The 41,882-nt window shown below is 61.9% G+C and carries 39 protein-coding genes and 1 pseudogene; 14 read left to right on the top strand and 26 right to left on the bottom strand.

The window, feature by feature from the left end:
• Positions 1 to 651: methyl-accepting chemotaxis protein (locus PHS32_RS18025; RefSeq protein ID WP_301080479.1), on the top strand; the 651-nt coding region annotated here is incomplete at its 5' end.
• 39 nt (positions 652 to 690) lie between these two features.
• On the opposite strand, the gene PHS32_RS18020 is transcribed toward PHS32_RS18025, so the two are convergent.
• The 23 genes and pseudogenes from PHS32_RS18020 to PHS32_RS24275 all read right to left on the bottom strand — a co-directional run.
• Positions 691 to 1,902: an HD-GYP domain-containing protein gene (locus PHS32_RS18020; protein WP_301080477.1), complete on the bottom strand. Its 1,212-nt coding sequence runs from the start codon at positions 1,900 to 1,902 to the stop codon at positions 691 to 693.
• Between the two features lie 186 nt (positions 1,903 to 2,088).
• The gene (locus tag PHS32_RS18015) at positions 2,089 to 3,609 is read right to left on the bottom strand and encodes a methyl-accepting chemotaxis protein (protein ID WP_301080476.1); all 1,521 of its coding nucleotides are present in this window, start codon (positions 3,607 to 3,609) and stop codon (positions 2,089 to 2,091) included.
• A 90-nt stretch (positions 3,610 to 3,699) separates the two neighbouring features.
• Positions 3,700 to 5,805: a chemotaxis protein CheA gene (gene cheA, locus PHS32_RS18010; protein WP_301080475.1), complete on the bottom strand. Its 2,106-nt coding sequence runs from the start codon at positions 5,803 to 5,805 to the stop codon at positions 3,700 to 3,702.
• Positions 5,806 to 5,827: 22 nt separating this feature from the next.
• The gene (motB, locus tag PHS32_RS18005) at positions 5,828 to 6,751 is read right to left on the bottom strand and encodes a flagellar motor protein MotB (protein WP_301080474.1); all 924 of its coding nucleotides are present in this window, start codon (positions 6,749 to 6,751) and stop codon (positions 5,828 to 5,830) included.
• A gap of 21 nt (positions 6,752 to 6,772) precedes the next feature.
• Positions 6,773 to 7,636, bottom strand: coding sequence for a flagellar motor stator protein MotA (gene motA / locus PHS32_RS18000; RefSeq protein WP_301080473.1), 864 nt, complete (start codon positions 7,634 to 7,636; stop codon positions 6,773 to 6,775).
• 57 nt (positions 7,637 to 7,693) lie between these two features.
• Positions 7,694 to 8,311, bottom strand: coding sequence for a flagellar transcriptional regulator FlhC (gene flhC / locus PHS32_RS17995; protein WP_301080472.1), 618 nt, complete (start codon positions 8,309 to 8,311; stop codon positions 7,694 to 7,696).
• Between the two features lie 57 nt (positions 8,312 to 8,368).
• On the bottom strand, positions 8,369 to 8,686 hold the full coding sequence (gene flhD, locus PHS32_RS17990; RefSeq protein ID WP_301080471.1) for a flagellar transcriptional regulator FlhD: 318 nt from the start codon (positions 8,684 to 8,686) through the stop codon (positions 8,369 to 8,371).
• Between the two features lie 212 nt (positions 8,687 to 8,898).
• On the bottom strand, positions 8,899 to 11,694 hold the full coding sequence (locus tag PHS32_RS17985; RefSeq protein ID WP_301080469.1) for an MASE3 domain-containing protein: 2,796 nt from the start codon (positions 11,692 to 11,694) through the stop codon (positions 8,899 to 8,901).
• A 21-nt stretch (positions 11,695 to 11,715) separates the two neighbouring features.
• On the bottom strand, positions 11,716 to 12,282 hold the full coding sequence (locus tag PHS32_RS17980) for a response regulator (protein ID WP_301080468.1): 567 nt from the start codon (positions 12,280 to 12,282) through the stop codon (positions 11,716 to 11,718).
• Positions 12,283 to 12,301: 19 nt separating this feature from the next.
• The gene (locus PHS32_RS17975; protein WP_301080481.1) at positions 12,302 to 12,628 is read right to left on the bottom strand and encodes an EscU/YscU/HrcU family type III secretion system export apparatus switch protein; all 327 of its coding nucleotides are present in this window, start codon (positions 12,626 to 12,628) and stop codon (positions 12,302 to 12,304) included.
• A complete protein-coding gene (locus PHS32_RS17970; RefSeq protein ID WP_301080467.1) occupies positions 12,628 to 13,602 on the bottom strand; it encodes a flagellar hook-length control protein FliK in 975 nt (324 codons plus the stop codon). The genes PHS32_RS17975 and PHS32_RS17970 overlap by 1 nt, the downstream gene beginning before the upstream one ends.
• Positions 13,599 to 13,943 (bottom strand): flagellar protein FliT, encoded by a 345-nt coding sequence (locus tag PHS32_RS17965; RefSeq protein WP_301080466.1) that lies wholly within the window; start codon positions 13,941 to 13,943, stop codon positions 13,599 to 13,601. The genes PHS32_RS17970 and PHS32_RS17965 overlap by 4 nt, the downstream gene beginning before the upstream one ends.
• 1 nt (position 13,944) lies before the next feature.
• Entirely contained in the window at positions 13,945 to 14,421 is a 477-nt protein-coding gene (gene fliS / locus PHS32_RS17960; RefSeq protein WP_301080465.1) for a flagellar export chaperone FliS, read from the bottom strand.
• A gap of 10 nt (positions 14,422 to 14,431) precedes the next feature.
• Positions 14,432 to 15,898: a flagellar filament capping protein FliD gene (gene fliD, locus PHS32_RS17955; RefSeq protein WP_301080464.1), complete on the bottom strand. Its 1,467-nt coding sequence runs from the start codon at positions 15,896 to 15,898 to the stop codon at positions 14,432 to 14,434.
• Positions 15,899 to 15,942: 44 nt separating this feature from the next.
• On the bottom strand, positions 15,943 to 16,362 hold the full coding sequence (locus tag PHS32_RS17950) for a flagellar protein FlaG (protein WP_301080463.1): 420 nt from the start codon (positions 16,360 to 16,362) through the stop codon (positions 15,943 to 15,945).
• Positions 16,363 to 16,486: 124 nt separating this feature from the next.
• Complete coding sequence (locus PHS32_RS17945) at positions 16,487 to 17,626, bottom strand: FliC/FljB family flagellin (protein WP_301080462.1); 1,140 nt, start codon at positions 17,624 to 17,626, stop codon at positions 16,487 to 16,489.
• 188 nt (positions 17,627 to 17,814) lie between these two features.
• The gene (fliE, locus tag PHS32_RS17940) at positions 17,815 to 18,153 is read right to left on the bottom strand and encodes a flagellar hook-basal body complex protein FliE (protein ID WP_301080461.1); all 339 of its coding nucleotides are present in this window, start codon (positions 18,151 to 18,153) and stop codon (positions 17,815 to 17,817) included.
• A 157-nt stretch (positions 18,154 to 18,310) separates the two neighbouring features.
• Complete coding sequence (locus PHS32_RS17935; protein WP_301080460.1) at positions 18,311 to 19,423, bottom strand: class I SAM-dependent methyltransferase; 1,113 nt, start codon at positions 19,421 to 19,423, stop codon at positions 18,311 to 18,313.
• Positions 19,416 to 20,174 carry a class I SAM-dependent methyltransferase gene (locus PHS32_RS17930; protein ID WP_301080459.1) on the bottom strand — a complete coding sequence of 253 codons (759 nt, stop codon included), beginning with the start codon at positions 20,172 to 20,174 and terminating at the stop codon, positions 19,416 to 19,418. Before PHS32_RS17930 ends, PHS32_RS17935 begins: the two co-directional genes overlap by 8 nt.
• Positions 20,171 to 21,472 (bottom strand): ATP-grasp domain-containing protein, encoded by a 1,302-nt coding sequence (locus PHS32_RS17925; RefSeq protein ID WP_301080458.1) that lies wholly within the window; start codon positions 21,470 to 21,472, stop codon positions 20,171 to 20,173. The genes PHS32_RS17930 and PHS32_RS17925 overlap by 4 nt, the downstream gene beginning before the upstream one ends.
• Entirely contained in the window at positions 21,469 to 22,596 is a 1,128-nt protein-coding gene (vioA, locus tag PHS32_RS17920; protein WP_301080457.1) for a dTDP-4-amino-4,6-dideoxy-D-glucose aminotransferase VioA, read from the bottom strand. Before vioA ends, PHS32_RS17925 begins: the two co-directional genes overlap by 4 nt.
• Positions 22,593 to 25,016, bottom strand: coding sequence for a tetratricopeptide repeat protein (locus PHS32_RS17915; RefSeq protein ID WP_301080456.1), 2,424 nt, complete (start codon positions 25,014 to 25,016; stop codon positions 22,593 to 22,595). The genes vioA and PHS32_RS17915 overlap by 4 nt, the downstream gene beginning before the upstream one ends.
• A gap of 24 nt (positions 25,017 to 25,040) precedes the next feature.
• Positions 25,041 to 25,103, bottom strand: a pseudogene (locus PHS32_RS24275) (SEC-C metal-binding domain-containing protein); the annotation flags it as partial.
• A gap of 175 nt (positions 25,104 to 25,278) precedes the next feature.
• Between PHS32_RS24275 and fliF the strand changes: the two are divergent.
• The 13 genes from fliF (at position 25,279) to fliR (ending at position 37,359) form a co-directional block, all read left to right on the top strand.
• A complete protein-coding gene (gene fliF / locus PHS32_RS17910) occupies positions 25,279 to 26,979 on the top strand; it encodes a flagellar basal-body MS-ring/collar protein FliF (RefSeq protein ID WP_301080455.1) in 1,701 nt (566 codons plus the stop codon).
• Positions 26,972 to 27,964, top strand: a complete 993-nt coding sequence (fliG, locus tag PHS32_RS17905; RefSeq protein ID WP_301080454.1) for a flagellar motor switch protein FliG — start codon at positions 26,972 to 26,974, stop codon at positions 27,962 to 27,964. Before fliF ends, fliG begins: the two co-directional genes overlap by 8 nt.
• Complete coding sequence (fliH, locus tag PHS32_RS17900) at positions 27,957 to 28,685, top strand: flagellar assembly protein FliH (RefSeq protein WP_301080453.1); 729 nt, start codon at positions 27,957 to 27,959, stop codon at positions 28,683 to 28,685. The genes fliG and fliH overlap by 8 nt, the downstream gene beginning before the upstream one ends.
• A complete protein-coding gene (gene fliI / locus PHS32_RS17895) occupies positions 28,678 to 30,099 on the top strand; it encodes a flagellar protein export ATPase FliI (RefSeq protein ID WP_301080452.1) in 1,422 nt (473 codons plus the stop codon). Before fliH ends, fliI begins: the two co-directional genes overlap by 8 nt.
• A 26-nt stretch (positions 30,100 to 30,125) precedes the next feature.
• Positions 30,126 to 30,581, top strand: a complete 456-nt coding sequence (gene fliJ, locus PHS32_RS17890; protein WP_301080451.1) for a flagellar export protein FliJ — start codon at positions 30,126 to 30,128, stop codon at positions 30,579 to 30,581.
• Positions 30,582 to 30,614: 33 nt separating this feature from the next.
• Complete coding sequence (locus PHS32_RS17885; RefSeq protein WP_301080450.1) at positions 30,615 to 32,951, top strand: flagellar hook-length control protein FliK; 2,337 nt, start codon at positions 30,615 to 30,617, stop codon at positions 32,949 to 32,951.
• Between the two features lie 119 nt (positions 32,952 to 33,070).
• Entirely contained in the window at positions 33,071 to 33,568 is a 498-nt protein-coding gene (gene fliL, locus PHS32_RS17880; RefSeq protein ID WP_301080449.1) for a flagellar basal body-associated protein FliL, read from the top strand.
• Positions 33,569 to 33,590: 22 nt separating this feature from the next.
• Entirely contained in the window at positions 33,591 to 34,592 is a 1,002-nt protein-coding gene (fliM, locus tag PHS32_RS17875) for a flagellar motor switch protein FliM (protein ID WP_301080448.1), read from the top strand.
• Positions 34,589 to 35,035, top strand: coding sequence for a flagellar motor switch protein FliN (fliN, locus tag PHS32_RS17870; RefSeq protein ID WP_301080447.1), 447 nt, complete (start codon positions 34,589 to 34,591; stop codon positions 35,033 to 35,035). The genes fliM and fliN overlap by 4 nt, the downstream gene beginning before the upstream one ends.
• The gene (fliO, locus tag PHS32_RS17865) at positions 35,032 to 35,511 is read left to right on the top strand and encodes a flagellar biosynthetic protein FliO (RefSeq protein WP_301080446.1); all 480 of its coding nucleotides are present in this window, start codon (positions 35,032 to 35,034) and stop codon (positions 35,509 to 35,511) included. The genes fliN and fliO overlap by 4 nt, the downstream gene beginning before the upstream one ends.
• Positions 35,511 to 36,278, top strand: a complete 768-nt coding sequence (gene fliP, locus PHS32_RS17860; protein ID WP_301080445.1) for a flagellar type III secretion system pore protein FliP — start codon at positions 35,511 to 35,513, stop codon at positions 36,276 to 36,278. The genes fliO and fliP overlap by 1 nt, the downstream gene beginning before the upstream one ends.
• A gap of 17 nt (positions 36,279 to 36,295) precedes the next feature.
• Positions 36,296 to 36,565 (top strand): flagellar biosynthesis protein FliQ, encoded by a 270-nt coding sequence (fliQ, locus tag PHS32_RS17855; RefSeq protein WP_301080444.1) that lies wholly within the window; start codon positions 36,296 to 36,298, stop codon positions 36,563 to 36,565.
• Complete coding sequence (gene fliR, locus PHS32_RS17850; RefSeq protein ID WP_301080443.1) at positions 36,565 to 37,359, top strand: flagellar biosynthetic protein FliR; 795 nt, start codon at positions 36,565 to 36,567, stop codon at positions 37,357 to 37,359. The genes fliQ and fliR overlap by 1 nt, the downstream gene beginning before the upstream one ends.
• A 418-nt stretch (positions 37,360 to 37,777) precedes the next feature.
• Here the strand turns inward: fliR and flgL are convergent, their stop codons facing one another.
• The 3 genes from flgL to PHS32_RS17835 all read right to left on the bottom strand — a co-directional run.
• A complete protein-coding gene (gene flgL / locus PHS32_RS17845; RefSeq protein ID WP_301080480.1) occupies positions 37,778 to 38,989 on the bottom strand; it encodes a flagellar hook-associated protein FlgL in 1,212 nt (403 codons plus the stop codon).
• Positions 38,990 to 39,021: 32 nt separating this feature from the next.
• Positions 39,022 to 41,007, bottom strand: coding sequence for a flagellar hook-associated protein FlgK (gene flgK, locus PHS32_RS17840; protein ID WP_301080442.1), 1,986 nt, complete (start codon positions 41,005 to 41,007; stop codon positions 39,022 to 39,024).
• Between the two features lie 35 nt (positions 41,008 to 41,042).
• Positions 41,043 to 41,882 (bottom strand): methyl-accepting chemotaxis protein (locus tag PHS32_RS17835; protein WP_301080441.1); only part of this gene is annotated, 840 nt, incomplete at its 5' end.

Here is a 41,882-nt window from a genome sequence, read left to right as displayed (position 1 = left end):
GTGCGCCACACGGCCCAAGCGTCGCGCCAGGCCAACCAGCTGGCCTCCTCGGCCGGCGCGGTGGCGGCGCGCGGCGGCGTCATGGTGTCGCAGGTGGTCAGCACCATGAACGACATCCATCAGAGTTCCAAGCAGATCAACGACATCATCGGCGTCATCGATGGCATCGCCTTCCAGACCAACATCCTGGCCTTGAACGCGGCGGTGGAAGCGGCCCGGGCCGGCGAGCAGGGCCGGGGCTTTGCCGTGGTGGCGAGCGAGGTACGCCGGCTGGCCGGCCGTTCGGCCGAGGCAGCGCGGGAAATCAAGAGCCTGATCGGCGCCAGCGTGGAGCGCATAGAAGCCGGCTCGCGACTGGTCAGCGACGCCGGGCAGACCATGACCGAGATCGTCAATTCGGTGCAACGCGTCTCCGACATCATCGGCGAAATCACGGCCGCGGCGGCCGACCAAAGCCACGGCATCGGCGAAGTCAACAGCGCCGTGGTGCACCTGGATCAGATGACCCAGCAAAACGCCGCTTTGGTCGAGCAATCGGCCGCGGCGGCCGAAAGCATGCGCGAGCAGGCCCAGCATCTGGCCGAGTTGGTGGGCACCTTCCATCTGGCCAGTTCCGCCGGCCACGCGGCCAGGCGCGCCGACTCGGCCTGACCGCTATACCGGCCTAAGCAACGCCAGGGCCGGTTCGCCCTAAATGAACTGATGCGGGTCGATGTTCCACTTGGCGGCGGCCTCGTGGCTGACGATACGGTCGCCACCGCCTTGGCCCAGGGGTTTCGACAGGTCGACATCTTCCGGGCTGATGTAACAACTTTTCCGCGAGTCGAAAATGGCGCGCACCAGCGGCCGCGTCAAATCCCGCCCCTGCTGATCGATCACCACGGCAATCTTGCCGCTCTCCAGCAGCACCAGGGTGCCAATCGGGTAGATCCCGATGGTGCGCACGAAAGTCTGTATCAGTCCGGGATCGAAGTGCAACTTGCTCCATTCGAACATTTTCCTGAGCGCCACGGTGGGGTCCATCGCCTTGCGGTAACAGCGGTCCGAGGTGATCGCATCGTAGACGTCGACGATCGAGGCCATCTGCCCGTAAATCGACATCTCCGAGCCCTTGAGTTTCAGCGGGTAGCCGCTGCCGTCGTAGCGTTCGTGGTGCTGGGCCACCACGTCAAACGAAGTCTGGGTGATTCCCGGCGTGTCCGACAGAATGTTCTGGCCGTACAGCACATGCATCTTCATGGTGGTGAACTCGTCCAGCGTCAACTCGCCGGCCTTGTTCAGGATTCGATCGGGCACCATGGTTTTGCCAATGTCGTGCAACATGCCGCCGATTCCCACCAACTGCATGTCGCCGGGCTTGAGGTCGAAGGCGCGGGTGAAGCACATCAGCAGCGCGCCGACGCTGACCGAATGAAGAAACGTGTAATTGTCTTTTTCCTTGATGCGGCACAGGCTCAGCAGCGCGTCCTTGTTGCGCAGAATCGAGTCCGACATCTTGCTGACGATGGGATCGATTTGCTCCTGCTCGATTTGCCGGCCCAGGCGCGCGCCCTGCATCAGGTCGCCAACGATCTTGCTGGCCTCCACCAGCACGATCTTGGCCCTGCCGGTTTCTTCCTGCAACGAGGTCGGATCGAGTGACTTGACGTTTTCGAAAACAACTTCCATTTGCCGCGCGATGCTGGTCTCGACCTCTTTCTTGGTTGGCGCATCGCTCGCGTCCAGCCCTTTTTCGGAGTCGATATACAGCTCGCGAATGCCGTAGGCGATCATCTGCCCGATATCCTTTTCGCTGCGGATCTTGAAAGACCCGGTCAGGAAAGGGTGTTCCATCCAGCCGCAGTCCATGTCGTGGACAAACATCCCCGGTTTCAGCTGTCGGACACTGATTTTCTTGATCATGCCGAATAATTCCTTAAAAACAAAATGACGCTGTGACCCGACGGCCATGCGGGTTCGACTGGACAGACCGCGCCAACTTGATCCTTTCAACCGGCGTGAGGAACGGGTGACTGACAAGCAAAAGTAAAAAATGCATCTTGGGGTGTGGAGTATGCCGCGAACGGACTGGATTTGCTGAACCGGGCACTAGCCGAGCATCAGGTTTTTATAGACGCCGCAGCCGATCAGCATGTCATCGAGCTTCTGCACGAACGACATCTTGGTTTGAACGCGCCCGGTGGTCGGGTTGGTGATGTCGTATTCGACCCAGCCGGGCTCCCGCTCGGCCTGGGCCGCGATGGCCGCCAACAGGCCGTCACCATCGACCCCGGCAATGTCCTGCACCCGCGTTCCGACCTTGCCCGGGTTGCCACCGAAGGCCAGGTAAGTGCCACCCGCATTCAGCACGAAAACATACATGTCGCGGTCGTGAAAGCCCTGCGACGGATGGGTGATATCACGCAAAAAAGCGCTGACGGAAGCGCTGCGCCGACGCTGCGCCACACAGCGCTGCACCAGTGCGATGGCCTCCTCCGCCGATCCCTGCTGCAGCTTGAACAGCGCCACCGAGTCGACCAGGGTGGCGGAGCGACCCGCCAGATCGGCCGACTGGCGCGCCGCGTGCTCGATCATCTGGGCATTGCGCTGCGTGATTTCATCGAGTTGACGCACCGCCGAGCTGATCTCCATCAGTCCCGTGCTCTGCTCCGCGCTGGCGCTGGATATCTGCGCCATGTTGCTGGCCACGTCACGAATGTTGGCCACGATCTGGCGCATGCTGCCGCCAGCGTCGCGAATGCGCTGGGCGCTGGAGGCAATTTGCGTCGACGAGGTGCCGATCAGCAGACGGATCTCCTTGGCCGACTCGGCGGAGCGCTGCGCCAGCGAACGGACCTCGCTGGCGACCACCGCGAAACCGCGGCCCGACTCGCCGGCCCGGGCCGCCTCCACCGCCGCGTTGAGGGCCAGGATATTGGTCTGAAAAGCCAGTCCGTCAATCACACCGACAATCTCGTCCATGCGCTTGGCGCTGCTCTGAACCGCCTCCACCGAGGCGATGGCCGCAGTCATGGTGGCGCCTTCCTGGTCGGCGGCGTCGCGCACACTGGCGACCTGGAGGTTGGCCTGACTGGCCGCGCGGGCGTTGTCTTGTACCGTGGCCGACAGCTGTTCGACACTGGACTTGGTCTGTTCCAGATTGGCCGCCTGCTGCTCGGTTCGATCCGACAGCTGACGGTTGCTGCTCGCCAGGCTCTGGCCCGAATGCGCCACGAACGCGGCATTGCTGCGGACGTTGGCCACCATGGAGGAAAGCGTCTGACCGATCTTGCGGGTCGACAAGGCCAGCATGGCAAGCTCGTCGCCGCCGGCGATCTCCACGCTGACGCACAAATCGCCTTGCACGATCTGCTCCATGGCTTGCGTCACCTGCCACAGATCCTGCGCAAAGCTATGGTAGAAAGCGAGCAAAAAATAGCCCCCCGACAGCACACTACCGGCGCTCAGCCAGGCGCTTGCGGATCCGGCCGGAGCGCCGCCCAGCAGCGATCGCAGCAGGAGCACGGCCGGCGGCGTCAGCAGCAGCAGCGCCAGCAGCAAAAACTTGAAGACCAGAGGCATGCGCCGCATCAAAAGTCGACCCGGTGCCAACAGTTTGAGGTAAATCATGGTGTCTGCCCTCCACGGTAGGTGCAACCGGCGGCTTGCATTTGCGGACTCGATTGCATTGGGCTGTCGCTCTGTTCGGCCAAGCTGGGGCTACTGCGCCAGCGCCGGGACGGCTGTCCCGCGAACCGTTCGACGCACCCCAACCACATCGATGATGAATGCCACATTGCCATCTCCCAGAATCGTTGCCGCGGAAATACCCGGCACTTTGCGGTAGTTGGTTTCAAGGTTCTTCACCACCACCTGATGCTGACCGACCAACTGGTCAACCATCAGCGCAAAGCGCGTTCCTTCGGTCTGCACGATGACGGCAATGCCTTGCGTCGGATCCTGCACGGCGTCGACGACTTGAAACATCTTGTGCAATTCGACCAGTGCCAGGTATTCGCCGCGAACATGCATGACATGCTCGTCGCCGGTGATGGAGTGGATATCCTGGGCCAGCGGTTGCAGCGATTCGATGACGTAATTCAGCGGCAGGATGTAGATTTCCTGGCCGACCTTGACCGACATGCCATTCAGAATCGCCAGCGTCAGCGGCAGCACGATCCTGATGCTGGTGCCCTGCCCCCGGACCGATGAGACTTCGACATGGCCACCCATTTCATGGATATTGCGTTTCACCACATCCATGCCGACGCCGCGACCCGAAACGTCGGACACCACTTCCGCGGTGGAGAAACCGGGGGCAAAAATGAGTTGCCAAAGGTCCTCGTCGGAGATTGTCTCGTTGACCGCCATGCCTTGCTGGATCGCCTTGGCCAGAATTTTGTCGCGCGGCAAACCGCCCCCGTCGTCGCGCACCTCGATCACGATGCTGCCGCCCTGATGCTGCGCCGACAGCGTCAAGCGGCCGACCGGGTCCTTGCCCAGCAAGGCGCGCTGCTCCGGACTCTCGATGCCGTGATCAAGGCTGTTGCGCACCAGATGGGTGATCGGGTCGATGACGCGCTCGATCAGACTCTTGTCCAGTTCGGTTTCCTTGCCGACCGTCACCAGTTGCACCTGTTTGCCGAGCTTGGCCGACAGATCGTGTATCAGGCGCGGGAAGCGACTGAAGACGTAGTCCATCGGCATCATCCGGATCGACATCACCGACTCCTGCAAGTCCAGCGCATTGCGTTCCAGATGCCCGACGCAACTCAGCAGACGCTCGTGCAGCACCGGATCGATGGTCGAGGCGATCTGCGTCAGCATCGACTGGGTAATCACCAGTTCGCCCACCAGGTTGATGATCTGGTCGACTTTTTCCACATCGACCCGGATCGAGCCCGACTCCTTGGCACTGGCCGCCGCCGCCACCGGCGCGACCGCCGCCTTGGTCGGCGACTGGGTTGGCGGCGCGCTCACCGGCGGCGCAGCCACCGGCGCTGCGACCGGGGCCAACGGCGCCGCAGCCGGTGCAACTTCCGGCATCGCCGCGGGCACTTCATTCGACTCGGGGACAGCGCTCGCTTCAGGGGCACCCTCTGGCGCGCTACTGATTTCAATCTGCTCGGCTTCGATAATGAAACAGCAGACCGCAATCACATCGTCCGGGTCGCAGCCGGTTTCCAGGCACACGGTCAGGCTGTCATCGGTCTCGGTCTGGCTCAGCACCGTGCCCAAATTGGCCAACTCCTGGCTGAGTAATTTGCGGTCGCTCTCGGAGACTTTGGAAAAGCGCACCTGCAGGGCGGCTCCCGGCAATACCTTGGTCGGCGCCGGCGTCGGCACCGCCGCTGCCGGCGCGACGGCAGTGGCCGGGACCGGTGGCGGGGCTGGCGCGGGCTCCGGCGCGCTGTTGCCGGCCTCGGCGCCAGCACCGGCGCTGGCCTCCAGCGCCAGTTGCCGCAGCACCGCACAGATGCGCTGCACCATTTCCGGTTCCGGCTCGCTGTCGGAGCGGTAAGCGCTCAATTGTTTTTGCAACACGTCTTTCGTCTCCAAAAAGCCATCCATCATTTTCTGGCTCAGTATCAATTGACCATGACGTGCCTTGTCGAGCAGGTTTTCAAGCAAATGCGTGGTCTCGGTCAACGCCACGAAGCCAAACGTCGCGGCCCCCCCCTTGATCGAGTGCGCGGCCCGAAATATGGCATTCAGATGCTCACTCTCCGGCGCCTGCAAATCCAGCCCCAGCAGAAGCAATTCCATCTCCGCCAGCAACTCGTCGGCTTCTTCAAAAAAGGTTTGGTAAAACTGCTTGATATCCATCTCAGGTGCCTTTCGTACTGCGCTAGATCTGGCCATCGGCGCGAACCGGTGGCCGATTGGCGGCCGGCGGCCGGGTGGCGGCGGCTTGCCCGGTGGGCAGTTTGATGCCGATATTGGCAGCCTTGGCCGGATTGGCGGCATTGGCGGCCTCGATCTCCCCTTGCGCTCGGTGATTGAGCACGACGATGCTGATGCGGCGATTGACCGCGGCAAACGGGTCTTCCTGGTTCAAATGCATGCTGGCCGCCACCCCCATGACACGCAGCACTTTCTGGTCCTGCATGCCACCGGCGATCAACTCGCGGCGCGAGGCATTGGCCCGATCGGCCGACAACTCCCAGTTGCTGTACGATTTATCGCCCCTGGGGTAAAGCGTCGCGTCGGTATGGCCGGACAAGGTAATCTTGTTCGGCTGCTCATTGAGCACCGGACCGATCGCCTGCAGAATGGTGCGCATGTAGGACACGACGATGGCGCTGGAGCGGTCGAACATGGGGCGGCTGTTGCTGTCGACGATCTGGATGCGCAGACCTTCCGACGTGATGTCGAGCAGCAGTTGGTGGCGGAACTGCCGCAACACCGGGTTGGCTTCTATCATGTCGTTCAGACGTTGCTTGAGCGCGCTCAGCCGGGCCACATCTTCCTCGCCGTCGGCCTTCTTGACCTCGCCGGCCGTATGCAGGGGATCGGCGCCACCGCCCGGGATCACACTGCTGGTGGTACTGCTTCTCTTGCCGCCGGCGATGGCCATCTTGAGCGGCATCTTGAATTGCTCGGCAATACCGGCCAACTGCTGCGCCGAAGAATTGCCGAGCAGCCACATGACCAGAAAGAAGGCAAACATGGCGGTCATGAAATCGGCGAACGCAATCTTCCAGGCACCACCGTGATGGGCCGCCGCCATGACCGGGCGCTTGATGATGATCCGGCGTGTGACTTCGTTCATGGCGGCTCGGACATGTCGGCGTCAGCGGTTCTTGACCTCACGAACGTGCCCCTCGAGCTCGGTAAACGAGGGCCGTTCGGTCGAATACAGAATTTTCCGGCCGAACTCCACCGCCAGTTGCGGTGCGTAGCCGTTCAAGCTGGCCATCAGCGTGACCTTGATGCATTGGTAGACCTTGAGCGATTCCGCCACTTTGTGCTCGATCAAGGTGGCCAGCGGCGACACGAAACCGTAGGACAGCAGGATGCCCAGGAAGGTGCCCACCATCGCGTGGGCAATCAATTGGCCCATCTCGGCCGGCGGCAGATCGGCCGATGCCAGCGCATGGACCACGCCCAGCACCGCCGACACAATGCCCAGCGCCGGCAACGCGTCGCCGACCCGGGCCAGACTGTGGGCTGGAACTTCCGCCTCCTGCTTGTAGGTTTCAAGTTCGTGCTCCATCAGCTCGCCGATCTCGAACGGATCGGTGTTGCCGCTGACCACCAGACGCAGGTAGTCGGTCAGGAACTCGATCACCGGAGCATCGCGCAAAATCACCTGGTAGGGCGCAAAAATGGCGCTGTTCTGCGGATCGTCGATGTCCGACTCCAGCGCCATCATGCCGTCCTTGCGGCCCTTGGAAAGCAGCACGTACAAGAGGGCCAGCAACTCCATGTAGAGCGCCTTGTCGTGCTTTTTGGAATTGCGCAACAATTTCGGCAACTCTTTCATGGTGGCACGGACCGTTTTACCGTCATTGCCGGCAACGAAGGCGCCCACCGCGGCGCCGCCGATGATCAGCAGTTCGAGCGGCTGGTACAGCACACCCAAATGCCCGCCCATCATCACATAGCCGCCGAACACGGACCCCAGCACGATCAGATAACCAACAATGACCAGCACTATGTTCTCTCGTTGAAAAATCTGTTGTTCAATAACGCCGGATCGACCCGCCGCCCGTCAGGTGCGAACCCCGCTCATCACTTGAGCCAGCCACTGCGAAGACGACGGCGCGCGCTTATCCTCCTTGACACTCACCGGCACCTCGGGGGCGTCGGGTTTGGCCTTGCTGGTCTTGCCGGCGCGCGATGGCGGCCGGCACAACACACACACATAGTTGTTTTGGGTGTCGTGCGCATGGGCCACGAACTGACCGGTGCAGCGGGTACAGGTACTCAACTGCAACATGTCGCTGTCAAAAAACCGGACCAGCGTCCAGGCCCGCGTGAAATCAAGAACCGGCAACGTGCCTTGCAGTTCGGTCTGCTCCAGATAGAGCCGGTAGCTTTTGATGACCGCGTTGATTCGGGTACAGCCGCCCTGCGTCAACATGAAGCGGTAGATGTTGTAGAACATCGACGAATGGATGTTGGCCAGCCAGGTCATGAACCAGTCGGTGGAAAACGGCAGCAAGCCCTTGGGTGGCGAAACGCCCTTGATCTCCTTGTACAGCTTGATCAGGCGGTCCCGACTCAGACTGGTCTCGGCTTCCAGAAACTGGAGTCGGGCGCCCAGATTGATCAAATCCATCGCCAGCGCGATATCCTGCGCTTCGTGAATGACGCTTTTAGCGGCCATGCCGACCCCGAATGCGAACCATGAGAGGGGTCCGGTTGCCGCACCCGCTGCGCCGCCTCATCGGGTCGCCGCCACCGGCTGGCGGGCCATCAGGATGGCGGTATGGGCCTGCTGCAAGGCCATGTCCTTGACCTCATGCGACAGCGCCGACAGAATCGGCTGGTCGTCAAATCTGAAGCGGCACAACAGCAGGCTGGAAGAAGCCAGCTTGACAATTTGCGAAAGCGACAGATTTCCCAGCAAATCGGCCAACTCCCGGCTCATGCCCAAGCGGAACATGGCCGAGGCAACGTCCTCCCGGACGAGCCGCTGTGCCAGCAGCAGGTAGGCCAAATTCAAATCACTGATGTCGTTGGTATTACCCGTCTCAACCATTTTGCGCTCCTAGCTTGACAACTTGCTCTCTGTCGACGCGGCCGGGTACCTCTCTGTGGTGCCCCGCCGTGTGTTACGAACTTGTACCTTGCGGGCAAAAAAGTCGACCCGCTTGTAAACTTCGTAATTAAGTGTATCCAATCGAAATGAGCGTGTCTAGCGATTTAAGCGATTTATTCGTTAAAGTCTAAGAAATCGGTAACAGCGATTTTTCATCGCAAAATATCCGGCTTGGTCTGGAAAAACTCCTTCTCCAAGGCCTCACGCAACTGCGTCGGATCGAGCGGCTTGGTGAAATAGCGGCGAATTTCATGCTGCAACACGTCTGACTGGCTGATCGAGTCGGTGTAGCCGCTGCACAGAATGATGGGCAAGCCGGGCCGCAAACTGTGCAAGCGCTGCGCCAGCGCCAGACCGGTCAGGCCGGGCATGGTCTGGTCGGTAATCACCAGGTCGACCTGATTCTTTTCACCCGCAAAAGCGGCGAACAGATCCGACGGGTCGTTAAACAGCCGCGCCTGGTAACCCCAGTCTTCCAGCAATTCGCCCAGGTAGCGGGCCACGGCCGGCTCGTCGTCGACCACCCAGATTTGTTGCCCCAGACCCACTCGGGTCGACGCTTTGCTGGGCTGAACACCGCCCGCTGCGTCGGGCGGCTCTGCAATCGGGAACAGCAACTGGAACTGACTGCCTTGACCCAGCCTGGATTCGACCACCACATGCCCGTTGGAACGCCGCAAAATGCCCTGCACCATGGACAGGCCCAGTCCGGTTCCCTTGCCAACCTCCTTGGTTGTAAAAAAAGGATCGAACAGGCGCGACATGTGCTGCGGGTCTATGCCGCTGCCGGTGTCGGACACTTCCAGGGCGGCAAAAGTGCCGGACAGGCTGGTATGGCTGGCAGCACAGATCTTGCCCTTGATCTCGACCCGGTGCTGGCGAATCTCGATGACGCCGTGCCCGGTGATGGCATCCCGGGCGTTGATGATCAGGTTGACCAGCACCTGGCTGAGCTCGCTGGGGTCTATGCAGATGTAGAGTTCATCCTCTATCCAGCTCATGATCTCGATACTCGAGGGGATAGACACCCGCATCATGTTGACGACGTCCTGCACCACGGCGGAAGGCGCAATCACGTCGGCACTGGCACTGGGCTGGGTGCTGGCAAAAGTGAGCATCTTGGCGATCAGGTCGCGTGCCCGCTCGCTGGCGGCAACCACCTCGCGCAGGTAACTTGCCAGCTTGCCCTGCTTGTCCGGCACAAAGCGGTCCAGCGCCAGTCGCGAGTAGCCCAGAATGGTCGCCAGGCTGTTGTTGAAGTCATGTGCAATACCGCCCGTCAATTGCCCCAGTTGCTGCACTTTTTGCGACTGCTGCAGCTGCCGCTCCAGCCCTTTCTTGGCGGCGGCGGCTTGCACCAGTTCGGTACGGTCGCGCACGAAAACAAAAAGCAGCTGTTGCACGGGGTCGTAAATGACGGAAACATCAACCGTGATTTCGTAGCCTTGTTTGTGGCGATGGCGGGTTTCGAAGCGGTCTTTCCCGAGTTCGACAATTCTTTGAATGTGCTCTTGCAGCTGCTCCGGGCGCTCCTGCGCTTCGAGTTGGCTGACGTTCATGCCCAGCAGTTCTTCGACCGAGTAGCCCGACATCCTGGCGTAAGCTTGATTGACTTCGCACAAGCGGCCGTCGAGGTCGGCAATCCAGAAGCCGTCGATGGTCATGTCAAGTACGCGCTTGTAGCGCAGTTGGGCATATTCCCTTTGCGTCACGTTCTCGCCGACCGAGATGTAGCCCTTGGGCGCGCCGTTTTCGTCGCGCACCGGCGTCACGGTGCGGTCCAGGATGACGTCGTCGCCGCGCTGATCCTTCAGATGCACCAGGCCGCGCCAGACGCCCCCGGCCTCGACCGTGGCCCGCATCCGCTCAGCCACCACCGGGTCCAGCGTGACGGGTTCCGAAAACAGGGAAGAACCGGGTTCGACGTCCGAGGATCGCCGGCCCATCAGAGCATAACTGGCGCGGTTGCGCCACAGGATTTTGCCCTCCAGATCGGTCACGATAACCGGCGTGGTGGTGGAATCCAGGGCCAGGCCCTGGGTCCGCAGGGTTTCATCGTTTTTCCGGCGCAGCAGGGTTTGCGCCGTCAGTTTCTGGTACGGCCGGTTAACGCAGATAACAAACATCGCCTGGTAGAACAGGCAATAGCTCAAAAATCGGTAAGCATGACCCAGCAGGTTGCGCAGATCGGCGACCGCCACGTACTGGCTCAGCAGCATCTCGCTCAAACCGGCAATTGCGACGGCACCGAACAGCAGGGACAGGACTTCTTCGTCCGAGCGGCGCGACAGCCGGTAGTAGCGCCAAGCCGCCAGCGCCAGCAAGGCGGCGATGCACCACTCCAGGCCGGCACCCAGCAAAGTCAGGCCGCCGTCGTCCAAGCGCAAGGCCGGCCAATCGATCTCCTGAAAAAACACCGGCCAGGCCAGCAGCAGGCAGAGCCCGCTAAAGCCGGCAAAAATGCCGAAGCGGGCCTTGCCCGGCGCCGGGCCTAATTGCGGATAGAAGCTGACCAGCAACAGCGTCAGCGCCACCATCAGGCGTCCCCCGAGCCAGAATACCGCGCCTTTTTCGGCCGAAAAAGGGGTGCTGGGTTCGGGTATATCGAACAACAAGGCATGGGCAAAATCAAGCCAACCGGCGGCAAACAGGGCCACCGCGATCAATAGAAAAGAAGTCGAGACCTCTTTCGCCGGCGTATGCCAGACCGTGGCAAAGACAAGAACCACCACCACCACGGAGAAAAAGTCCAGCAGCAGGTGGATGGAAAAGTAATACCGGAAGGCCCGGTTCAGGTCCGGCAGCGGCAGCAACAGGACCGCCAATACCAGGGCCGCCAGCCCCCCCACCAAAAGCAGTTGCTGACGCAACCGGCGCCCATCCACGACGGCGGTCTGACGTCTCGATTTGACCCGATTGATCTGGATCTTCTGCGTTTCCGGATTCACTTGCACGCTCTTGCTCTGGGCCTAGTCCTCAAGACCCATCAGCTTGAGCAGACGGTTCGTGTCAAGCGGTTTGGAAAGACAGCACTCAGCCCCGGCGGCCAACAGTTCGGCTTCGTTTTCGGGACTGAGGTAGCCGCTCATGGCAATCACGCGCACATTGGCAGGCCCCGGCAACTGCTTGATTTGACGGCACACTTCACTGCCCTTGATGCCCGGCATCATGAAGTCGAGCAGCACGATGTCGGGAGCAAAAGCATGAACCTTGCGCCCGGCTTCGAAGCCGTCATGGGCCGTCTCCACCACCGTCTGGTAGTCCCCGCCTTCCAGCAACTCCCGCAGAAAACCGACAATCGCCCGGTCGTCATCGACAATCAGTACCCTCAAAGGCCCTTTGTTGCCCTGTGGATTCCATTGGCGCGCGAAGCGCTCGACCTCCTCCCGGCGAAACCGGCGATGGCCGCCGGGCGTGACTTCGGCCTGGAGCAAGCCTTTTTGCGCCCAACTGCGAACCGTCACCGGGGACACCATCATCCACTGGGCGACCTCGTTGGGTGTCAGGTAGGGCAGGTTTTTGAGTTCTTCAGTCATGACTTGAGTGCAATTCAATTCAATTGGGGTTTCGATTGGGGCTTAATCGATTCATCGCTTCCCTGTATTGCGCAGTGACCGGACTGTTTTCAAGCTGATGCAGCCATGCTAGCACCTCGGCCACCGCCACATACAATTCTGGCGGAATTCGTGCATCCAGATCAACCTGCAGCAACAACTTCACCAGATCGGGCGAGGAGTGCACATACAGACCATTTTCGCGCGCGATCCGGACAATCGAGTCGGCCACCACGCCATAGCCCTTGGCCACCACGACAGGTGTCATGTCCCTGGCGGAGTGGGACAGTGCTACGGCACTGGTTCGCTCTGGCAGCTGTTGTTCCATCATGTTACCGGCATCGACACCGGCGCCAGTGTTCCAATTTGCAGACCGGTCAGTTGCAGACCCACGGCGCCCAGGCGCTGGGGCAGGCCGCTGCCGGCCTGCCCCAGCAGGCTCACGGTGGCCGGCTGGCGCGCCGCCAGACGCAGTTGCAGCGTGTTGCCGGCCAGATTCAAACGCGCTTCCAGCGCGCCCAGCGTGGGCAGTTCCAGCGCCAGCTTGCTGGTCCAGCTGCGTTGCGGCGCGGGCTCGTCTGCGCCGCCCTGCGGCTCTCTTGACTCCTCCTGTATTTCCCACTCCAGGGGGGTGCCGGGCCAGGCTTCGCCGCTCCAGCGAAACAGCGGCAGCGCCAGCAACTCGAGCTGCTGGCGCACCAATGCCACGGCTTGCGGGTGAATGGCAGCCACCGGATCGGGGCTGGCCGGGGCGCCCGAAGCTGTCGCCAGGGCCGCTGCCGGACCGGCCTCCGACGCCTGCGCCAGACTGCCCAGATGCGCTTGCGGCTCGCGCGCCAATTGCGCCAGCGTGCGCTCGCCGGCGGCAAACTGCTGCAGGTGCGACTCGTAAAAAAGACCCGAATGGGCTACCGTGTCGAGCAAGGTCGCAGCCAGTTGCCGGCCATCGGGTTTCTGCGGCTGGGGCCACAGCGCTTGCGTTCCCGTAATTTTCACGCTCGGGTCGGTCGGCGGGTCCAGAATGGCCGTCAAGGCACGCGCCACCGCGCTCAAAGTGACGCTCTGGTCCAGCGGGACCCCGGGCGCACTGGCGCCCTGGTCGACGCCTGCAGCGGAGACCGCGCTCAACTGCTGTTGCAGGGCCGCGCGCGATGACAGACGGACGTCGTTGCTGACTTGTTCCACCTGCGTCACGACGCCCGGTCCGGCAATATCGAACTGCCCCTTCAGCGGCACCAGGTCAAGGCGCTGCGCCAGCCGCGTCGCCAACAAGGTGTCGACCAGGGGCGTGACACCGCTCATGACAGCGGGTCGTTGCTCTGACCGTAGGCCTGCTGCAGCAGTTGCTGGGACGCCATGTTTTTGAGTATCAGGCCCAGTTCCCTCAATTGCGGCACGACCAGGCTATTGATCTCGGCCTGCTGCGCCGTGATACGGCCCAGCAACTGGTATTTGCGCGCCGTCTGCGCCTCGCTCAAAGTCTCGCCGGCTTCAATCACCCGCAGGCGCTCCACCAGCGCGCTTTGTTGCGTCTCCAGCGCCGGCAACTCGCCCCAGTGGCGCAGCTGTGCCAACATCAGCATGCGTTCCGTGATGGGCGCAATCTGCTCGTAGCAGTGCATGACTTCACTTTGGCATCCCATCTCAGGCTCCTATGGAAAAACGGGTTGACATCGGGCCATTCGCCGGCTGCCGCGCCGGCTGGGACAGCTGCGGATCCACTTCCAGCCAGGCCGAGCTGACGGTCTCCAGCAGCCGCTCCGCCTCGTCCAGCAGTGCCGGGTCGTTGCGCAGGTTGGCCAGCAGCAGACGCTGACCGATGTAGTCGTACAGCGCCAGCAGATTGGCCACCAGGGCGGCACCGGCGGCATCGCCCGCAGGCGCTTCAAAACTGGTCTTCAGACCGTTGTCGATGATGTTGATGGCTTTCGAAATCGCTTTGCCCTTGGCCACGATCTCACCGCTCAGCATGTGATGACGCGCCATGCTGATGGCCGTTTTGACGCCATTGAACAGCAAGGTGATCAATTGGTGCGGCGAGGCGCTCATGACGCCCGTTTCAAGGCCGACCCGGGCGTAGGTACTGGCGCCGCTGCGAGCCATGGCATTTGGTTCATACATGAGTTTCCCCTTACTTGGTTGTCGTGTTGTTCAAGGCGTTGAATTGCTGCGTCAGGTACGAGCTGGTCTGGTTCATGCTGCTGATCAGCGTGTCGAGCTGCGTAAACTGGGCTTTGTAGCGCGCCACCGTGGCATCGATCCGGTCGGAGGTCGCCGTGTATTGCTTGCTGAGCGTGTCCAGGCTCGTATTGACGCCCTTGGTGGCGGCCGACAGGACGCCATTGGCATCGGTGAACCCGGTGATCAGCGTGGCCAGCTGGTTGCCATAGCCGCCAACCCCGGCACTGCCGGAAAACAGATTGGCGACCCCGCTCAAATGACTGCCCAGGGCGGCCGTCAATTTGGTCGCATCGATCGCCAGGGTACCGTCTTTCTGGAACGAGACGCCGATCTGCGACAGCGTCGTCAGGCCGCTGCTGTCGGGTACCTGGGCGCCGGTCAGGGTGGCGCGGATAGCGACCTGAATATTGCGCAAGGTGGCATCGCCCAGCAGAATGGCACCGGTCTTCTTGGCGGCGTCAAAAGCCGTCAACTGCTTGGAGACGTTCTGAAAGCTGTTGTAGGCGTTGACAAAAGTGGTGATCGCACCTTGCACGCTGGCGCTGTCGTTCTGCACCGTCAGGCTGCTGGCACCGACCTTGGCCAGCGTCATGGTGACACCTTGCACTGCGTCCACCACGCTGTTGCTGGCGCTGGTGACAGCAATGCCGTTGACCGTCAATTTGCTGTTCTGGGCCACCGCGGTCTGCTGCAACTGGGCCGCCGGCAAACCGGCCGGATCGTGCGCCAGCAGGCTGCTCAGCGCCGCATCGCCGCTGACGGCAATGCGCATGCTGGAGGTCTCCCCGCTTTGCTTGGAAGTCAGTACCAACCGGTTGGGCGTGGCGCTGCCGTCATTGACGATGGCGGCCGTGACGCCGATGCTGGCGTTGCCGTTGATGGCATCCCGAATGCCGGCCAGCGTGTTGTTGCTGGCGTCGATCGTGATGCTGGTGGCCGCACGCGTGGCATCCGGCGTAAAAGTGGCACCCGTATATTTGCCGGTCAACGGGTCTGGCGTGGCGCCGGAGAGGGTGCCGAAGTCCAGCGTCAAGGTGGTCGCCGCGCCCGTGCCAATCGGCGCCGTGCTGCTGGCGACGCCGGCGGCGGCCAGCGACTGCGCTTGCGACAATTGCGTCACGTTCACCGCGTAGACGCCACTGGCAGCCGTTGCCGAAGCCGTGGCGCCGACCACATCGCTGGCCGTCGAGTTGGCCTTGACGCCCTGAAACAGGGTTGCCTTGGAGAGTGTCGCCGCGGCGCTCTGGAGCGCGCTCAAGGCGCTGTTCAACTGCCCGTAAGCGGTCAGCCTGGAGGTATAGCTGGTTTGCTGCTTTTGCAGCACCAGCAGCGGCGCCTGCTCATTGCTCTTGATGCTGGCCAGCAAGCTGGTCAAATCAAGATTGGAGCCGATGCCGAGGGAAGAAACGGTAGCCATAATAAATCCTGTTCACCCAGTCCATTGCACCTGAAACAGCGCCATCACACGGCCTGGGCAAAAAGCAGTCCTTTCAAATTATCGAGGGCCTTGGCCACGCGCACCACGTCCTCGGAGGGGAGTTGGCGGATCACCTTGCCGGTATCCTGGTCCACCACCTTGATGATCACCTCCTTGTAATCGGGATCGATCTGGAACTGCACGCTGATTGACAGGGCGTCCATCACCTTGTTGATCTCCTGCAGCGTTTGCCGGGCCTGCTCGGCGCTCAGTTTGCCGGCCTCGCCCTGCCTGGCATCGGCCAGCGCCTGCGCCGCCGCCATCTTCGACATTTGATCGGGGACATTGACGGAAGGCGCTTTCAACAGTCCCGCCTGCGGCTTGCCGGCAGCGCCCGGCTGCGCAATCTTCTGAGCTGCCAGCCCCACATGATCGACCCGCATCGCAGTGGTTGAAATCGACATTTCCGGTCTCCCGTCAAAACGCTATCCACTCGGGCCTGTGCAACTCCGCAGGCCGGAGTGGGTAGCGCAATCGGGCCTCTCTTTTGGCCCGATTGGCTAACTTATCGGCTTTCGCCGCCAGCGCTTATTGCAACAGCGCCATCACACCTTGGGTCGACTGGTTCGCTTTGGCCAGCACGGAGGTGCCGGCTTGTTGCAGAATCTGCGCCCGTGTCATGTTCGAAACTTCCGTGGCGTAGTCGGCATCTTCGATGCGTGAGCGCGAGGAGGTCAGGTTGTTGACCGTGGTGCCCAGATTCGAGATCACCGAGTCGAAACGGTTTTGCACCGCACCGAGGGAACCGCGCAGGGAATCGACCTGAGCCAGTGCCTTGTCCAGCGCCGCCAGCGGATTGGCGGTGGAGGTCATACCGGCTGCGGCATTTGCATCGTAGGCGGCTTTTTGAGCAGCCAGTTCCGCAACCGTTCCAGACGCCGTGAAGTTGGCCACCACGCCCGTTGTGTTATTGACGGCACCGTTCAATTTGTACAAGTTGCCCGCCTTATCCTCGACTGCGTAGTTGGCATAGGTCTGCGTTGCCGCCGTGTAGGTACCATAGCCATGCAGCTTCAGGTCTGCGGTGGTCGTGCCGGCGGACATGTTGGTAACGGTGACAGCCGCAAGGTTGACATCCACCTTGGTCGACGTGCCAGCGACGGACGTGTCCGTGAACGAAGTAATTGCATCGGACAGACCCGAAACGCTATAGCCACCCAGACCCAGCGCCGTGGAGTCCATCTTCTTCAGGCCGATGGTGATCGCTTCGCCGTCGTTGGCACCGACCTGAATCGACAGACTCCGGTCGGCGGACAGCACTTTGGTGCCGTTGAAGTCGGTTTGGGCCGAGGTGCGGTCGATTTCCGCCATGCGCTGGGCAATTTCAGCCTGGATCGAAGTCTTGTCGGCGGCGGAGTTGGAGCCGTTGGCCGATTGCACCGTCAATTCGCGGATGCGTTGCAGGTTGGTATTGACTTCGTTCAAGGCACCTTCCGTCGTTTGCGCCAGCGAAATGCCGTCATTGGCATTGCGTTGGGCTTGCGTCAGACCCTTGATGTTGGCGTTGAAGCGGTTGGCGATGGCCTGACCGGCGGCGTCGTCCTTGGCACTGTTGATGCGCACGCCGGACGAGAGGCGCTGGATCGACGTGTTCAACGCGGATTGCGATTTGCTCAGGTTGTTTTGGGTAAGCAACGAGAGTGTGTTGGTGTTGATGACTTGTCCCATGATGGAGCTCCTGTATGCAAAAGTTGATGGACTCGGCCAGTTGACCGAAACGTTGGGTTTACCCGGAATCTAGGGCAGTAAGCCACCGTTATTCAGGTTATCGACAAGTTCCGAAAAACCTTTAGGGCCGGCACCAAAATTTCTTCCATCCATTCCTTTTTTCTCTCTTTTTCCCGGGTTTGGCCCGCTCAAGCCTGCATATTCATGATTTCCTGGTAGGCGGCAACCACTTTGTTGCGCACCTGCACCCCCATCTGAAAGCTGATGTTGGCCTTCTGCAGATCGACCATCACGTCATTCAGGGCAACGCCCGGCTTGCCCAGCTCGAAGTCCTGGGCCTGGCCGTAGGCCTTGTTCTGGGTTTCGCTGATGGCATCCAGCGACTTCCTGAGGGCACCGGAAAAGCCGCCAGCCGGCGCCGCGGCGGCCTGCCCCGGGTCGGCGACCTTGGCCATTTGACGCATCTGACGCATTTGCGCCAGCACCGACTCGATTGAAGAGTTGGACGAGATAGAGGATATCGCCATGCTAGTTCCTTCGGCGCTGCTGCGCCTAGCTGTTAACTTAGGGCTTGAAGCGTATCAGTGGATTGTCCACAACATCGCATCTAAGAGACGGCAAAACGGGCAGCTGTTCGATAAATGAAGAACGTCGCCCCTGTGAGGTGCGAAAAGGACCGCCCTATCAAAGCGCTGCACACAACTGAATGAACAGTGCACTGCCCATCACAAACGCGACGTCAATTCTTTCCTTATTTTCAAACAGGAACTCGTCGCCCGCCCTTTGTGGCCCATCGCCATAGGGCCAGACATAGTCGTCCACAACAATCCAGCCGCCGGCCACCACAAAGCTGCCCCAGGCCAGCAGGTCGGCCTTGGCCGCGGCATAACGATGATTGCCGTCAATATGCAGAATCGCGATATGACCGGCGTAGCGGGTCTGCCCGAAGGCAGTCGTGACAACCTCCCGGCGCGCACCATAATGCAGCGCGCCCTCGGTCGATGGCAGGCGCAGGTAGTTGACGTGATCGGCGTTGTAAGGCAGCAGGTTGATCTCGAAGACGGCCAGCGCCTCCTCGGCATCGAGCTGCTCCGAGACCCGGTCCACCAGGCCTTGTTGGTCGTTTTGTACCAGGTGCGCGTTCGACCAGGGGTCCACGCACAGCAGCTTGCCGATGCCATAGCAGCGCGCCAGCCGCGCCAGGATGAAGGCCGATTTGCCCCACCAGCTGCCGATCTCGACCAGATCCCCACCCGGGCAGCGCCTGGCGATCTCGCACAGGACGCAGAATTTCTCGTGGTCGCACATGCCGGGTATGACCTCGGCATGGCGGAACAAGGCCGCCAGTTCCGGCGCCGCCACGGACGGCCTGGTCGCCACGTTCGAGGCCAGCGGCAGCGGCTTGGCCAGCATGTCCAGAGCCTGGGCGCGGGCGGCGCGGTAGCCGCTGAGCTCGCGTTCGACCGGCGCGTCGTTGAGCAGGCCAACACCGGGCATCAGGACCTTGAGGACGCGACTGAGATAGTCCCAGACCACCGGATTGGGCGAAAAGATGGCACCCACGTCGTAGTCTGAAACCGCCTGTTTCAACGCCGCGTCAAACCCCGGCTCGGTGACAAACGGCAGCCTCAGCCAGGCCGGGTACTTTTCACGCGCGGTGTCGTGCGCCAGCGACGAAGCACCGATCACCGCTTGCCCCTCGCGCAGGCTGCGCTCCAGGAACTCCAACGAACGCGGCATTCCACCCGGGAAAATCAGGACCGGTTTTGCGCCGCCGCCTTTTTCGTAACTATTCATGGCGTTCTGACGGCAGGCGACAAATGGAGAACAAGCTACCAGCCAAATCGGGATATTCAAGTCCCATCTTGTACAAGCCCTCAATCTGAGGGGTGGCAATGATCTCGGCATCCATCATTTTGTCCATCTGAAAATCTGCCAGCAACTTGAGAAGGAGCCCGCCCTGCCCGACCTGCGAAAAACCAGCGGCCTCGATATCCCGATTCAACAAAAAGCGCTCATAGACACGGCGATGGCCGTGATTGACATCGTTGGGGGTCAGCGCGAAAAGATCGTCTAGCAGCCCCATGTGGCGTGCCAGCTGACGCGAGAGAGCTCGCGCGTTCGGCACAACAATGAAGAGCAGGCCATCTTCGGCCAGCAACCGGCCTGCCAGCTTCAGAAAGCCAATGGCATCATTGACGTGCTCAAGCACATAGGTTGCGAAAATGTAGTCAAATTTGCGACCCGGCCCGAAATCCTCAAACAGCGAATGCACGAACTCGACATTGTTGGGCACCCGCTTTTTAGCAACTTCAATGAACGTTCGTGAGCCGTCGACGACCGTGAGCCGCCCAACCTGTCCTGCAATAAGCGCAGTCATGAAGCCGTCACAGCATCCGAATTCCAGCGCCTGTTTCCCGGCGCGCATGTAGGGCTCGAAAGTCCGCACCGCGAGTGTTTTGATAAGTCTGTCCTGGGGGCTGTCACTCGTGACGTAAGTCTCAATGACGCTCTCAAGAAACATCATTTCCTTCTTTGAATCGCTCATTCGCATTCTCCGTTCAATGGTTCCGCTTGCTCTGTGAGCAGTTCGATCATGCTGCAGTCAAAGGTTGGGATATTGCAGCACTCACTCACATCCATGCGCTCTGCAAAACTATCGTCCACAAAAATCGCATCGCCCTGCTTGATTTGGGACGACTTCTTTTCCGTCTCGCCCAGATGAATGACCTCGTCAAACAAACCGGACAAGCGGTGCCTTGTCAAGGTCTGATTTAGGTCGCCCCGGTGTCGGGAAAGCAGCACAACCTTCTTGCCGTTGTTGATGCACTGAAACAGAAGCTTCACCGCCAGGGTGTTGACTCGACCATCGACTAGCAAGGTATCGTCGAGGTCAAGATAGAGCGTGGAATACTTGATTGAATGTCGATAGCGATTTCCCAACGCCCGGTCCAACTCAACCATCCCGTCAATAGGTTTCACCGCCATGGGCAAGCGCTCTTCCTCGAAAATGCTTAACAAGGGGAAATTGACGCCCGAGACCCTGTGAGCGGCCATCGCGCCCGCGATCCGGGGAGCGACCTCCAGAAGCGCCAGCTGACCGTCCTGGGCACGCTTCAACTGAAAAAACCAGGCGCCACGCAGGCCTAGTTCGCGACCAATGATATTTGCCATCTCCTTGGCTTCAGGCAAAGTCTCCGTCAGCGTATTGACCGAAATGCCGTTGCGTATGCGGCGGCGACTGCGTGCCCCGGCAAACAACACCCCTTTTTCCCGGTCCGAAAAACAGTCGACGGTGTACTCTTCACCCGGCAGATACTCGCAGATCAATGGGTCGCAAGCGGCCTGGAGCGCCCTGTTCAACTCTTCTTCACTGTCAACTCTGGTGATCCCCGAGGATCCCTGCCCGCGATCCGGCTTGACGAGAAGCGGAAAGTTATCGACTGCCTCGCTTGAAGAGAACAGGCGCGGAACTCGGATGACGCCTGAAAGAGCCCGATAGGTAGCTGATTTGGACCGTGTGATTTCGCATGCAGTCGACGATGACGTTATGACCCTGGCGGGAAGCCGATCTGCCTCGCGACTCAGCGCGACGATGACGTCGTCGTAAGCAGGAAAGATGTAGTCGATGCAAAGAGACTGGCAAAGCCCAATGAGCGCATCGATCCATCCATTCTCATGAATGCTGGGCAGTACGTGATACGCTGGGTAGGCGAATCTAGCGTGATTTGAAATATTCTGACCAGCACCGAAGAGTTCAACTTCCTTGCAATATTTAAGTGCTTGGAATATCTCCAGTCCAATCTCCGTCCCGGCGGGAAAGACCAGCACCCTTCGCTTCGTCATGCCCGATTTCCCGCTATCAACGAAACAATTTGGTCCACCACTTCGCTCCCAAGCGCAGGGTATATCGGTAAGCAAATTACCTGCTCCGCAATTTTTTTCGCCACCGGTAAATTCGACGGCGCCGCCGATGGCGCTCCGCGGTACATCGGGAAGTCGCTGATCAGGGGATAGAAATAGCGCCGCGCGTAGATGCCGCAGTCGCGCAGTTTCTGGAATAGCGCGTCGCGGCTGAGCGGATAGTCGGGCCGCACCAGTATCGGGAAGTAGGCGTGGTTGGCGACCTTCTCGCCGACTGCGTTCAAGCACTGAATTCCGTCAACAGTCTTCAGACGTTCACGATAGAGAATATCGATCTTCTGGCGACACACGAGCGCCTGGTCAATGTACTTCAACTGTAGCAGCCCAAGAGCTGCATTGAACTCGCACATCTTGCCATTGATGCCGGGGGCGACGACGGTAGTTTCATCTACAAACCCAAAGTTTTTCAGATGATCGATACGCTGCTTGGTCTTGGAATCGGGACAGATGATGGCACCACCCTCGAACGTATTGAATACCTTGGTCGCGTGAAAGCTCAGCACAGAAAGGTCACCATGGTTGAGCACGCTGCCGTCTTCGGTTTGCACGCCAAAAGCGTGCGCAGCGTCATAGATCACCCTCAGACCATAGTTATCTGCAATTTTCTGGATGCGCGCCACATCACACGGATGTCCGTAGCAGTGGACCGGCATGATGGCAGTGGTTCGCGGCGTGATGGCGGCTTCAATTTTGGCCGGGTCCAGGTTGAGCGTGACCGGATCAATGTCGACAAACACCGGTTGGATGCCATTCCATAACAGGGAGTGACTGGTGGCGACAAACGAATACGGCGTTGTAATCACCTCACCCGTGATGCGCAGCGCCTGCAGCGCCGTTACCAGCGCAATGGTTCCGTTGGTGAACAGGGCAAGATGTTTGACGCCGAGGTAATCACACAGCGCTTTTTCCAATTGGTCATGAAACGGACCGCCGTTAGTCAGTATCTTGCTGTTCCAGATTGTCTGAAGGTAGGGTATGAACTCCTCCAGCGGCGGCAGATAGGGCTGGGTCACATAGATGGGCGGCATCTTCAATAGCCCTTTCATGTGACCAACCCTTTGATTGCGCCGTCGAAGAAGCCGATTAGTTCATCAACCGGCTGAAGGTTTTGATAAATGGCGCCGCCGTTGGCCAAGATTTTGGCTTGAATTCTTTGGCGCAGCACTGGATCGGTGGCAATATCAACAGCAAGCCGAGCATATTCCTCAGTGCTGTCGGCAACGCATTCCTGCAAGTCGAGCATTTTGCAAAAGCCCAGTCCAACCCGTCCGCGCAGAAATTCTCCTGGTTTTGTAACGATTGGCGTGCCCACCGCAAAAGTGGCAATGAGGGTTGTGCCAATTCCGAAATGAAAGGGATCAAGCACGACATCAGCCACCAAGTTAGCACTGACGAAATCGGCATAGTCAAAAATCCAAGGTAAAAACAGAATTCGATTCCGTACTTCAGCTGAAATTGTCTTTTCAAAACGTTGCGCCAACATGGTGTGCCAGCATGGGATTTGATGATCTTGAAACAACACCACCACGCCGTTGGCGTCCATTTCCAATATGCGCTGCATGGCTTCGTCGAATTCTGGGTGAATTTTTTGCAGTTTCATGGGGCACATATAGATTTGGCCCCTAGTCGGAAAGCCCAACTCCTCACGGGTCTTGAACCTGGTTGGCAATGGCGGACGCTCAAAATAGGAATTGACGGTACGAAAACGTACCAGTTTCTCGCTGTAATGTCCGTCGGCAAACTCGCTCTCCATTGAGTCGACGGACAAGAAACAGTCAATATTACCGATCCCGGTCGTGACAGGGTGTCCACCCAAAACGCACTGTATGCGCGCCAGTCGGGCAAACGCCATGAAATAGCTGAATGGCTCCATTCCGATGTCGAGGTAGCAGAGCACATCAAGCTGAAGAGCAGAGACGATTGCTCGCGCCTTTGCCAGATTGAACGGCAAGTGCACCCGTTCCCCCACGAAGTTGGGGTACCCGTCCACAAAATCAGGTACCTCTGTGTCAGTGGTAGAAATCAGTGCAACTTCGCATGAGTCGCTGCGCGCCAGTGCCTCGACAATCCCGCCATAACAGCGAGACACTGAGTGCAATTGAACAAACTTCGACAAGAAACCGACGCGGATTTTTGCCTGGGCGTTTGACCTGGGCGAGGCACAATGCGGAGACTGATACAGCAGGGCCGGACACGACTTCTCGTAGAGCTTGGCAATTTTTACCTGCAAATCACGATCATTGCACCCGTGGTAGGCCAGAAAGAAATTTGTACGACCTACCTGAGTTAAAGGGTCTTCAATCAAAACGGGGGCTTCAATTAGTTCATCCACGTTCTGCTCGCATTTTGCGCGGCTCCGCAGAACCTCTTCTGCCGTGCCCATGATTGGCGGAAGTAACAATGCCTTGAGCAATTTGTCGCCAGTCAACCCCAATTCATAGGCCTCTTGAAAGCAAGTAGCCGCCTCATCCACCTGCCCCAGGGTTTCCAAGGCTGCACCAAGATTGTGAAGAATACCGGCTGAGTCAGGTTTGATTTCCAGAGCCCGGCGATAGCTCGCCACCGCATCAGTTGCTCTCCCCAGGTTTATTAGGGTGGTACCCAACCCGTCGTGTGCCCCGCAGAGATCTGGCTCGATAGCCAGTGCCTGGTGATAGCTCAGCAAGGAATCATCCCATAGCCCAATTTGTTGCAGGGTGCGCCCCAGAATAATGTGCAGTTGGGCATCATCCGATTTGATCGCCACCGCCCGGCGGTAGCTCGCCACGGCATCAGGGAGCTGACCCAGGTCCAGCAGGGCATTGCCCAAGCCAATATGCGCGCGAACAAAGTCGGGCTTAACAACCAACGCGCGTTCGTGGCTTGACACTGCGTCAGCCAGTTGACCCAGCTCTCGCAACGCAGTGCCCAAATTGCTGTGCGCCTCGACATAGTCGGATTTGATCGAAAGAGCCCGCCGATAACTCGCAACCGCATCATCCAGGTGGCCCAGATCTCGAAGTGCATTGCCCAAATTGTTGTGCGCCTCAGCGTGGTTCGGGTTGATCGCCAGTGCACGTCGGTAGCTCGCCTGTGCATCCTTAGCATTCCCGAGATCGCGTTGGACATCGCCCAAGCCAATGAGTGCTTCCCGATGGTTGCGTTTGATCGTTAGCGCCCGCCGATAACTCGCCAGTGCATCATCGAGCCTCCCAAGCTCGCGCAAGGCACAACCCAAATTGCTGTGCGAACTTGCTTCATCGGGCAAGAGGTCCGCCGCCATCTGTAAAGCTTGCAAACCTTCTTTCCCCTGCAATTGAAGGGACACCCCCAGCATCTTCCAAGCAAACCCGGAATTTGGACAGCGCTCGATGAGCAAGCGTGCAGATCTTTCCAATTCCGCATGACTCCCTGCATTGAACAAGGCAAGCAGCCGATTCGTTTCGCCGGCAGTCGGCAACCCTCCCGCCGCCGCAATGCGCGGCACGACAGACTCTTCAAATTTGCCGGGGCAACATTTCTTATACTTCCTGCCGCTGCCACAAGGGCACGGGTCGTTTCTTCCAGCTTTCACATTCCTCTTCCTTGATTGCTGTTCTACCTGCCAAAGTGCGTCTGAGCCCTTCGCCGTGTCCTGACTATGGCTTGAAGCGTAGCAGCGAACAGTTCCGCCGATCACGCCAAAAGACGGCAAATCCCCCGGTTGTTTGGGCTATCGGTTGGAGTGCCGCGCTTTCACAATCACTCGCATGAGTACGACTGTCGCCCCCCCCTCCTGGCTGGAGCAGTGGCGCGCCAACCCGCGTTTGCCGCTGATGCTAGGGGTCTCCGCCGCAGTGGCCGCCGCGGCCGCGCTGTGGCTGTGGAGCCGTGCGCCCGACTACGGCGTGCTGTACAGCAATCTGTCGGACCGCGACGGCGGCGCCATCATCGCCTCGCTCCAGCAAATGAACATTCCGTACAAGTTCACGGAGGGCGGCGGCGCCTTGCTGGTGGCCGCCAACAAGGTGCCCGAAGCGCGCCTGCGGCTGGCGGCCCAGGGTTTGCCCAAGGGCGGCACGGTCGGCTTTGAACTGCTGGACAACCAGAAGTTCGGCACCAGCCAGTTTGCCGAACAGATCAACTACCAGCGCGCCCTCGAAGGCGAGCTGGCACGCTCCATCAACTCGATTGCCGCCGTCAGCTCAGCGCGGGTGCACCTGGCCTTGCCGAAACCGTCCCTGTTCGTGCGCGAGCAGAAGAAACCGAGCGCCTCGGTGGTGCTGACGCTGCACCCGGGGCGAACCATCGACGAGGGCCAGATCAGTGCCATCGTGCATCTGATCTCCAGCAGCGTGCCGGAGCTGTCGGCCAAAAGCGTGACGCTGGTCGACCAGTCCGGCAACCTGTTATCGGCGGCCAACGCCGACAGCCGCGGCCTCGATACCAGCCAGTTGAAATACACGCAGGAAATAGAGCAAGGCTATATCCGCCGCATCGAAGCCATTCTGCAGCCCATCGTCGGCGCCGGCAACGTGCATGCCCAGGTGGCGGCCGATATCGATTTCTCCGTCGTCGAGAACACCGACGAAAAATACCGCCCGAACAACGAACCCGGCAGCGCCGCCATTCGCAGCCAGCAAGTCAGCGAGTCCGGCCAGGGGGCCGGCAGCGCGGCCGGCGGCGTGCCGGGCGCGCTCAGCAACCAGGCGCCGGCCAATCCGGTGGCGGCGCTGGCCAGTGCCGGGGCGGCACCCCAAAAGCCGGCCGCCGCGGGAGCGCCGCTGGCGCCCAAGGCGGCGGAAGCACCCACCGGCCCGATCGGCGGCGCCAGCCCGATCAACAGCCGCAAGGACGGCACCACCAACTATGAGTTGGACCGCTCGATTCGCCATGTGCAACAAGGCGCCGGTGCCATCAAGCGCCTGTCGGTGGCGGTGCTGGTCAACTACCGCGGCATCCTCAGCGCCCAGGGCAAGCGCGAAAACCAGGCCTTGTCCGCGACCGAACTGGAGCAGATCAAGAATTTGGTCAAGGAAACCATGGGTTTCAGTACCGACCGCGGCGACTCGGTCAACGTGGTGAACAGCCCGTTTGCGGCGCAGCCGGTCAGCGAGACCCCGGAGTTGCCGTGGTGGCGCCAGCCGGAGAATCTCGAATTGGCCAAGGTAGCGGGCAAGAACCTGCTGCTGGGCGTGCTGGCCCTGTACCTGTTGTTCGGCGTGTTGCGGCCGCTGCTGCGCCGGGTATTGCAGCCGGCCAACGCGGCCGCCGAACCGACGGCAGCGGCAGCGACGGCGGCGCCGGAGTCGCCGGCGGAAGCTGCCGCCGCCGAGGTCTCGGCCAAAACCCAGGAGCGCCACAGCAAGCGCCATCTGGACAACCTGCAGTACGCGCAGGAAGCCGCAACGCAGGGGCCGCAGATGGTGGCCATGCTGGTGAAGAGCTGGATGGATAAAAAAGATGGATGAAGGCGTCAGAAAAAGTGCCATCCTGCTGATGTCGCTGGGTGAGGAAGGCGCCGGCAACGTATTGCAGCACCTGTCGCACGCGGCGGTCCAGGCCCTGGGCGAAGCCATCGCCACCCTGCAACAGGTCAAACACGATGAAGTCACGGCGGTGATGGAAGAGTTCCGCCTGGAGACCGAGCAGTATTCGGCGCTGCACCTCGATTCCGGCAGCTATCTGCGGGGCGTGCTGAACAAGGCGCTGGGCAGCGACCGGGCCGCCAACCTGCTGGAAAACATTTCCCAGTCCAATCAGTCGGCCAGTGGCATCGAGCGCCTGAACCATCTGGGCGCCGCCGAGGTGGCCGAACTGATACGCGACGAGCATCCGCAGATCATTGCCACCATGCTGGTGCACATGGACCGCAGCAAGGCCGCCGGCGTGCTGGAGCAGCTCTCGGAGCGGGTGCGCTACGATGTCGTGCTGCGGGTCGCCACTTTCGGTGGCGTACAACCGGCGGCACTCAAGGAGTTGACCGAGGTACTGTCCGAGATGCTGTCGGGCGAAGGCGTGCAGCACAGCGGTCTGGGCGGAGTCCGGGCGGCGGCCGAAATCGTCAACCAGATGAGCAGCACGCAGGAAGAGGCCTTGATCAAGCATGTGCGCGAACTCGACGAAAACCTGGCGCAGAAGATCCTCGACCAGATGTTCCTGTTCGAGAACCTGCTGGACCTGGAAGACCGCGCCATCCAGTTGCTGTTGAAGGAAGTCGAATCCGAGTCGCTGATCATCGCGCTCAAGGGCTCGCCGCAGGAGATGCGCGACAAGTTCCTGAAAAACATGTCGCAACGGGCCGCCGAGGCCTTGCGCGAAGACCTGGAAATACGCGGCCCGGTGCGGGTCTCGCAGGTCGAGGCGGAGCAAAAGAATATTCTGATGATCGTGCGCCGTCTGACCGATGCCGGCGAGATCGCGGCCGGCGGCGCGGGCCAGGATGCTTATGTCTGACAAGCTTGCCGCGCTGGCGCGTCCGGGCGTACCCGCGGAGCTGATGAGCGCCTGGCAACGCTGGGAAATGAGTTCGATCAGCGCCGCACCACGCAGCGCTGGCAGTGCCGCGGCGGCCCCGCGCGCGCTGCCGCCGGCAACGGCCCATCCGGCCCCGCTGATCGATGAAGCGGAACTGGTCCGGCTGCGCCTGCAAGCGCAGCAAGCCGGCCAGGCCGAAGGGCACCGCGAAGGCTACGCGCAGGGCCAGGCCGAGGGTTATGCCGCCGGCCTGAGCCAGGCCCAGGAACAGGCACAGGCGCTGCACGACTTGTTGCAATCATTGCCCACGGCCATGCGCGCCGCCGAGCGCGAGGTGGCCGACGATTTGCTGGCGCTGGCGCGTGATATCGCACGCCAGATGGTGCGCCAGGAACTGACCACCGAGCCGCGCCACATCCTGGCACTGGTGCGCGAGTTGCTGCGCATGGAGCCGACGCTGGGCGGCACGCCGCGGCTCTTGATGCATGTCGACGATGCGGCACTGGTGCAGCAGCATCTGGCCGACGAACTGCATGCGGCGGGCTGGCGCATACGCACCGACCTCTCGATCCAGCGCGGCGGTTGCCGCGTGCATGCCGCCGGCGGCGCCCTCGATGCCACCCTGGAAACGCGCTGGGAGCGGGTTAACGCCGCCTTCGCCGGCGCTGCGCCGGCCGCCCTGGAGGTGCCGCATGAATGACAGCGCCGCCGCGCTGGCCGACAACCCGCACTTGGCACTGTGGCAAGCCGCCCTGCGTGAGGCCAGCAGCGCCGTGGCCCAGAGCGTTCCGGTGCGCGCCTGCGGCCGCCTGACGCGCGCCGTTGGCCTGGTGCTGGAGGCGGTCGGGCTGCGGCTGCCGGTCGGCAGCGACTGCCTGATTGAACTGCCGCCCGGCTATCTGCACAAAACCGCGGAGGCCGAGGTGGTCGGCTTCGCCGGCGACCGCGTCTTCCTGATGCCGCAAAGCGAAGTCGACGGCCTGCTGCCGGGAGCCCGCGTTTACGCCCTCGAGTCGCCGCCCGGACGCGGCAGCGAGAGTGGCCCCAGGACCAAACGGCTGCCGGTCGGCGAAGGCATGCTGGGCCGCGTGGTGGATGCCGCCGGTCGGCCGCTGGACGCTCTGGGCCCGCTCCAATTCACCCGTGAAGTAGCGCTCACGGCGGCCCCCATCAACCCGCTGAGCCGGGCCCCGATCGACAGCGTGCTGGATGTCGGGGTGCGGGCCATCAATGGCCTGCTGACGGTCGGGCGCGGGCAGCGCATGGGCTTGTTCGCCGGCTCCGGCGTCGGCAAGAGCGTGCTGCTGGGCATGATGGCCCGCTACACCAGCGCCGACGTGATTGTGGTGGGCCTGATCGGCGAGCGCGGCCGCGAGGTGAAGGACTTCATCGACAACACGCTGGGCGCCGAAGGCATGGCACGCGCGGTGGTGGTGGCGGCACCAGCCGACACTTCGCCGCTGCTGCGCCTGCAGGGCGCCGCCTATGCCACCTGCCTGGCCGAATACTTTCGCGATCAGGGCAAGAACGTGCTGCTGATCATGGATTCGCTGACCCGTTATGCGATGGCGCAGCGCGAAATCGCGCTGGCGGTGGGCGAGCCACCTGCCACCAAAGGCTATCCGCCCTCGGTCTTTGCCAAGCTGCCAACCCTGGTGGAACGCGCCGGCAATGGCGAGCGCGACGCCAACGGCCAGGGCGGCTCGATCACCGCCTTCTACACCGTGTTGACCGAGGGCGACGATCTGCAAGACCCGATTGCCGATGCCGCGCGCGCCATTCTGGACGGCCACGTGGTGTTGTCGCGCAGCCTGGCCGAAGCCGGCCACTACCCGGCGATCGACATCGAGGCCTCCATCAGCCGCGCCATGACGGCGCTGATCGAGCCGGCGCAGTTCAAGGAAGTCAGCGGCTTCAAGCAGATGTTGTCGCGTTACCAGCGCAATCGCGATCTGATCAGCGTCGGCGCCTACGCCCCCGGCCACGACGCGCACCTCGATCACGCCATTGCGCTGTACCCCAAAATGGAAGCCTTCCTGCAGCAGGCGATGGATGAACGCGTCGACTACCACGCCGCCACCAGCCAGTTGCACGATGTGCTGACGGCCGCGTAATCAGATACTTTCCGGAGCCTCCCGACATGTCCAGCAAACTCCCGCTCGCAACCCTGATTGAGCTGGCCCAAAATAAAACCGACGAGGCGACCCGACGCCTGGGCCAGCTGCAAACGGCGCACACCAGTGCCGCCGGCAAACTCGATCTGTTGCAGCAGTACCGGCAGGAGTACCTGACCCAGTTGCAGGCGCATTTGCAAAACGGCGTGGCAGCCGCCCACCTGCGCAATTTCCAGCAGTTCATCGGCACCCTGGATGCCGCCATCGAACAGCAGCGGGCCGTGACCTCGCAGGCCGACGCCCGGCTGGCACACGGACGCAGCGACTGGCAGCACAACAAGGGCCGCCTGAATTCCTTCGACACCCTGGCGGAGCGGGTTCACCAGCAGGAAATGGTGGCCTTGAATCGACGCGAGCAACGCGACTGCGATGAACGCACGGCGCGCCAGTTCTACCTGCGCGCCGGCACCGTCGGCGACTAGGGCCTGTTCACACTAATTTTTTCAGGCAATACCATGTCCTTGATACTCCGCCCCAACACCGCCCCAGGTCAGGCTGCGGTGCTGTCCGCCCGGGCCGGCGCGCTGCGCGACGAGCCGGCGCAGCCAGCGTCGCCCAGTTTTGACGAAGTGCTGGTTCGCTCCCTCGGGGCGAGCCTTGAAACAGCGGAAAAAATCAGCCCCAAAACAGCGGCATCGACACCGGTGCGGCGCCCGTCACTGGCGCCCAAGGACGATTCGGCGGAACTGGCCAACGCGATCGCCATGACCCGGGTCGGGGTGGACGGCAGCACCAGCAAAACCAACACCGGCGAGCAGCGGCTGGCTGGCCGCGCGGACCACCCGACCAGCCTGAGCGATGGCGCCGCACCACAGGCGCTGGCCGGCACGGCGCGCCGGCCCGGATTGCCGGTTGCGTCGGCAACGTCAGCATCGACAACGGTTCAGGCCAAGACATTGAGCGCCAACCCCGACAACCCAGCCGCAACGCTGGCCGACACAGCGCAGGCCTCGTTGTCAGCCGGGCTGGCTGCCGGAGTCGACCCGGCGACCCAGACGCCCGCCACCGCGACCGGTGCGGCACCGGCGCCGGCCGCCACCATCGGCAGGGCAGAGGACTGCGCCGATGGCGCTGCCGCAAGTGCCAACAATCTGAACGCCACGGTCGCCCTGAGCGCCGATCCGACGGCGGCGCTGGCCGACTCCACGTTGCCGCTGGCGCGCCCTGCCGGCGCAGGCACACCGGCACCGCACGCCGCGGCAGCGCAAGGCACCAAGCAGCGGCCTGGATTGCCGGTCGAGCCGTCCAGGACCAACAGCGCAGCGGCAACCGTTGCCGCAAGGCCAGCCAGTGCCGGCCTCGATGGCCCACTGCCGGTGCCGGTCGCGACGCCGCCAACTGCGCTCCAGGGCGCTGCGGCGCCCGCCGCCGAGACCAACATGGCACCAGGGCCGGCACCCGGCGCCGGCCAGGCCGATCGTTCGACCCAGGACGATGAAAGAAGCCTCGCCAGTCTGTCCCCTGCGCTCGCCATGAGTGCCGATGTGACGGCGGCGCTGGCCGGTTCCATGTTGCCGCTGGCGCGCCGTGCCGGCGCGGACACGCCGGCGCCGGACTCCGCTGTAGCGGATGGCACGACGCAGCGGCCTGGATTGCGGGTCGAGCCCGCAATGACAAGCGCCAGGGCCAGCAGCGCGGCGCCAACAGTTAAGCCAAGGCCAACCAGTGCAGGCCTCGACAACGGGCTGCCAGTGCCGGCGCTGCCCGCCGGGCAGCAGTCGCCCGGCCAAGTGACGCAGACTGAGCCTGCTGCGGCAAGCGACAAGCCGACCCTGGCGCCCGCTGTCGCAAGCAGCGCAGCACAACGGCTGGTTGCCGACGCCGGCCTGACGGATTGGTCCTCGCGGAACCAAGCGCAAAGCACCGACAGTCTGCACCCCGCAGTCGCCCGGCCCGGCGACTCGACAACGGCGGCAGCCGCTCCCCTACCCTCCATCGACGCTCATGCCGGGCCTGCCATCGCCGCAGCGGCAACAACCCCTCTGGCGGCAAGAACGCCCCGACAGGCCGTGACGGTCAAGACGGGGGCCTTGAGTGCCGCTCCGGACGCCACGCTACCGGAGCTGAGCAGCACGCCACAACCAGCCCTCAAGGCAGGGAAGACGACGCTGGCGGGCGACGACGCCAGCCAGCCGACGCTGCCGGCAGTGTCAGCCGGCGCCGGCGAGCCGGCGGCCCCGCCGCTCGCGACCGGCAGCTTCGCCAGTCAGGCACTGGGGCCTGACCCCGCTGCGCCGGCTGCCGAGGCACTTGGCACCAGCGCACCGTCGCTGCTCCATCCGCAGCAAGCGGCCTCCGTCGGCACGGCTGGCCACGCCGCCGCCAACACCGGCGAGATGCCCAACGCCCCCCGGCTGAGCCCCGAAGTCGGCAGCAAGGAATGGAACCAGGCCCTAAGCCAGCAAGTGCTCCAGTTGGGCAAGGCCGGCCGGCAGGTCACCGAACTCCAGCTCAACCCGCCGGGGCTGGGTCCCATGCAAGTGACACTGCACCTGAACCAGCATCAGATGCAAGTCATGTTTGTCTCGGCCCACGCCTCGGTGCGCGCCGCGGTGGAAGCCGCCATGCCGCAGTTGCGTGCCAGCCTGGCCGACAGCGGCATCAGTCTGGGCCAGACCTCGGTCAGTTCCGAGAGTCAGGCGCACAGTGCCTTTGCCCAGCAGCAGCATGGCGCCGCCAGGCAGCAGGCGTACCGTGACAACAGTTTTCCGGAACCGGCCGCCATCAGCACGCGGACACTGGCCGGGGCGCGCCGCGGCGGCACCGGACGGGGCGTCGACACTTATGCCTGAAGCGGGCCCCTGAAGCCGCCCGGCAAACGCCCGAGTTGAAGCGCTTTCCGCCCTTTTTTTAACCGATGCCGCCGGGCTCATTTGGCCAACAATCGGTTTCATATCCACCCAGCGCAGTCATGGCCACCAGTACCCCCAGCAATCCCGGCACGACCAAAGTCAAAAGCCCGCGGCGCCGCAAGATCCTGATCATCTTGTCGGTGCTGCTCACGCTGAGCGCCGCCACGGCGGCGGCGGGCTACTACTTTGGCGGATTCTTCAAGCCGGCGGCGGCCGCGGTACCGGTCGTTCACCCGCCGGCCGATCCGGTCTATGTGGCGCTGGAACCCTTGACGGTGAATCTGCAACCGAACGACAGAAACCGTTTCCTGCACATTGGCGTGACGCTCAAGGTGGCCGACATCAAGGCCCAGGCGCAAGTCGTGCAGTACCTGCCGGAAGTGCGCAGCCGGGTGCTGCTGGTGCTGTCCAATCGCCAATCCGAATTGCTGGTGACGGCCAACGACAAGGCAAAACTGGCCGCTGAAATCCTGGCGACCTTGAACCAGCCGTTCGCTCCGAACCTGCCGCCGGCAAAAATTTCCAGTGTCATGTTTCCCGTTTTCATGCTGCAGTGAGCCAACTCCATGAGATTCCGCCATGGCCTATGACCAGCAACTCTCGCAGGACGAGGTAGATGCCCTGTTGTTGGGTGTCGCCGGCGACAGCGCCGCCGTCAACGCACCGGCCTCGACCGGGCAAGGGCCGCCGACCTACAACCTCGGCACCGACGAGCGCATCGTGCGCGGCCGCATGCATACGCTGGAGGTCATCAACGACCGCTTTGCCCGCCATCTGCGCGGCGCCCTGCTGACTTTCATGCGCCGCCACGCCGATATTTCGGTCGGTGCGATACAAATCCAGAAGTACGGCGATTTCGTCCGGCACCTGCCGGTGCCGGCCAACATCAACCTGCTGCAGATGAAGCCGCTGCACGGTACCGCCCTGTTCGTGTTCGATCCGAAACTGGTTTTTCTGGTGGTCGACAATTTGTTCGGCAGCGACGGCCGTTACCACTTCCGGATCGAGGGCCGCGAATTCACGCGCACCGAACAGCGCATCATCAAGCGCCTGCTCAACGTCACGCTGGAGAGCTACGGCGGCGCCTGGCAACCGATCTATCCGCTCAACTTCGAGTACGTGCGCTCCGAGATGCACGCCAAGCTGGCTGCCATCGTGGCGCCCAACGAAGTGGTGATCAACACCACCTTCCAGATCGAGTTTGGTCCGATCGGCGGCAGCCTCAACGTCTGCATTCCGTACTCCATGATTGAGCCGATCCGGGATCTGCTGGCCAATCCGCTGCAGGACGAGGTGGCGGTCGACAAACGCTGGGTCAAGCAGCTGGCCAGCCAGGTGCAGAGCGCCGATGTCGAACTGCTGGCGGATTTTCAGACCATGCAGTCGAGCATTCGTCAACTGCTCCAGCTACGGGTCGGCGATGTGCTGCCGATCGAAATTCCGCAGACCGTCATCGCCAGTGTGAACGGCGTTCCGGTCATGGAATGCGGCTACGGTACCTGCAACGACCATTACGCCTTGCAGGTGCAAAAAATGATCCACCACCAAGACAGCGATGCAAGCAAGGGGGAACGCACATGACAGAAGGCAACGAGCAGGATTCGGCCACCACGGCCGATGACGACTGGGGCAGCGCACTGGCCGAACAGGCCCAGGCAGCGAGCACCCAAGCGGGCCCGGCGGCAGCGCCGGCAGCACCCTCCAGAGCCGGCCAGCGGATCTTCCAGCCGCTGCCCAGCAGTATCGGCTCCGACGTTGCGCCGGGCGACATCGACCGGGTGCTCGACGTTCCAGTGCAATTGACGGCGGAACTGGGGCGCACCCGCATCACCATCAAGAGCCTGCTGCAGTTGTCGCAGGGCTCCATCGTCGAACTCGACGGGCTGGCCGGCGAGCCGATGGACGTCCTGATCAACGGCTACCTGATTGCGCAAGGCGAAGTGGTGGTGGTGAACGACAAGTTCGGCATTCGACTGACCGACATCATCACGCCGTCCGAACGCATCCAGAAATTGAATCGATGAAGTGGCGCCGTCTTCCCGGGCTGGCAGCTTGCCTGCTGGCCGGCTTCAGTGGCGCGGTCGGCGCGGCGCTGCCCACGGTGCCCGCCGCGGCGCCGGAAGCGGCCCCCTCCCATGCCGCGGCCGGTCTGCTGCAAGCCGGTTTCGGTCTGGCACTGGTAGTGGGGCTGATCTTCCTGTGCGCTTGGGCAGTGCGGCGTTTTGGCCTGCAACCCAGCGGCGGCAACCGCTTGCTGAAGGTCGTCTCCAGTGTCATGGTGGGCCAGCGCGAGCGTGTCGTGGTGGTGGAAATAGGCGACTCCTGGCTGGTGCTGGGCGTCTCCGCCGGCCAGGTCCGCGCACTGCACACGATGGCGGCGCAGGCGCGCCCTGAAACAGGGGCCAATCCAGCCGAAAACGCCCCTGGCGCGGCCAGCGCTTTTTCGCAAACCCTGCTTCAGTCCCTGAATCATCTCAACCCGTTGAGAAAGCACGATTGATGAACCTGAGATGGCTGGCTTCGCAAGCGCGTGCCGCGTGGCCCCTGTTGGCTGGCTTGTTGCTGCTGGCGCCGACGCTGGCCGCGGCCCAGGGTCTGCCCGGCCTCACCAGCACGCCCGGGCCCGGCGGCAGCCAGACCTGGTCGCTCAGCGTGCAGACGCTGGTGCTGCTGACCTCGTTGACGTTCCTGCCGGCCCTGTTGCTGTCGATGACCAGTTTTACCCGCATTCTGATCGTGCTGGGACTGCTGCGCACGGCCATCGGCACCCAGTCGACGCCGCCCAATCAGATCCTGGTCGGGCTGTCGCTGTTTCTGACTTTCTTTGTCATGGCACCGGTCTTCGACAAGGTCTACAGCGAGGCCTACCAGCCGTTTTCCGAAAACAAGATCGGCGCCGAGCAGGCGCTGGAACGCGGCATTGCGCCGTTCAAGCAATTCATGCTCAAGCAGACCCGGGAGGCGGACCTGGCCTTGTTCGCCAAACTGGCCAACGCTGGACCGATGGAAGGGCCGGAGCAGGTCAGCTTGCGCGTCCTGCTGCCCTCGTTTGTCATCAGCGAACTGAAGACCGCTTTCCAGATCGGCTTCACCATCTTCATCCCGTTCCTGATTGTCGATCTGGTGGTGGCCAGCGTACTGATGTCGATGGGCATGATGATGGTGCCCCCGGCCACCATTTCACTGCCCTTCAAACTGATGTTGTTTGTTCTGGTGGACGGCTGGCAACTGCTGGTCGGCGCACTGGCACAGAGCTTTTATAGCTAACCCTGTCCTGACACAAGATGACACCTGAATCGGTCATGACGATGGGCTACGAGGCAATGCGGCTGTCGCTGCTGCTGGCCGCGCCGCTGCTGCTGGTGGCGCTGGTCACGGGCTTGCTGATCAGCCTGTTTCAGGCCGCCACCCAGATCAATGAAATGACCCTGTCCTTCATCCCCAAGCTGCTGGCGGTATTCGCCACCCTGGTGGTGGCCGGCCCGTGGATGCTGTCCACGGTCCTTGACTACATGCGCAACCTGTTCTCCTCGATCCCGCAAATGATCGCTTGATGGCACCCATCCTGTCCGTCACCTCGGACCAGTTGAACCTCTGGCTGGTGACTTTTCTCTGGCCGTTCGTGCGCATGCTGGCGCTCATAGGCAGTGCGCCCATCTTCAGCGAGGCGGCGGTGCCGCGTCGCGTCAAGGTCGGCCTGGCGGTGCTGCTGGCGCTGGTCGTCACGCCCACGCTGGAGGCCCAGCCGGCGATCCCGCTGATGTCGGCCGCCGGCCTCTGGGTCCTGCTGCAGCAGGTTCTGATCGGTGCCGCGATGGGCTTCACGATGCGCATGGTGTTTGCCATGGTGCAGGCCGCCGGCGAATATGTGGGCTTGCAGATGGGCCTGTCCTTCGCCTCTTTCTTCGACCCCACCAGCGGCGGTAGCACGATGGTGCTGGCACGCCTGCTGAACGTGTTGGCGCTGCTGATTTTTCTGGCGACCGACGGCCACCTGCTGCTGATCCGGACCCTGGCGGAGAGCTTTCACAATCTGCCGATCACGGACGCGCCGCTGGCCAGAGGCGGCTGGTTGCAACTGGTGCTGGCCGGCGGGCAGATCATCGGCGACGGCCTGATGCTGGCGCTGCCGCTGATTGCCAGCTTGCTGAGCCTGAATCTGGCGATGGGCATCCTGAACCGGGTGTCACCCCAGTTCAGCATTTTTTCGGTCGGCTTCCCGATCACGCTGCTGGCCGGCCTGGCCATGCTGCAACTGTTGCTGCAGTACCTGGCACCCTTTCTGGAACCCCGCTTTGGCGCCAGTTTCGAACTGATTCCGCAATTCCTGCAAGGCCTGCGCCGCTAGGGCCCTGGCTCAAAGCGCGAATCCCTCACTTTCGGTTTGTTTCGACACCCCTGTGTCTGAGGCATGATGTAGATTGCTTTGGCAAGTCAAGCACTGAAGCCCAGGCGTGTGCGGGTCGAGGCCGTCGCAGTGGGTAGCTCCGCGAATGTCCCCCGGCTTTCGCCTCCTCCTTTATTTCGCTGCGCCACCCACCGCGACGCCCTCGGCGGCGAGCGTCGGTGGTTTGCGCAGTCGCATACCAACTTTGCTTGAAAGATCAGGTTGATGGTGCGCTCAGCGCAGCGGCATAAAGGCGGAGACCGAAGGTCGGGGGACAGCCGCGGAGCTGAGTGCCCCACCAGCCTGATCCACCCGCTACGCTGAACGGTGTTTGGCAGGTCATCATTTCCGGAAACCTCAATAGCCCTCAGTCGCCCCGCTACAGGAAGTTGAACAGCGACAGCTTCTGGATTTTGACAAACGCTTGCTGCGTTGCCTGCAAGGCGGTCTGACGCTGATACAGCTCGGAGATGGCAGTGGCATAGTCCAGGTCCTGCAAATCGGACAGCTGGCTCCGGTCGACTTGCGTGCGGTTGCTGCCGGCGGTGTTCAGGGCATCGAGTTCCTGCAGCCGCGAACCAATCGACGAGCGTACCGTCAGCACATTGTCGTGCGCATTGGTGATTTTCTTGTTGGCGGTGCTCAGCGCATTGAGCAATTGCGCGCGGTTGGCATTGCTGCCGCTGTCGATCGGCTTTCTGAGGGCCGCAATGATGTCGCCCAGCGCGCCGAACACATCGGCACCGGCATTTTGGGCGGTCGACACGTTGAAGCTGTCGCCCGCCGCCGGCGCACCGCTGATGGCGATCTGCAGGCCGCCGAACTGGATGGTGGCACCGGCGCTGTAGCTGCCGCTGCCGAGCACGGCGCCGGGCGGCACGGTATCGACCTGGTAGCTGGTGGCGCTGGGAAAACTGATGCTGAAGTCCTTGCCGAAATTCGGATCGGTCGCATCCAGCACCGAGTTGGCGCTGAACACGCCGGTGCCGGTATTGGCCACGTTGGCCGCGTTGACGTAGCCGGCACCGCCCTGCACGCTTTGGAAAATGCTGCGTCCGTCGTCGGTGACGGCCATCTGGCGCGCCACATCGACCTGCACCATACGCTGCCCCTGGTCGCCCGAATACAGGATGCTGCCATCGGTCTGCTTGACGAACGGCGGACTGGCGCTCTTGAAGCCGGCAAACAAATACTGTCCGTTGCCGTCATCGGTATTGGCCAAGCCCTGCAACTGGTCGAGGTTGCTTTGCAGCGCGGTCGCGATGCTGACTCGATCGGCATCCGAGATCGTGCCATTGCCGGCCTGCACCACCAGCGTCTTGACATCCTGCAACACGGAGGTGACGTTTTGCAGCGTGACCTCTTCCAGCGACAGCGTCTGGATCGCCTGGCCGCGGCTGGCCGTGTACTGGGTGCCGAGCGCAATCGATTGGGAAACCGTCAGCGCGCGGGTGGCGCTGATGGGATCGTCCGACGGCGTCAAAATCTTGCTCCCGGCGCCCAACTGCTGCTCCACGCGCAACAGGTTGCTTTGCTGCGAGCCCATCGAAGTCTGGCTTAGCTCGTAAAAAGATGAGGTGCTGATACGCATCATGAACTCCTGGTTGGAACTTGCCCAAGTTCTTAACGGCTAATGCCCATGATCGCATCGAACAACGTCGAGGCGGTCTGGATCACCTTGGCATTGGCCTGGTACATCTGCTGATACATCAGCAGATTGGCGGTTTCTTCATCCTGATTGACGCCCGACACCGACTGCTGGGCGGCGCGGATTTGCGTTGTCAGACTGGTCTGGGCGGTATTCGAGATCTGGATCTGGCGCGCCTTGTTGCCGACGGTGCTGACCAGTTGCGCGTAGGCGTCGTTGAAGCTGGAGGCATGGTCGCCAATGGTTTTTTTGTTTTGCAGCCCCGCCAGCAGCAATGCGTTGCGGCCATCGGACAGGCCGGCGCTGTTCTTGCCGACGGTGAAGCTGTCGCCATTGGCCGGCTTGCCGCTGATGTTGAACGTGATGCCGTCAACGCTGATGCTGGCACCGGCGCTGTAGCCGACCGGGCTGCCCGGCGCATAGGGACTGCCGGCGGCGGGAGTACCGTTGGCCAGCGTCACCTTGACCGTGGCTGCTGGCGGGAAACCGGAAAGCGTGTTGCTGGCGCTGTCATAGGTCAACGTCAGGTTGGCCGCCAGGGGCGTCGCCAGATAACTGGCATCGACCGTGCCGCCACTGATCTGCGCATTGCCCAAATTCTTGACGGCCTTGCCGGTGACCACCGGCGCCGCCGCCGCCAATTTGCTCGGATCACTCACCCGCACGTCGAATTCACGGGCGCCGGCGCTGGTCGGTTGAATCAGGAAAGAGTCGCCGGCACTGGCACTGCCGCCGACCAGGCTCAGCGTCAGGCCATCGAAGGTCACGCTGTTCGACGAACCGGATGGAAAGCCGGCCGGCAACGCAATCTGCTGTTTGTCAGACAAACGGGTCAAGGTGTAGCTCAAATCGGCTTCGACATGGAGCGTGTAGTCGCTGCTGGTCAGTTGGCCACTGTCGGCAAAGCTGGGCGTCAGGTTCAGGTCGCCCTTGTTGTTGCCGTTGGCGATCAGCACGGGTGCCGCCTGCGAAAAGAAATCCTGGCCCATGACACCGTTCAGATCGACGCCCAGTTTCTGTTGCGCGTTGAACGTGTCCGATAGCGCAATGGCGATCCGTCCCAACGAATTCTGCGCACCGCGCAAGGTTTCATTGCGAAATTGCAGCAGCCCGCCGAGCGATCCGCCGACCAGCACGTTATCGTGCATTTCGACCGCCCGCCCACTGGCGCCAACCAGGGCCACGCCGGTCTGTGCCGGGTCGGCGGCAGAGGCAACGGCTTTCAAGGTCGATGCCTTGCCGCCCAGAACCAGCGTCTGGCCACTGCCAATGTAGACGCTGTACTGGCCACCGTCCTGCACCACCACCTTGGTGCCGACCAGCTTGCTGAGATCGCTCACCAGTTGGTCGCGCTGGTCGAGCAGATCGTTGGGCGCCTGGCTACCGTCCGCGTTATCGACCATCGCAATCTGTTTGTTCAGATCGGCAATCTGCTCGGCATAGGTATTGATCAGACCAATGCCACCTGCAATCTGATCGTTGACATTGCCGTTCAGACCCGACAAATACTGGCTGTTGGCTCTGAACTGATTGGTCATGGCTTGTGCCGAACCGATCAATTGCTGCCGCGCAGCCGGGTCGGCCGGCGTGTTGGCCACCGCCTGGACGCCGGCGAAAAACGCCTGCATCAGCGGCGCCAGTCCGGCTGACTGATTGGCCAGCAGGTTGTCGATCTGGCTGATTTGAGCGAACTCCGTGGACAACGACTGACTCGACGATTGCGCCTGGTTGAGCTGGGTCGTGAGGAATCTGTCATAACTGCGCGTCACATCGGTCGACTTGGCGCCGGTGCCCAGATAGCCCACACCAGGTGCATAGATGCCACCGGCGGACGCAATCTGCGCCGACTGCCGGCTGTAGCCAGGCGTATTGACGTTGGCGGTGTTGTGGCCGGTGGTCACCAATGCGGCCTGAGCCACGTTCAAGCCGCTAAGCCCGGTGTAAAACATGTTGAATGACATGATCTGATCCTGTAAGTGACGACTACCAGGGTAGTTTAAAACTCTTCCCAATCACCGGTCCCGGCAGGGGCGGGGTTGGCCGCTGGCCTGACCGGCAAGGCTTTGACCTCGCGTTTAGCCGGCTCTGTTTTTGACTTCGGCGCGGCGACCTTGGGTGCCCTGCTGTGGGTCTGCACAAACATCTCGCTCTGCCGGCGGTCGAGCTTGAAGACGCTGACCACTTGCGACAAGTTGCCGGCCTGCTCCTGCAACGAGGCCGCCGCCGCTGCCGCCTCTTCCACCAGCGCCGCGTTCTGCTGCGTCACCTGGTCCATCTGCGTGATCGCCTGGTTCACCTGCTCGATACCCGAGCTTTGCTCCTGGCTGGCTGCCGTGATCTCCGCCATGATGTCGGTCACCCGCTTCACGCTGTCGACAATCTCGTCCATCGTCTGGCCCGCTTGCGCCACCTGCTGGCTACCCTCTTCCACCTTGGCCACCGAGTCCCCGATCAAGGTCTTGATCTCCTTGGCCGCCGCCGCCGAACGCTGCGCCAGGTTTCTCACTTCCGCCGCCACCACCGCAAAGCCGCGCCCTTGCTCGCCGGCGCGCGCCGCTTCCACCGCCGCGTTCAGCGCCAGGATATTGGTCTGGAAGGCAATGCCGTCGATGACACCGATGATGTCGACGATCTTCCTCGATGAGCTGTTGATGGCGTCCATCGTGCCGACCACCTGCGACACCACGCTGCCGCCCTTGACGGCAACACCGGAGGCCGCCACCGCCAGCTGGTTGGCTTGGCGCGCGTTGTCGGCGTTTTGCTTGACGGTGCTGGTCAGTTGCTCCATCGAGGCCGCCGTTTCTTCCAGCGAACTGGCCTGCTGTTCGGTGCGGCC

The organism is Rhodoferax sp., from assembly GCF_028714215.1.
Lineage (GTDB): Bacteria > Pseudomonadota > Gammaproteobacteria > Burkholderiales > Burkholderiaceae_C > Rhodoferax.
The sequence above is the reverse complement of the archived record's forward strand: the minus strand, read 5'-3'. Positions and strand labels throughout refer to the sequence as shown.

Bases quoted from the DNA above. Each gene is read 5' to 3' on its own strand.
- PHS32_RS18020 (WP_301080477.1), bottom strand. From the start codon at position 1,902: ATGATCAAGAAAATCAGTGTCCGACAGCTGAAACCGGGGATGTTTGTC.
- PHS32_RS18015 (WP_301080476.1), bottom strand. From the start codon at position 3,609: ATGATTTACCTCAAACTGTTGGCACCGGGTCGACTTTTGATGCGGCGC.
- cheA (WP_301080475.1), bottom strand. From the start codon at position 5,805: ATGGATATCAAGCAGTTTTACCAAACCTTTTTTGAAGAAGCCGACGAG.
- motB (WP_301080474.1), bottom strand. From the start codon at position 6,751: ATGAACGAAGTCACACGCCGGATCATCATCAAGCGCCCGGTCATGGCG.
- flhC (WP_301080472.1), bottom strand. From the start codon at position 8,311: ATGGCCGCTAAAAGCGTCATTCACGAAGCGCAGGATATCGCGCTGGCG.
- flhD (WP_301080471.1), bottom strand. From the start codon at position 8,686: ATGGTTGAGACGGGTAATACCAACGACATCAGTGATTTGAATTTGGCC.
- PHS32_RS17980 (WP_301080468.1), bottom strand. From the start codon at position 12,282: ATGACTGAAGAACTCAAAAACCTGCCCTACCTGACACCCAACGAGGTC.
- PHS32_RS17975 (WP_301080481.1), bottom strand. From the start codon at position 12,628: ATGGAACAACAGCTGCCAGAGCGAACCAGTGCCGTAGCACTGTCCCAC.
- PHS32_RS17970 (WP_301080467.1), bottom strand. From the start codon at position 13,602: ATGAGCGGTGTCACGCCCCTGGTCGACACCTTGTTGGCGACGCGGCTG.
- PHS32_RS17965 (WP_301080466.1), bottom strand. From the start codon at position 13,943: ATGGGATGCCAAAGTGAAGTCATGCACTGCTACGAGCAGATTGCGCCC.
- fliS (WP_301080465.1), bottom strand. From the start codon at position 14,421: ATGTATGAACCAAATGCCATGGCTCGCAGCGGCGCCAGTACCTACGCC.
- fliD (WP_301080464.1), bottom strand. From the start codon at position 15,898: ATGGCTACCGTTTCTTCCCTCGGCATCGGCTCCAATCTTGATTTGACC.
- PHS32_RS17950 (WP_301080463.1), bottom strand. From the start codon at position 16,362: ATGTCGATTTCAACCACTGCGATGCGGGTCGATCATGTGGGGCTGGCA.
- PHS32_RS17945 (WP_301080462.1), bottom strand. From the start codon at position 17,626: ATGGGACAAGTCATCAACACCAACACACTCTCGTTGCTTACCCAAAAC.
- fliE (WP_301080461.1), bottom strand. From the start codon at position 18,153: ATGGCGATATCCTCTATCTCGTCCAACTCTTCAATCGAGTCGGTGCTG.
- PHS32_RS17935 (WP_301080460.1), bottom strand. From the start codon at position 19,423: ATGAATAGTTACGAAAAAGGCGGCGGCGCAAAACCGGTCCTGATTTTC.
- PHS32_RS17930 (WP_301080459.1), bottom strand. From the start codon at position 20,174: ATGAGCGATTCAAAGAAGGAAATGATGTTTCTTGAGAGCGTCATTGAG.
- PHS32_RS17925 (WP_301080458.1), bottom strand. From the start codon at position 21,472: ATGACGAAGCGAAGGGTGCTGGTCTTTCCCGCCGGGACGGAGATTGGA.
- vioA (WP_301080457.1), bottom strand. From the start codon at position 22,596: ATGAAAGGGCTATTGAAGATGCCGCCCATCTATGTGACCCAGCCCTAT.
- fliF (WP_301080455.1), top strand. From the start codon at position 25,279: ATGAGTACGACTGTCGCCCCCCCCTCCTGGCTGGAGCAGTGGCGCGCC.
- fliG (WP_301080454.1), top strand. From the start codon at position 26,972: ATGGATGAAGGCGTCAGAAAAAGTGCCATCCTGCTGATGTCGCTGGGT.
- fliH (WP_301080453.1), top strand. From the start codon at position 27,957: ATGTCTGACAAGCTTGCCGCGCTGGCGCGTCCGGGCGTACCCGCGGAG.
- fliI (WP_301080452.1), top strand. From the start codon at position 28,678: ATGAATGACAGCGCCGCCGCGCTGGCCGACAACCCGCACTTGGCACTG.
- fliJ (WP_301080451.1), top strand. From the start codon at position 30,126: ATGTCCAGCAAACTCCCGCTCGCAACCCTGATTGAGCTGGCCCAAAAT.
- PHS32_RS17885 (WP_301080450.1), top strand. From the start codon at position 30,615: ATGTCCTTGATACTCCGCCCCAACACCGCCCCAGGTCAGGCTGCGGTG.
- fliL (WP_301080449.1), top strand. From the start codon at position 33,071: ATGGCCACCAGTACCCCCAGCAATCCCGGCACGACCAAAGTCAAAAGC.
- fliM (WP_301080448.1), top strand. From the start codon at position 33,591: ATGGCCTATGACCAGCAACTCTCGCAGGACGAGGTAGATGCCCTGTTG.
- fliN (WP_301080447.1), top strand. From the start codon at position 34,589: ATGACAGAAGGCAACGAGCAGGATTCGGCCACCACGGCCGATGACGAC.
- fliO (WP_301080446.1), top strand. From the start codon at position 35,032: ATGAAGTGGCGCCGTCTTCCCGGGCTGGCAGCTTGCCTGCTGGCCGGC.
- fliP (WP_301080445.1), top strand. From the start codon at position 35,511: ATGAACCTGAGATGGCTGGCTTCGCAAGCGCGTGCCGCGTGGCCCCTG.
- fliQ (WP_301080444.1), top strand. From the start codon at position 36,296: ATGACACCTGAATCGGTCATGACGATGGGCTACGAGGCAATGCGGCTG.
- fliR (WP_301080443.1), top strand. From the start codon at position 36,565: ATGGCACCCATCCTGTCCGTCACCTCGGACCAGTTGAACCTCTGGCTG.
- flgL (WP_301080480.1), bottom strand. From the start codon at position 38,989: ATGCGTATCAGCACCTCATCTTTTTACGAGCTAAGCCAGACTTCGATG.
- flgK (WP_301080442.1), bottom strand. From the start codon at position 41,007: ATGTCATTCAACATGTTTTACACCGGGCTTAGCGGCTTGAACGTGGCT.